The organism is Actinokineospora guangxiensis (assembly GCF_042657845.1).
GTDB lineage: Bacteria > Actinomycetota > Actinomycetes > Mycobacteriales > Pseudonocardiaceae > Actinokineospora > Actinokineospora guangxiensis.
Genome location: NZ_JBHSKF010000014.1, coordinates 173014 through 217269, shown reverse-complemented (window position 1 = coordinate 217269; position 44256 = coordinate 173014). Strand labels below are relative to the sequence as shown.

Annotated in this window: 42 protein-coding genes (1 of these 42 only partly in view); 11 read left to right on the top strand and 31 right to left on the bottom strand. The window is 69.8% G+C overall.

Annotated features, from left to right (window positions below; genetic code table 11):
* Positions 1-876 precede the first annotated feature (876 nt).
* Positions 877-3381, top strand: coding sequence for an NACHT domain-containing protein (locus ACFPM7_RS24085; RefSeq protein ID WP_378250020.1), 2505 nt, complete (start codon positions 877-879; stop codon positions 3379-3381).
* Between the two features lie 381 nt (positions 3382-3762).
* Here ACFPM7_RS24085 and ACFPM7_RS24080 read toward each other — a convergent pair whose 3' ends face one another.
* The 5 genes from ACFPM7_RS24080 to ACFPM7_RS24060 form a co-directional block, all read right to left on the bottom strand.
* Positions 3763-4356 carry a lipocalin family protein gene (locus ACFPM7_RS24080; RefSeq protein ID WP_378250019.1) on the bottom strand — a complete coding sequence of 198 codons (594 nt, stop codon included), beginning with the start codon at positions 4354-4356 and terminating at the stop codon, positions 3763-3765.
* Positions 4357-4379: 23 nt separating this feature from the next.
* Entirely contained in the window at positions 4380-4934 is a 555-nt protein-coding gene (locus tag ACFPM7_RS24075) for a class F sortase (RefSeq protein WP_378250027.1), read from the bottom strand.
* A 113-nt stretch (positions 4935-5047) separates the two neighbouring features.
* Complete coding sequence (locus ACFPM7_RS24070) at positions 5048-5845, bottom strand: DUF4397 domain-containing protein (protein WP_378250018.1); 798 nt, start codon at positions 5843-5845, stop codon at positions 5048-5050.
* A 69-nt stretch (positions 5846-5914) separates the two neighbouring features.
* Positions 5915-6619 carry an anti-sigma factor gene (locus tag ACFPM7_RS24065; RefSeq protein ID WP_378250016.1) on the bottom strand — a complete coding sequence of 235 codons (705 nt, stop codon included), beginning with the start codon at positions 6617-6619 and terminating at the stop codon, positions 5915-5917.
* Complete coding sequence (locus ACFPM7_RS24060; RefSeq protein WP_378250015.1) at positions 6606-7226, bottom strand: RNA polymerase sigma factor; 621 nt, start codon at positions 7224-7226, stop codon at positions 6606-6608. Before ACFPM7_RS24060 ends, ACFPM7_RS24065 begins: the two co-directional genes overlap by 14 nt.
* A 73-nt stretch (positions 7227-7299) precedes the next feature.
* Here ACFPM7_RS24060 and ACFPM7_RS24055 point away from each other — a divergent pair, with 73 nt between their 5' ends.
* The 3 genes from ACFPM7_RS24055 to ACFPM7_RS24045 all read left to right on the top strand — a co-directional run bounded on the left by ACFPM7_RS24055 (position 7300) and on the right by ACFPM7_RS24045 (position 9076).
* Complete coding sequence (locus ACFPM7_RS24055) at positions 7300-7860, top strand: hypothetical protein (protein ID WP_378250014.1); 561 nt, start codon at positions 7300-7302, stop codon at positions 7858-7860.
* 302 nt (positions 7861-8162) lie between these two features.
* Positions 8163-8570, top strand: coding sequence for a hypothetical protein (locus ACFPM7_RS24050; RefSeq protein ID WP_378250013.1), 408 nt, complete (start codon positions 8163-8165; stop codon positions 8568-8570).
* Positions 8571-8659: 89 nt separating this feature from the next.
* Positions 8660-9076: a MurR/RpiR family transcriptional regulator gene (locus ACFPM7_RS24045; protein WP_378250012.1), complete on the top strand. Its 417-nt coding sequence runs from the start codon at positions 8660-8662 to the stop codon at positions 9074-9076.
* 258 nt (positions 9077-9334) lie between these two features.
* Here the strand turns inward: ACFPM7_RS24045 and ACFPM7_RS24040 are convergent, their stop codons facing one another.
* Positions 9335-10270, bottom strand: coding sequence for a LysR family transcriptional regulator (locus tag ACFPM7_RS24040; protein ID WP_378250011.1), 936 nt, complete (start codon positions 10268-10270; stop codon positions 9335-9337).
* A 467-nt stretch (positions 10271-10737) separates the two neighbouring features.
* On the opposite strand from ACFPM7_RS24040, the gene ACFPM7_RS24035 reads away from it, so the two are divergent.
* Positions 10738-11928: a PucR family transcriptional regulator gene (locus tag ACFPM7_RS24035; protein ID WP_378250010.1), complete on the top strand. Its 1191-nt coding sequence runs from the start codon at positions 10738-10740 to the stop codon at positions 11926-11928.
* A gap of 11 nt (positions 11929-11939) precedes the next feature.
* Here ACFPM7_RS24035 and ACFPM7_RS24030 read toward each other — a convergent pair whose 3' ends face one another.
* The 18 genes from ACFPM7_RS24030 to ACFPM7_RS23945 all read right to left on the bottom strand — a co-directional run bounded on the left by ACFPM7_RS24030 (position 11940) and on the right by ACFPM7_RS23945 (position 29425).
* Positions 11940-12473: a DinB family protein gene (locus ACFPM7_RS24030; RefSeq protein WP_378250009.1), complete on the bottom strand. Its 534-nt coding sequence runs from the start codon at positions 12471-12473 to the stop codon at positions 11940-11942.
* A gap of 11 nt (positions 12474-12484) precedes the next feature.
* Positions 12485-13264 (bottom strand): alpha/beta fold hydrolase, encoded by a 780-nt coding sequence (locus ACFPM7_RS24025; RefSeq protein ID WP_378250008.1) that lies wholly within the window; start codon positions 13262-13264, stop codon positions 12485-12487.
* Positions 13245-14525: an LLM class flavin-dependent oxidoreductase gene (locus ACFPM7_RS24020; RefSeq protein WP_378250007.1), complete on the bottom strand. Its 1281-nt coding sequence runs from the start codon at positions 14523-14525 to the stop codon at positions 13245-13247. Before ACFPM7_RS24020 ends, ACFPM7_RS24025 begins: the two co-directional genes overlap by 20 nt.
* A gap of 59 nt (positions 14526-14584) precedes the next feature.
* The gene (locus ACFPM7_RS24015) at positions 14585-15820 is read right to left on the bottom strand and encodes a cation:proton antiporter domain-containing protein (RefSeq protein WP_378250006.1); all 1236 of its coding nucleotides are present in this window, start codon (positions 15818-15820) and stop codon (positions 14585-14587) included.
* A 42-nt stretch (positions 15821-15862) separates the two neighbouring features.
* Positions 15863-16708 (bottom strand): alpha/beta hydrolase, encoded by an 846-nt coding sequence (locus ACFPM7_RS24010; RefSeq protein WP_378250005.1) that lies wholly within the window; start codon positions 16706-16708, stop codon positions 15863-15865.
* 3 nt (positions 16709-16711) lie between these two features.
* On the bottom strand, positions 16712-17467 hold the full coding sequence (locus ACFPM7_RS24005) for a tryptophan 2,3-dioxygenase family protein (RefSeq protein ID WP_378250004.1): 756 nt from the start codon (positions 17465-17467) through the stop codon (positions 16712-16714).
* Between the two features lie 12 nt (positions 17468-17479).
* Complete coding sequence (locus tag ACFPM7_RS24000) at positions 17480-17965, bottom strand: flavin reductase family protein (RefSeq protein ID WP_378250003.1); 486 nt, start codon at positions 17963-17965, stop codon at positions 17480-17482.
* A gap of 47 nt (positions 17966-18012) precedes the next feature.
* Complete coding sequence (locus tag ACFPM7_RS23995; RefSeq protein WP_378250002.1) at positions 18013-19599, bottom strand: tryptophan halogenase family protein; 1587 nt, start codon at positions 19597-19599, stop codon at positions 18013-18015.
* 53 nt (positions 19600-19652) lie between these two features.
* Complete coding sequence (locus ACFPM7_RS23990) at positions 19653-20819, bottom strand: acyl-CoA dehydrogenase family protein (protein ID WP_378250001.1); 1167 nt, start codon at positions 20817-20819, stop codon at positions 19653-19655.
* Positions 20816-21544, bottom strand: a complete 729-nt coding sequence (locus ACFPM7_RS23985) for a class I SAM-dependent methyltransferase (protein WP_378249999.1) — start codon at positions 21542-21544, stop codon at positions 20816-20818. The genes ACFPM7_RS23990 and ACFPM7_RS23985 overlap by 4 nt, the downstream gene beginning before the upstream one ends.
* Positions 21545-21591: 47 nt before the next feature.
* Positions 21592-22812 (bottom strand): beta-ketoacyl-[acyl-carrier-protein] synthase family protein, encoded by a 1221-nt coding sequence (locus ACFPM7_RS23980; protein ID WP_378249998.1) that lies wholly within the window; start codon positions 22810-22812, stop codon positions 21592-21594.
* Positions 22809-23084: an acyl carrier protein gene (locus ACFPM7_RS23975; protein ID WP_378249997.1), complete on the bottom strand. Its 276-nt coding sequence runs from the start codon at positions 23082-23084 to the stop codon at positions 22809-22811. The genes ACFPM7_RS23980 and ACFPM7_RS23975 overlap by 4 nt, the downstream gene beginning before the upstream one ends.
* Positions 23081-24097 (bottom strand): beta-ketoacyl-ACP synthase III, encoded by a 1017-nt coding sequence (locus ACFPM7_RS23970; protein ID WP_378249995.1) that lies wholly within the window; start codon positions 24095-24097, stop codon positions 23081-23083. The genes ACFPM7_RS23975 and ACFPM7_RS23970 overlap by 4 nt, the downstream gene beginning before the upstream one ends.
* A gap of 67 nt (positions 24098-24164) precedes the next feature.
* Complete coding sequence (locus tag ACFPM7_RS23965; RefSeq protein WP_378249994.1) at positions 24165-25487, bottom strand: preATP grasp domain-containing protein; 1323 nt, start codon at positions 25485-25487, stop codon at positions 24165-24167.
* Positions 25484-26773, bottom strand: a complete 1290-nt coding sequence (locus ACFPM7_RS23960) for an aminotransferase class III-fold pyridoxal phosphate-dependent enzyme (RefSeq protein WP_378249993.1) — start codon at positions 26771-26773, stop codon at positions 25484-25486. Before ACFPM7_RS23960 ends, ACFPM7_RS23965 begins: the two co-directional genes overlap by 4 nt.
* A complete protein-coding gene (locus ACFPM7_RS23955) occupies positions 26770-27180 on the bottom strand; it encodes a thioesterase family protein (RefSeq protein WP_378249992.1) in 411 nt (136 codons plus the stop codon). The genes ACFPM7_RS23960 and ACFPM7_RS23955 overlap by 4 nt, the downstream gene beginning before the upstream one ends.
* 31 nt (positions 27181-27211) lie before the next feature.
* On the bottom strand, positions 27212-28375 hold the full coding sequence (locus ACFPM7_RS23950; RefSeq protein WP_378249991.1) for an acyl-CoA dehydrogenase family protein: 1164 nt from the start codon (positions 28373-28375) through the stop codon (positions 27212-27214).
* Positions 28376-28396: 21 nt separating this feature from the next.
* Positions 28397-29425 (bottom strand): 3-oxoacyl-ACP synthase III family protein, encoded by a 1029-nt coding sequence (locus ACFPM7_RS23945; protein WP_378249989.1) that lies wholly within the window; start codon positions 29423-29425, stop codon positions 28397-28399.
* 118 nt (positions 29426-29543) lie between these two features.
* On the opposite strand from ACFPM7_RS23945, the gene ACFPM7_RS23940 reads away from it, so the two are divergent.
* The 3 genes from ACFPM7_RS23940 to ACFPM7_RS23930 are packed head-to-tail and all read left to right on the top strand — an operon-like array spanning position 29544 to position 33183.
* Positions 29544-30881: a cytochrome P450 gene (locus ACFPM7_RS23940; RefSeq protein ID WP_378249988.1), complete on the top strand. Its 1338-nt coding sequence runs from the start codon at positions 29544-29546 to the stop codon at positions 30879-30881.
* 23 nt (positions 30882-30904) lie between these two features.
* Positions 30905-31540, top strand: a complete 636-nt coding sequence (locus ACFPM7_RS23935; protein ID WP_378249987.1) for a gluconate 2-dehydrogenase subunit 3 family protein — start codon at positions 30905-30907, stop codon at positions 31538-31540.
* Positions 31540-33183 (top strand): GMC family oxidoreductase, encoded by a 1644-nt coding sequence (locus ACFPM7_RS23930; RefSeq protein WP_378249986.1) that lies wholly within the window; start codon positions 31540-31542, stop codon positions 33181-33183. The genes ACFPM7_RS23935 and ACFPM7_RS23930 overlap by 1 nt, the downstream gene beginning before the upstream one ends.
* A 67-nt stretch (positions 33184-33250) precedes the next feature.
* Here the strand turns inward: ACFPM7_RS23930 and ACFPM7_RS23925 are convergent, their stop codons facing one another.
* From ACFPM7_RS23925 to ACFPM7_RS23900, 6 genes are all read right to left on the bottom strand, one after another.
* A complete protein-coding gene (locus ACFPM7_RS23925) occupies positions 33251-34177 on the bottom strand; it encodes an ATP-grasp domain-containing protein (RefSeq protein WP_378249985.1) in 927 nt (308 codons plus the stop codon).
* Positions 34178-34238: 61 nt separating this feature from the next.
* Positions 34239-35477: an MFS transporter gene (locus tag ACFPM7_RS23920; RefSeq protein WP_378249984.1), complete on the bottom strand. Its 1239-nt coding sequence runs from the start codon at positions 35475-35477 to the stop codon at positions 34239-34241.
* 1 nt (position 35478) lies between these two features.
* Positions 35479-36687, bottom strand: coding sequence for an acyl-CoA dehydrogenase family protein (locus ACFPM7_RS23915; protein WP_378249983.1), 1209 nt, complete (start codon positions 36685-36687; stop codon positions 35479-35481).
* A gap of 60 nt (positions 36688-36747) precedes the next feature.
* Positions 36748-37359: an LmbU family transcriptional regulator gene (locus ACFPM7_RS23910; RefSeq protein ID WP_378249982.1), complete on the bottom strand. Its 612-nt coding sequence runs from the start codon at positions 37357-37359 to the stop codon at positions 36748-36750.
* 248 nt (positions 37360-37607) lie between these two features.
* Positions 37608-38114 carry a MarR family winged helix-turn-helix transcriptional regulator gene (locus ACFPM7_RS23905; RefSeq protein WP_378249981.1) on the bottom strand — a complete coding sequence of 169 codons (507 nt, stop codon included), beginning with the start codon at positions 38112-38114 and terminating at the stop codon, positions 37608-37610.
* 265 nt (positions 38115-38379) lie between these two features.
* Entirely contained in the window at positions 38380-39300 is a 921-nt protein-coding gene (locus ACFPM7_RS23900) for a LysR family transcriptional regulator (RefSeq protein WP_378249980.1), read from the bottom strand.
* 143 nt (positions 39301-39443) lie between these two features.
* Between ACFPM7_RS23900 and ACFPM7_RS23895 the strand changes: the two genes are divergently transcribed.
* Entirely contained in the window at positions 39444-41129 is a 1686-nt protein-coding gene (locus ACFPM7_RS23895) for a PAS domain-containing protein (protein ID WP_378249979.1), read from the top strand.
* A gap of 130 nt (positions 41130-41259) precedes the next feature.
* Positions 41260-42432 carry an FAD-dependent monooxygenase gene (locus ACFPM7_RS23890; protein WP_378249978.1) on the top strand — a complete coding sequence of 391 codons (1173 nt, stop codon included), beginning with the start codon at positions 41260-41262 and terminating at the stop codon, positions 42430-42432.
* A 9-nt stretch (positions 42433-42441) separates the two neighbouring features.
* Here ACFPM7_RS23890 and ACFPM7_RS23885 read toward each other — a convergent pair whose 3' ends face one another.
* The gene (locus ACFPM7_RS23885) at positions 42442-43455 is read right to left on the bottom strand and encodes a methyltransferase (RefSeq protein WP_378249977.1); all 1014 of its coding nucleotides are present in this window, start codon (positions 43453-43455) and stop codon (positions 42442-42444) included.
* 246 nt (positions 43456-43701) lie between these two features.
* Here ACFPM7_RS23885 and ACFPM7_RS23880 point away from each other — a divergent pair, with 246 nt between their 5' ends.
* Positions 43702-44256, top strand: partial view of an SDR family NAD(P)-dependent oxidoreductase gene (locus ACFPM7_RS23880; protein WP_378249976.1) — the 5' portion only. The gene runs 201 nt beyond the window's last position; only the first 555 of its 756 coding nucleotides appear in the window; the start codon lies at positions 43702-43704; the stop codon falls past the right edge of the window.

The window sequence follows — 44256 nt, the reverse complement described above, 5'->3', positions numbered from 1 at the left end:
CCAGTCTCCCCGACCCACCTCCAGCCTGTCGGACCGGGCCCACAGACACACAGCGCCGAGCCAAAGACGAGCCAATGCTTCACCCAGCGACACGCCGAGCCTGAGACCAACTCCCACGACCACCGGCCAGGATCACCCGACACCGCCGATGCGAGGACCCCGTCTCCAGTTTCGCTTCTCACCGGCGATAGATCGCCGATCACAGTCCATAAGTGACGATCACCACCGAAAGATCCAGAAGCCCGCCGAACGGGAGGATCCGAACCTGTGACCCTTGACCCCAGGCGAGCCCTGATCAAGCGCTGACCTGCGAACCCGAAGGTCAGATCTCCTTGCGGCCGAGCCCGCGCTTGGCGGCACGGGCGGATTCTGACGAATCGATGGTGTAGTTCCGTCCTGAGCGATCACGAGCGGGCGCCGTCGTCACGAATGCTAGGGGTGGTGGTGTCGGGTGGTCAGCAGCGGACAGGCCGGTGAAGGTGACAAGGCTGCCGATCAGGACACCGTAACCGTGAGCAATGGTCCAACTGCCAGCACAGAAGACCGCTGCGAGATGATTGGATCTGTTGCACCGGAGAAGATGCACCGCGCTCGAGTGACGCACACACCACCGCCGGACCCCATTTCTGCACGAACCCCCGAAGCTCACGACACTTCCATGCGTCGCGCTGCGGCGGTACCGCCCGAGGTGAGAACGCTGGACCGCTCGTTTCCTGCTCCGACCACCCACGAGCCACAACTGGCTGGGGGTTTCCGAACGGATGGCCACGTGCCATCCGTTCGGGTGACAGCGGTTTCCTTTATCGGGAAATGGGTTTGCGCACCAACCGACTTGTGCGAAGGTGACGAACTCCAGACCCGGACGGGAGGCGGTCGATGGCGCGACGGGTGTTCCTCTCCTACGCCCAAGAGCCGGGACACAATGAGGCAGTCTGGGATCTCTACGTCTTCCTGCGCCGCAACGGGGTCGACGCGAGGCTCGACATCGCCGACGCGGGCGTCAGGCAGGATTGGTCGCTCTGGATGGCGGACCAGATCCGGGAAGCGGAGGTGGTGCTCTGCATCGCCTCCGACCTCTACCGCATCAGGGCCGAAGGGCGAAGTGGGCCGGACGCGGGCCGAGGGGTTCAGTGGGAAGCCCGTAGGATTCGCGACGCCTATTATGCGGCACAGGACAATCACCAGCGTTTCGTGCCGGTGGTCCTGCCCGGCCAGAGTGCAGCGGGAGTTCCCGACTTCCTGGCTCCGGCAATCACCAACGTTTATGTGGTACAGGACTTCACTGTTTCAGGAGCCGAGGAGCTGCTGCGCTTCCTGTTGCATCGCCCGAGCGTCGATGACGTGCCGATCGGGGAGCCGCCCTCGCTCGAGGTCCGAACGCCAGGGGCGAACGTGTCGAGCGAGCAGGGGCCAAGCCCACCCCGTCGCGGCACCCCCTCGGTGCGCAAGATCGGTGGCGTCGCCGACACCCAGCTGGACGCCGCGGCCTCCACCCTGGCGTTGGAGGTCAGAACCCGCTGGGAGATTGAAGAAGAGAACCGTCAGGCTCAGGACCCGTTGCCCGTCCGCTGGCGGATCAGCGACAAGAACAGCGACCTGTTCCCCCAAACCGGCAGCATCGACAACTTCGCCGATCTGCATCTCAGCTGCCCGAACCGGCGGTTCGTCGTGCTGGGCAAGCCGGGAGCGGGAAAGACCGTGCTGGCCCTGCGGTTCGTGCTCGACATGCTCAGCCCTCACCTGGACGACAGACCGGTTCCGGTCGTTTTCAGCGTCGGAAGCTGGGACCCCACCGTCCCTCTTCGGAGATGGCTTGTGTCCGAGCTGCTGCGTGACCACCGACTGCACTCTCCCGACGGGATCCATCGAACGCTGCTGGCCCGCAGCCTGGTTCAATCGGGTCGCGTACTGCCAGTGCTCGACGGGTTCGACGAGATTGCGCCCGGACGCCGCCGGACAGCGCTCAACCAACTCGGCAGGACGACCCTCACCTGGGTCCTGACCAGCAGGCCACACGAGTTCACCAAGGCCTTGAACACGACAACCACCACTCTCAACGCGACGATGGTGACGCTGGAGGACCTGCCGTTCAGCGACGTCCAGACCTACCTGCCGACCACGACGGCCACGCCCCAGCGCTGGACTGCCGTCCTCAGCACCGCGCCGAGTCGGCTCCAGCAGGCCCTCGCGACTCCGCTCATGGTCAGCCTCGCCCGGGAGATCTACAGCGCCAGCCCGACCCGCGACCCCGACCGACTGACCGACATCACTCGCTTCCCTGACAAGGACGCAATCGAGTGTCACCTGCTCGACGCGATCATCACCACGGCCTACGGTGAGGGCACCACGGCCCGACACCGGCTGGTGAAACTCGCCCAGCACCTACACAGATCGCACACCCACAACTTCGCCTGGTGGACCCTGGGCGCCCCGCTGCGACTGTGGCAGCGAGCATCCGTGATCACCCTGCTCATGACTCTGACATGCCCCATCATCAGTCTGCTCATCGAAGGACCGATCTTGGGTTTCAGCCATTTCACGTTCGACGCCTTTCTCGTATACGGCTTGGCACTAGGCGGAATACTGGGCAGCGCCCACGCCGTAGTGGCCAGCAGGTTTCACTGGGTGCTTGAACCCACCCAGTTCCAGTTCAAGCTTCGAACAACCAAGCCACTCGAACGCAAGCGACTCACCTATGGGTTCTTGGTCGGAGCTGCGACAGGGACCGCGTTCGTGCTCTACATGCACCTGTTCGGCACCCGACGGTCAGACCTACCTGCCATCGCGTTCGACGCAGTCATCATGGGGACCGGGCTTGGCGTCGGGGCTGCCTTGGCGTTCGGCGCCCTGTCCCACTTCGAGACGCCGCTGGACCTCAAGCAGGCGGGCACACCCGACGACCTCCTGGCGGCCAATCGTCGCGCCGTGATAGTTCAGGTGCTCATATCCGGCACCGTATTCTTAGCGATTCCCCCACTGTTGATATGGGCATTGACGGTCCTGCTGAGCAAGTCGCCCCTGACCCCGTGGTTCGACCTGAGTCCGCACCACGAGCCCCTGTTCGGTCTGCTCGTAGGCGCAGTCGGCTCCACGACCGCAGCAGTCGGCTATGCGATCTGCTTTACGGCGTGGGGCCAATGGATCGTCTTCGGACGGATACTGCTTCCGCTCACCGGCACGCTCCCCTGGTCTCTACGGACGTTTCTCAATGAAGCGTGCGAGCGAGAAGTACTGCGCCGATCTGGTCCCTACTATCAGTTCCGACACAGCCGGCTGCAGGAGTTCCTGGCTTCCAAGCCAGAGGACCGGCTTCCGACTACAACCCACCGGAGCACACAAAGTCCCGGAGCGTTCAACACCGCGTGTGAAGAAACCTCCTGAAAGCCTGAAGTGTCTGGGTCCCTCAGCTTGGAAGCCGGCGGTTTCCGCCTCAAGTCGTCGAGCCGTGTTCAACACCCCAGCGGCGGCCCGATCAAGCGCTGAACTGGTGGCAGCGACGGAACACCAGCTGCAGAAGTTCGGACCATTGCTGAGCCCGAACCCCCGCAGCATGGAACTCTGCTCGACGTCCGTCCGGGTTTCCATCGGCGAGGAGACGGTGAAAGACCTGCGTCGGTCGGATCTTCGCAAAGCGTCACTTCCACGGCCCACCGTCGAGGAAACGGCCCGGACGAGCGGTTCTCCGCAGTTCGGAGGTGGTGAGCTTGCGGCGGCGGGCGAGTCGGTGTTCGGTGGGGAGGCGACGATGAGGGGATCGCTGCGTCAGCGTGTGCAGAGGTCGATCGGTCGGGGAGCGCCGCCGTCCTGGGCGGTGATGCGGAAGGCGCAGAGGTCGTATCCGTTGCGCAGCAGCGTGGTGGCGATGCCCGCGATCTGCGCGGGTGTGGGAGTGGCGGTGCGGGAGAGGACGAAGCCGGAGCCGCGGGTGGGGTCGCCGACGACGGCCCAGCGGTAGTGGCGGTCGAGGCCGATGACCCAGTAGGTGCCGGGGTTGTCGAAGTTCCACTCGCCGCCGATGTTGGCGAAGCTGACTTCCAGCTGTGAGGTGCTGCCGGGAACCGCGGATCGGGCGCGGCCTTCCAGGGCGAAGACGGCGCCGTCGGCGCGGGTGCAGGAGTTGATCACCTTGACCTGGCCGCTGGGCAGGAGGGTGTAGTTGGCGCGGTCGTTGCGCGCGCACTGGGCCTGGAAGGGCTGCGGGACCGACGCCAGTTGCAGCCAGGTCCCCTGGTAGCGGGTGAGGTCCACCGACGCGACCGGGGTGACGGGTCGGGCCTCGGCCGAGGCCGGTGCGGCGGTGAGGGTGAGTGCCGCGAGGGCGACGACAGCAGTGGCGAGGATGGCGCGGATGCGCACTGTGCTTCTCCTTCGTTGGGGTGTCAGCCGGTCGGGACGGCGGTGATGGCGATGTTGTCCTGGTAGTTGCCCGCGTCGCGGTCGAAGACGCCGCCGCAGGTGATGAGCACGAGGCGCGGTGCCCCGTCGCGGGCGAAGAGCCGGGTGAGGGGTACTCGGTCCTTGGTCCACTGTTCGCGGGCGATGACCCGGTAGCCCACCTCGGTGCCGTCGGAGCGGCTGACGCGGATGGTGTCATCGATGGCCAGTTCGCCGATGCGGGCGAACACGCCTAGGCCCTGGTCGCGGTCGTTGACGTGCCCGGTGATGACCGCCGACCCGGCGTCGGCGCCGGGTGCTGGCCCGAAGCGGTACCAGCCGACGGTGGCGACGTCTTCAGGGATCTGCATGAGTCCGTCGCCTTCGACGCCGACCGGGACCACGGGGGCGGTGACGCCGAGCGCGTCGATGTCGACCCGAGTGGGCGGGGAGGGCTTCGAGGTCGGCCCCGTGGTCGGATCGGCAATCGTCGTGGGTGAGGCGGAGCGATCCGGCCCAGTGGGCGCCGCGGCGGCCGACTCGGCCGCCGCGACACCCACTGGTGTGGTGCGCGGTTCGTCAGGCCCGGGCCGCAGCAGCAACCACCCGGTCGCGACCGCGACCACGAGTGCTCCGACGGCCACGACCACTGTGCCGCGGCGGGGTCGAGGCGTCACCGCCGCGTGCGACCCGTCGCCGGGCGGGCGACGCCCACAGCGATCATCGCGATGCCGATGGCGCCGATGCCGTAGAGCCAGTACGGGGCGGGGTCCGCGGCGGAACCGGCGGGGACGCCGGAGGGTGCGCTGTGCAGACCCTGGATGACCAGTGGCACCACGGCGAGGGTCTGCTCCTCGGCGGAGCCGATGGCGTGCACGATGGTCGCGGTGCCTTCGGCGAGGTCGAGGTCGGCGGGTCCGATGGCGACGGTCTCGGTGCCCGCGAGCACCACGTCCGCCGACACCGTGCCCGCCTCGACGGTCAGGGCCTCCTGGTTGGGGTTGGTCAGGCCGGAGATGACAGGAGTGCCGCCCGCGCGCACGTCGACCGCGGGGGCGGCGGCGGTGTGGCGTACCACCAGGCGGGCCTTGCCGGCGCCGACGGCGGAGACGTCGTTGGTGAACGGGGTGATGACCGGCGTCCCCTCGGCGTCCAGGTGCGCGACCAGGGTGACGTTCGCGCCTGCGGTGAGCTCGGCGTTGGCGGTGATGACCGGGTCGCCGGAGTTGTCGGCGGCGTCGGCAGGGAACACCGTCACCTCCCGTGCGCCCGCAGGCAGCTGTAACGGGCCCTGAGTGGTCGCCGGGGCGAAGTCGTCTAGCGCGCGCTGCCCGTCGACGTAGACGTCCACCGGCGTGTCCGGGATGCCGTGCACCACGTAGACCGTGCCGGTCTCCTGCGCCGCGGCCGGGATGGCCAGACCCAGCACCGCGGCAGCGGCGCCGGCGAGAGCGAGGACCTTCTTGGGCATGATTCCTCCTCGATTGGAGCGTTCATGTCCCAGTACCTGCCGGGTGCCCGATTCGGATGCACCCGCGGCTCAGAGGGTCAGGGTGCCGCGCAGGACGCTGTTCTTCGAGTGCGCCGGGTCGCCGTTGAAGGCCTGCAAGGACACATCTACGACGGCGAACTCCTCCAGCGGCAGGCCAGCCGGGATGGCCAGGCGGGTGTCGACTCCCGGGGTGAGCACGCCCAGGGCGTACATCCGCTTGCCCTCGGCGTCGAGCAGCCACACCTCGAAGTAGCCCGAGCCCGGGGCGAGCCCCTCGGCCTTGACGTGCAGGAAGCGCCTGTCGTCCTGGCTGACCACCCGGACGCTGCCGGTGGCCGCGGGCCCGGCCAACCGCGCGGCGGCAATGGCCTGGGCATCGGGCGGTCGCGGTGACCAGCTCAGCGCTGCGGTCACCGCGGCTCCCACCAGCGCGCCGACCGCGGCGGCGACGGCCAGCGGCACCAGCCTCCGCCAGCGGCCGACCTGCGGTGCCCGCTCGTCGGCCGAGTGGTCCGATTCGGCCGCGGGGTCGTCGGCGATGTCGGCGGCGATGTCGGCGGCGATGGCCGACCACACCCGCTCGGGCGGCACTTCGAGGCGCTCGCCCCGGGCGAGCCCGTCCCTGGCGATGCGGACCACGGCGAGATCGGCGCGGCACCGAGCGCACTCGGCCAGGTGCTCGGCCTCGGCGGGCTCCGGGGTCGCGTCCTCGGCGGCGAGGGCGATCAGCCGCGCTTCGTCACAGTGCCGCATCGTGGCCCTCCCATCGTCCGCGCAGGCGGTCCAATCCTCGCCTGATGTGGCTCTTCACCGTGCCGAGGGGTAATCCTGTCCGATCGGAGATCTGTGACTGGGTCAGGTCGTCGAAGAACGCCAACCGCACCACCGTCCGCTGCGGATCGGGCAACCGGGCCAGCTCGTCGGCCACGACGATGCGATCCACCACCGCTTGGGCCTGCTCCGACGCGCCGCGGTCGAGCCCGGTCCCCAGCACGGCGGCCTGAAGCTCGCGGTCGCGGGACAGCGCGGCCAGCCGGTCGGCGAGGGCGTTGCGGGTGATCGCGAGCAGCCACGACCGCAGCTCGCCGAGTTCGGGGTCGAACCGGTGCCTGCTGCGCCACGCCTTGGTGAACACCAGCTGGGTCAGGTCCTCGGCGTCGGCGCGCTGGGGCAGCCCCGCCAGCGCGACGCTGAACACCAGCGCGGCGTACTCCTGGTAGGCGCGTCGCAGGTCCGATTCGTCGACGAGGCGGAACGGAGGCGTCGCCGCCCGGCGCAGCGCACGACTGGGCATCGCGGTCACCAGGGCTCCTTCCAGGTCCGCGGGCACGCCCGCGGACTTCTCCGGCTCACGGTGCATCCGTTGCCGCGCGCCGCCGGTATTGGTCGGTGAAGGAAGAAACCTCCGGAACACTTCGGGAAGGACCTCCCCCATGCGCAACCGCGTGATCACCGCCTGTCTGGCCGCCGCGCTCGCCATCCCCACCGCGGCCGTCACGGCGACCCCGGCCGCGGCAGCACCCGCGAGCGCCCACAGCGCCCTCGCCCACGGCCACGGCTACGGCTTCGACGTCCGCAAGTTCGTCAAGGGCCGCACCGAACTCACCCTCGACCCGGCCGCCGCGCAGGCGCTCACCTCGCTGGGGGTGACCGTCAAGCCGTTCCTCGCGGGCACCCGCGGCAGCAAGATCAGCTTCGCGATCGTGGGCAACCCCAAGGACGGCACCATCGAGCACATCGGCGGGCTGCTGTTCCAGGCAGGCCGCAAGTGGTTGCTGCTGAGCAACTACACCATCGACCTCAACCGCGGCGTCCTCACCGGCCTCATCGACCTGCGCCAGAGGGCGCCGCTGTTCACCCTCGGCGCACCCACCTCCCAGGGCGTCACCCTCGCCCTGACCGACGCCGCCGCCGACCTGCTCAACACCCGCTTCGGGGTCACTGCCTTCACCGAAGGCCTCGTCATCGGCTACGGCAACCCCATCCTGCGCTAGGCCGTGTTCCCGATGCGGGGTGCGGCCTAGTCGCCCCCATCCGCGGCCCCGGGCGGGACAACCCTGCTTCCCCGCCCGGGGTCGCTCCATCCCGAGTCGGCCGCCCTGACCGGGAGCGGCCAAACCGACGCCGGCTCGGCTACGAACCACCGACGCGAGACCCCGACGAGCCGAGGAGCGTCGCGATGCACCGGCCAGAACCGCATCCGGCACGCGCGGACTTCTCCGCCGTGGACTTCGTGGCATCCTGCGGATGGGCCTATCCCCACCACGACGCGGACAGAATGGTCTCCGCAGCGAAGGTGAGCGCCGAGCTGGCCCGGTGGTGCCAGCTCACCGCCATGATCGCCGGTCGGCGCGCACTGCCCGACCGTGAACGAGTCGCCCAAGTCCTCACCGCGATGCAGGCGACTGCGATCGCGTCCACGAGACTGCTGGAACTCCTCGCCGACGACGTCGACCCGCACACCACAGGCGCGGCCCCCGCACACGATCACACCGCGACACCTGATCATCCCGACCGGGCGGCGGAGCCTCGCATCTTCCGTCACGAGCCTGGCGAGAACGCCGAGGTCCTCACCGAACTGGCGGCGATGTCGGCCGCAGAGAACCTCCGCGACGCGATGCTCATGGCCAGCGGCTTGTCCTACTCGATCGGGCGAGCCCTTGAGCACATGGACCGGTCCGAGCGGCCCCCGTCAGACGACTGAGGGGGCAGCGTCCGCTCACGGCATGAACGTCGCCCCGCACGCACAGCAACGCTCGCGTTCCGTCAGCGAGCCGTGCCGATCACCTGACGGTGCTGTGCGGTGGGCGCTTCAGCCACCTGCTCGCCCAGTACCTCGGCCTGCACCTGATGCAGCTGCGCGACGACGTCAGGTTCCTGCCCGACCGCGAGGTGGAGCGCGCCAGCCTCCTGGCGGGTACCCGCCGCCGCGACGACATGGTCGTGTTCGACTACCGCCGGTACGAGACGGACAAGGTCGCTCTCGCCGAGCGGGTCGCGAGCCGAGGGGGCGCCGTGGTCCTCTTCACTGATCCTTGGCTCTCCCCTGTCTCAGCGGGTGCCGACACTGGCCACAGTGGAGACGGTGGTCACCGGACCCCTCGCCGAACTCGTCGATACCGCCCACCGCACCATGCAGTCCCGCGAGGACCTCAGCTCAGCTGCACCTGTACTGAGCCCCGCACTCGACGCCACCGCGCGGACACTTGAGGCGCAGATGCGTCCAAGGCACAGAAGTCATACCGGACGATGACGTCGTCTCCAGCGGTGCGGCGGTCGTTGGCAGGCGGCCGCAGGTGCACGTTGAGCAGGCTCGCCCCCAAGGGGCGAGGCCCAGCGTTCGCTGCAGGTGGATGGCGCCGAAGGTGAACACGGCGAACAACGCGGACCACAGTCGGCAGCTGGGCCGCGGGGGACGTGCCCCCTGGCCAGAGCGGGCAGCGCGGGGACAGCCGGATCGAAGCCTGATCAACTCTCCCCCATCAGCCGGATCGCCGGGAACGCGTGCTTCTCCAGCGGGCCGAGCCAGTGGCTTCGATGCTCGCCGGCCAGCCAGTGCAGGTCGGCGGCCAGGGATTCGTCGACGGTGACCGGGTCCCAGGCGGCGAAGACGTGGTAGCTGAAGGCGTCGTCCACCAGGGGAACGCTCACCAGGTCATCGCAGGCTGCCCGGCTCGCGACTGCACCAGCGGGCGTCTGGGTTCGGTCCGCGCCTGCGTGATCGTCCCCCGCGTCAGCGGCTGGCTCGACCACGCGACAACGCCCGTCGGCTCTGAGCTTCTCCGCCAGCGAGCGGGAGGACGTCGATCCGACAGCCTCCAGGATGATCCGCGCGCCGCGGAGATCCCTGAACGAGACCCGCTCGCGGGTGGCCAGCGGGTGCGATCGTGGGACAGCTATGCGTGCGAAATCTCGATGGATGGTCCTCACGTACGCGTTCGGGGGCGCGCAGAGCGGCGAGAAGTCACACTCCGCCGCTAGGACGAAGTCCGCCTTCCGGCCGGCGAGACGAGCGAGGTTCGCTTCGGAGCCGGCCGCCGAGAGGACCGTCCGCCCTTGGGGGAGCACCGCACCGAGCGTCTTCATGACGTGGTCGGGCATCCACGCGGGCAGGCCCAGCTTGAGCACGCGGTTGGCGGCAGGCGCGGACGACCCGTCGGCCAGTGTCGCGATTCTCCGCCACTGGTCGTTCATCTGACTGACCAGCATCAGGACCAGGTGACCGTTGGACGTCAGCACCGATCTTCGCGTCGTCCGGTCCAGCAGGGTCTCCCCGAGCCTTCTCTCGAGCCTGGAGACCCGCTGCGAGACGACGGATGTCGACAGGTTGAGCTTCCGAGCGGCCCTGGTGAAGGACAGCTCCATGGCAACGGCTCGAAAAGCGAGGAGATCGTCCCAGTGCATCCACTTGTCCCATCAATCCATGATGAAAAGACTTCCCTGTGCCGAGAATCGGCATAGATCAACTATCGGCACTCCCGCGTCCTCGATCAAACCTGGACATAACGCCGCCACACCCCATGTAACCGCCGCTCATCTCGATAGGCAATTGCTCAAACGGGCAAGCCAGTCGGGGTGCCATTCGGGCCGCACGTCGTCCGCGCCGAAGTCGGGTCCCGCCCGCACCGACGCCCTACAAGAGGGCAATGACCAGGTCATACGTCGCGCAGGAGTAGCGTGGCGGCGGGGTGGGTCGTCTTGTGTCGAAAGGGCGGGGTTGACTCGCGACAAATTGTGCGCCAAGTCCACCAGACGGCCATCTAACTTCCAAGTTGGAGCAAGTCAGACGCTGCGCACCGATGGAAGTCCACCGGCGCGGACTTGATTGACGGCCAGGAGGGGCTGGCCCGATGCCGAGGGGGTACATCGCAGTGGACCGGTCACCGCTCATCGAGCGCCTGAGAGCAGACAGGGAGTCGATCCGGGCGGCATTGATCGATCCGCGACAGCGTGACAGCACCAGGGCGCCCCGGGGCGTGTCGGCGCAGTGGGTGGTCGACCTCTTGTTGGCGGCGATCGATCCTCGTCCATTACGGCGACCACGGCAGGGAGATCGGCACCAGGCACCGGCGCCGCACGTCGTGGCAGCCGTCGAGTGCGCTCAGCGGGGTGCACCGCTGCAACCGCTGCTGCGAGAAGTCGAACTCGCGAGTGCGAGGTTGATCGCGGAGTGCGTGCGGCGCGCGCGCCCGGACGAGCGGATCCACGTCGCGAACCTGACGAGGGAGGTCAGCGCGACTGCCGACCGACTGACCGCTGATGTGGGCACGGCCTACGCGATGGAGCGTGGGGAGGCGACCACCGGCAGGTCCGCCCGGCCGGCGCTGGCCATGTCGATCTTGGGCGGGAGCCTCCCCCCCGATCTGGCGCGACGGGCCGGACACCGCGTCGCGAGTCGGTACTCGGTGCTCGTCGCCTCCTCGCGCGCCGCTGACGACGACCTGTTCGCCACCCGTGCCGATGCCGCGCTGCGCGAGGGCGACCTGGGCTTGTCCGTCGTCGTGGATGGCGCACTCCACGTCGTCGTTGACGCCTCCGCGCTGGACGGGGGGTACGCCGCCGCGTTGGCGGTCGTGGAGCGACTGCGTGCCTTCGATGTGGCGATCGAGCTGCCCGCGGTGCTGGTCGTCGCGGGAACGCCCTCCGACGTCCCCGCCGCGAATCCCCGCGCGCTCGAACTCGTGGGGGTCGCCCGCGCCTCTCGGACCACCGACCGGGTGGTGCGCGGTGAGCACCTCGCCCTCGAGCGGCGCTTGGCGTCCGACCCCACCCTCGTGGACGAGGTGCTTGTGCCGCTGGCACCGCTCCGAGGCGTCCCGAAGCTGCTGGAGACCCTGGAGGTGCTGTACCGCTTCGACCTCAACCGCAGCCGGACCGCGTCGCATCTGAAGATCGTCCGGCGGACCCTGGCCTATCGCCTCAACCGCGTCCGCGAGCTCACCGGGCTGGACCCCTTGTCGGTTCGCGGGATCCGGCTCCTGTCCCTGGCCTTGGCCAGTCTCGGCACCGAGAGGAAGCGCACAGGCGGTCAGACGGTCGACACCGTGCCGCGATTGGCGTGACCGGGTGCCGCTCAGGACCCCGTGTGACCATCGATCTGCTCCCGCAGGATGTCCGCGTGCCCCGCGTGGCGGGCGGTCTCCTCGATCATGTGCAGGTAGATCCAGCGCAGGGTGACCTCGCCGAGCTGCGGTTGCGGGACCCGGTCGGCGAGCTGCTTGGCCCGCGCGACCTGTCGGGATATGTCGCACTGCTCCCGATAGGCAGCGACGACGTCGTCGACGGTTTCCTCGTCGTCGAGAACGAACGTGGATTCGAGGCGGCTCCAGGAGAGCACCCGAACCGGTAGCTCGTCATCCGGCGTCAAGCCCAGACGGCGTTGGAACCAGTTCATCTCGATGACGCGGAGGTGCTTGATGATGCCGGCCAGCGTGGTGCTGGAGCCGACCAGCCGGCGACGAGCATCCTTTTCAGACACTCCTGCGACCTTGCGGACGACGACGTCCCGGTACAGGTCGAGGAAGGCTTCCAAGCACTCGCGCTCATCGCCCACCGAGGCTCTCGCCATCCGTTGGGCGGAGGGCAGTTCGTCGAAGGGTACCTGCACAGCACGCCACCCTACCTCGCGATCGACTCGGCCACCCGCTCCGCGAAGCCCGCCGGGTTGTCGAACAGCATGAGGTGCCCCGAGTCGGGCACCGTGAGCACCCGGGCGCCCGCGGCCCGGGCGTCCGGTTCCTCCTCGCAGGGGCGGCTCCGCTCCCCCACCAGGAACGCCTTCGGTCCCGGGTGCCCGGCGAGCACGGTGGCGAGGTCCCGGTCGGTGCCGTGGACCAGGCCCTTCGCACTGCGGTGCAACGCCACTGGATCAGCCAAGCGGCGGGAGGCGGCGTACTCCGGCCACGGGGTCAGCGCGGCGTACTCGGCCATGCCACGCGCCAGGAAGTCCTCTTCCGACCAATCGGCGACCCACCGGCTCAGCTGCCCGCGTCCCCTCCGCAAGTTGGCTTCCCCGAGGACCAGGCCCCTCACCAGGTCCGGGCGCAGCGCGGCCAACGCGAGCCCGATCGAGCCGCCCAACGAGTGGCCGACGACATCCGCCGCCGCCACCCGTTCGGCGTCGAGGACCGCGGCCACCGCCCGGGCGTGCTCTTCCAGCGAGTACCCGAAGTCGGCGGGGCGGTCGCTGTAGCCGAAACCGAGCAGGTCGACGAGCAGGCTGCGGCGGCCGAGGGCGGCCAGCGACGGGTGTTGGGCGATCTCGGGGAAGTCGTGGCTGGAGCTGGCGCCGAGCCCGTGCAGGAACACCTGGACGGGGGCACCGGGCGGCCCCGCGACCTCCATCCACCGGATGTGGGAGCCCGCCGCTCCCCGCAGGTCAAGCTCGAGCTGCCGCATGGTGCCGTCCCCGGCTCGGAACGCCGGCCGGTACGCCCCGGGCTTGCAGCAGCGGGACCACCTGTTGCTGGAAGGCGGCCATCTGCGCCAGGACGGTGTCGCCTCCTTGGTGGAAGAAGTCGAACCAGAGCATCAGCCGGTCCTCGTGGTCGAAGCGCCGCACGATCTGCTCGGCGACGTCCTCGGGCGCCCCGATGAGCGCGTTGTCCGCGCCCGACTCCACCTTGTCGGGGTCGACGGTGCCGTCCATCCCCATCCGGTGCGCGGAGAGAGCTTCCTTGGCTCGATCCCAGGCCGCCGCCCGGCGTGCCTGCCTCGACATGCCGGGGGTCGCGTCGAGGAACACCAAGGTCGTCCTCGGCATGTACGAGCGGGACCAGGACCGACCACTGCGGTTGAACACCTCGGTCATCCGCCGGTGGGTGTCCTCGATGATCTCCGTCGGCGTCACGCTGAGGTTCAGCGCCCGGCTGCCGAACCGCTCACCGAGGTGTTCCTGGAGCACGGCGTCGTGGGTGCCCGCGTAGCAGCGCAGCAGCTCCCGGCGGAAGTCGGGGACGATTCGCGTCGCCTCGAAGTCCCACCTGCGCGGGACCCTTATCCCACCGGGGACCCGAACGTCCGCGGGGGCGCGGGACAGCACGTCCTCGTAGTCCTGCGCACTGCGGAAGTCGGCGTGGCCGAGCACGGTCTCCGGGGTCTCCCCGCCGCTGACGTCCTCACCGTGGAGCAACCTCAGGAAGATGGTCGCCGCCTCCCGGAAGATGGCCTTCTTGACCTGCGGCCACGCGGCGCTCTCCCACTCCGCGCGCGGGACGATGCCGGTGGACCGGACGATGTAGTCGAATCGGCCCCCGGCGAAGCCGATCCTCAACAGCCTGCCTTCGTCCGGGTCGAGGCCGTGCCAGGCCAACGCGGAGGCGACCTGCTCGGCGGCGGGCAGCGGGCCCCCGTTGGCCACGATGTTCATGATCGCCGAGCCGACGTCGATGCGGCCGGTCCTGGCGAAGACCTGGGCCGCGAGCTGGCAGATGCCGGTGTTGACCCCGACCTCGCCCTGCCAGTGCGGGATCACGGGGTTGGCGTGGGTCTTCTGCAGTTCGCTGCTGTAGTGGTTCTCGGCGACCCACACGCACTCGTACCCGAGTTCGTCGGCGAGCCTGGCTTGATCGAGGAACTCCGACAGCAGCGTCGCGTGTGCAGGCTTCCCGGACGCTGCTCGCGGTGTCTGCGCGAGGCTGCAGAAGACGTCGAACCTCACGGTTGCCCCAATCTTCGGTGAACTTGCCAGGGGAGTGCGCTTCTCCGCCCGCGGGGCGGTCAGGGTGCCGTGCGTTGGCGAGCCCGTTCCACGTCGAGGTCGTGGTCGACCGCGGAGGCCGGGTAGATGATCCGGAGCAGTGGTCCCGCCATCGCGGTGGTGATGACGGCCATCACCACCATGATCGAGTAGAGCGACTGGTCGAGCACCCCGAGCTGCAGCCCCACGCTGAGGATGATCAGCTCGGTGAGTCCGCGCGTGTTCATCAGCACGCCGAGCGCCGCGGACTGGCGCACGGGGAGCCGGTTGAGCCGAGCAGCCAGATAGGCACCGCCGAACTTGCCGCCGACGGCGACCAGCAGCACCAGGAGCAGTTCCACCAGATCGGTGGAGCCGAGGGAGGACAAGTCGACCTTGAGCCCGGCGACGATGAAGAACACCGGCAAGAGCAGTGCCGCGTTGAACTCCCCCATCCGCTCGAGCACGACCCCGCGCAGCGCAGCTGTGCCTCTGTGCGGAACGACCAGACCGAAGAAGAATGCGCCGAAGATGAAGTGCAGGCCGATCAACTCCGTGACCGCGCCGGAAACCAACAGGCCGGCCAGCAACACCGGGAGGACGGTGCCCGCGGGCCGATCGGGGGTGAACACCCTGCGCAGCAGAGGGCGCACGACCCACAGCATCACCGCGAGGTAGACGGGACTCAACGCGATGAGCCACTGCGCCGCGCCCCCACCGGACACCACCACGACCACGGCGAGCAAGCACCACGCGAGCAGGTCGTCCACAGCCGCACAGGTCAGCGCGATGCCGCCGACCGCGGTCCTGGACATCCCGCGGTCAGAGAGGATCCTCGCCAGGACGGGAAACGCCGTCACCGACATCGCCGCGCCGATGAACAGGACGAAGGCGAGCCGGTTCTGCACCTCGTGGTTCACCGCGAGGTACAACGCGAGCCCCGAGCCCAGGGCGAACGGCGCGGCGATCGAGGTGAGGGACACTGTGGTCGCGACCCTGCCCTTGCCGCGCAGTGTCCCGCGGTCGAGTTCGGCGCCGACACCGAACATGAACACCGCCACCCCCACCGAGGCCAACGCCGTGAGGAACGGTCTGACCTCAGCGGGGAACACCACCTCGCTGATGCCCTCGCCGAGCAGCGTCGGCCCGAGCAGGATCCCTGCGAGCACCTCGCCGATGACCGCCGGCTGATCGATCTTCTTCGCCAGCGCGCCCAGCACCCGGGCCACCACCAGCACGATCGCCAGGTCGACGAACAGGAACACGATCTGGTTCATGGTCACGGCACTCAACGCCTCATCACGCTGGGAGATGGGTCTTCACGGCTCGGCCCTGAGTCGACCGACGATCTCGCTGCCGAGCGCCGTGTCGGGGTTGAGGAGGTCGAACGGCAGGTCGAAGTGGTTGCGGGGCTCGACCACCAGGTCCCGCACAGCGAGCCCGCGGGCGCGGAGGGCGGAGACGTAGGCGTCCTGCTGCCGGGCGTAAGCCGCGGTCTCCCGGCCTCCTCGGGCGAGGAGGATCGGCGGCGCGGTGGGCGGCACGTGGTGCAGCGGGCTGTTGCGGTGGGCCGATTCCGGGGTGAGCCGGAGGGCGTCGTTCACGTAGCTGTTCCGGATCGGCTCGAGGTCGTAGATGCCGCTCAGCAGCGTGACCGAGCGGAAGACCTCGGCCGGGGTCCTGCCGTCGATCAACCAGTCGCCGGTGAAGGCCATGGCCGCGAGGTGGGCACCGGCGGAGCTCCCGCTGAGGTGGATCCGGTCTGCCGCGATCCCGTGTGCCGCGGCGTTGCGGACGAGCCACAGCAATCCCCGCCGGACCATGGCCACGATCTCATCGAGGCGGTGGTCGGGCGCGAGCCCGTAACCCAAGGCCGCGAAAGCGGTTCCCGTGAACAGGGCCGCCGACGCGGCGAAGCTGGACTCGTCCTTGCTGAGCTGCTGCCAGTTGCCACCGTGGATGTAGACGAGCAGGGGGCAGCCCTCGGTGTGGGGGAACAGGTCGAGCTTCTCCGCCGGAGACGGTCCGTAGCTGATGACGTGGTGCCGGTGCACCGCACGGGCCCCCGCGCTGCGAGCGGCGTACTCGTGCAAGTAGTACTCGATGTCGGCGACGCACGAACTGGGCGAGTACTGCCTGTCCAGATCCTCGGGAATCGTGGTCACGGGTCAGCCCGCCCGACTGGGGGCCAGATCGGCGTGCAGGTGGCTGCGTTCTCGGCGCAGTTCGGCGAAGGGCTGCACCACCCGCCCCGCCAGATAGGCCAAGCCGCTGGTACCGCCTGTCCCGGGGAGGTCCCCGATCAGCTTCGAGATGATGGACAGGTGCGTGATCTTCCAGCGCCAGTACCTGTCCGCGATCGACATGAGGCTCTCGGCGATGCGGTGGTGGACGCCGGCGCCGGGACCGAGTCGGCACACGTCGGTCAGCGACAGGCCGCGGCGTTCGATCGCGGCCTTGAAGGCGTGGAAAAGCACCTCACTGCCGTCGCCGTCCCCAAGCAACCTGCCCAGTTCCTCGAACTGCTCCGACTCCGCCCCGCTGGCGGTACCCAGGGAGTGCCGGAACTCGGCGAAGTGCCGGACCGGGAGCCGCTCCAGCACCACGAGCTGGCCCAACAGCACGTTCAGCACCTCGCAGACGCGCTCCAGCAGCTCGGCGGCCAGCTCGGCGTCGCTCTCCCCGTCGCGGGGGCGCAAGGCCCGGGTAGCGGCCCCGATGTCCCCGATGGCCTGCTTGAGCCACAGCTCGCACGCCTGGTGCGCGACGATGAAGAAGTGCTCGGACAAGGTCGCGGGACGTCGCTCGTCGGCCGACATCCTCGGTTCCTGGGTGGCGAGGAGGATGTCGAGCTTCAGGTAGTCCGAATAGGTGAGCGCGGACACCGGGTCGTGCGGTGGCGCGTCCGCTGGACGAGGGGGCATGGCTCTCCTTCCTCACGCCGGGGGCGCGGCGCCGTTTCGCGAGGGGTGCAGCGACCAGTAGTCCCGCAGCCCGTACAGGAGCGGGTCGGGTGGGTCGGAGGTCACCCGGTGGATGTCGAACACCTCGCCGAAGACCACGGTGTGGTCGCCGATGGAGGTGGTTTCGACGACACGGCAGTCAGCGACCGTGTGCGCTTCATCGAGGAGGTGCGGACCGGCGTGCGAGGTCGACAACTCCCACCGCACCTGCTCGAAGCGGTCGGGCACGGGGGTGGAGAACAGGCGGGCGGCCTCCCTGGCCTGGCTGTGCAGGAAGTTCACCGCGAACTTCGACGTGGCGAGCAGCGCGGGAAGCGTCCGGCTTCTCCTGTTCAGGCAGACCAGCAGGACCGGTGGGAGCAACGACACGCTCGACACCGATGAGCACGTCATCCCGTGCGGGTCGCCGGATCCGGTGGTCGCCGTCACGATGGTGACACCGGCTGGGAAGGCCGCCATCAGTGACCTGAACCGGTCGGCGTCCACGAGGCTGGACCGCGCCATGGTCATCGGACCAGCGCTGGATGGGTGGCCGCGTCGGACCCGGGATCGCGCAGGTGCGCGAAGTACTCGTACTGCGATGGCAACCGGTCCACCAGGATCTGGCCCTGCTCGCGCACCAGCTCGAACTCCCTGCGCGCGGCCGAGGCGTCGAGGTTGGCCAGTGCGGGGAGGGGGCGCACCGGCAACCCGCCCAATCCGAGCAGCATGACCGCGTAGGAGTACGGCTCGAACCCGTGGAAGTAGGGGAAGACGGTGCTCTCGTCGGGGAGCTTGGCCTTCCACAGTTCGATGCGCTCGGCGAGCGAATCGGGCAGCGGCCTGGTTTTCGCGTCCTTCCAATACTGGTTGTCCTGGCGGGCCGCCGCGTAATAGTGCAGCACCAGGAAGTCGCGCACACCGTCCATCACGTGGGCGACCTGCTGGTTGTACGCCTCGCGGAGCAGGTCGTCGTCCTCACCGGACGGGAAGTGCTTCACCAGTTGCTCGATCGCGTTCTGGATGAAGAAGATCCCGGTGGACTCCAGCGGCTCGACGAAACCGCTCGACAGGCCGATCGCGACGCAGTTCTTCACCCAGGAGGACTCGCTTCGACCGATCCGCATCCGGATGTGGTTCGCTTCGAGCCCTTCGGCCCGCGCGCCGACGAACCGCCGCAGCGACTGCTCCGCCTCGTCCGGCCCGCAGTACTCGCTCGAGTAGACGTAACCGGTCCCGATGCGGCGGTACAGGGGGATGGTCCAGATCCAGCCCGCGTCCCGCGCGGTGGCGGTGGTGCACGGACGGATGCCGTTCGTGGCCATGTCGGTCGGCACGCGGAGCGCGACCGCGCTGTCGTTGGGGAGGTACTGCTGGTATGACTGGAACGGCACGCCGAGCGCCTTGTTCAGCAGCAGCGCCTTGAAGCCGGTGCAGTCGATGAACAGGTCACCGCTGATGATGCCGTGTTCGCGGGTTCGGATGCCGTCGATGGCACCCCGATCGCCGTGGACCACCTCCACCACGTCATCCAGGACGTGCTGAACCCCACGCCGCACGCCGAACTCGGTCAGGTACCCCGCGAGCTTGGCGGCGTCGAAGTGGAACGCGTAGGGGAACTGGGTGTCGCCCTCGAACCCGGCGCGCGAGAGCCGGTCCTCGTCCGGGACCACGAAGTCCCGCTCGAGCATCGTGCCGTCGAGGTAGCGCGGGGAGCGCAGGTTGTCGCACAGCGCGGCCAGCACGGCGGTGTCCTGGTCGAAGCGGTCGCTCGGCCGGGCGTGCAGCCACCAGTCCGCCAGGGAGAACCCCTCGACCACCCGGGGGCGCTCGAACGGGTGGTAGAAGTAGTGGCCGTCGGCGCGCCAGTCCTCGAACCTGATCGCGAGCTTGTAGGTGGCGTCGCACTCCGGCATCCACTCCCGCTCGTCCAGGCCCAGGTGCTGGAAGTACCGGCGCACGGTGCTGAAGGTCGCTTCCCCGACGCCGATGGTGGGCACGTTCGCGGACTCGACCAGTGTGATCGAGAGGGAGTCGCGGAAGGTGACCTTCAGGTAGGCCGCGGTCATCCAGCCTGCTGTGCCTCCACCGACGATTACTATGCTCTTGGTCATCCCTTGTCCGTTCTCGGGCGTTGGCTGAGTGGGTCGTGTGACGATCTCGTCGCCTACCGCTGTCCCCCCTCCTTGAGGGAAGCGGCCAGGAGCAAGCCGTAGTCCTCCACCGCCAGGTAGGGGTTGAGCTGCGCGTGACGGGTGCCGACCTGCAGGTCGCGCCAGAAGCGCTGCAGCGGGTTGCCCGCGGCGAGGCCGCTGGAGCCGTGCAGGTCGACCAGTTCGTCGACGGATGTGCGGCATTGCCTGGCGGCGGTGACGATGTCCATGGTCAGCGCCGCCCGGTCCAGCTCCGACAGCGCGCCGGTGTCGGCGTAGCGGTCCAAGTGCTCGGCGACGCGGAGAACCCGATCTCGGGCTCCCCCGACCCGGTGGGCCGCTTGGGCGAAGAGCTGCCGGGCGCTGGCGGAAGCGGCCAGGCTGTCGTGCTCGCTCAGCGGCGGCTTGCGGGTGTGCAACGCCGCGGAGACGACGTCCAGCGCGCCTTGTGCGGCGCCCAGCATGGGGCTGAGCACGTAGCACGCGTTGCTCAGGTGCGCTTCGGGGCGCACGGACGGGTCCGGGAGGCCGTCCGGGCCGGTGGGGAGGTCCAGGACGTGGGAATCGGGCACGAAGACGTCGTCCGCGGCCAGGCTGTGGCTTCCCGTGCCGCGCAGTCCCATCACGTCCCAGGTGCGGTCGATCCGCAACGCGGAAGTCGGCACCAGGACCGGCGCCAAGCGCCGCAACGTCCCGTCGTCGGTGACCGCGACCAGCAGCAGCGTCCACGGCGAGTCCTCACAACCGGAGGCGTATCCCCAGCGGCCGGAGAACCGCAGCCCCCCGGGGACCTGCCGGGCCGCGCCCAGGGGCTCACCCACCCCGCACAACCGGACGTCGGGATCGGCGTAGAACTCCTTGAGCAGTTCCTCCGGCATCAGCGGCGCGGCGAGGGTCTGGGCCTCGGCCGAGGTGGCGGCGACCCAGGCCGTCGACGGGCACCCGCGGCCGAGTTCCGCGAGGACCCGCACGATGGTGGCCCGATCGGCGCCGAGCCCGCCGAACCTGCGCGGGGTCATCAGCGCGAACGCGCCCGCCGCGCGTGCGGCCTGCCTGCTCTGCGGTGTCGGGCGCAGCGCGAGCTCGGTCTGCGCGGCGTGCTCGAGCAGCGTGGGCACCGCCTGGCGGACCCGCTTCATGAGCTCGTCGGCCTGCATGTCCTCGGCGTCGTGGACCGTCATCGGCCGTCCTCCGCGCGCACGGCGGTCAGGTGCCAGATCGGCAGCGAGACGCGGCCTTCGGCGTCGACCGGAACCTCCCGCAGCGCGGCGTCGTCGAGCTCCACGTCCGTCAGCAGGCGGACGAACTGGCCGAACGCCGCCCTCGTCATCGAGCTCGTGTACTCCGACCGGTTCAGGGACGTGATCAGCCCGAACGGCTCGAAGTTCTCCTGCAGGTTCTGCTCGGTGATCCGGAAGAGGTCGGGGAAGACCTCCGGCGTCGCGTCCGAGAAGCACAGGACGTGCAGGCGCGCGCCCGGACGAGCCACCCGCACCAAGGCTCGGACGTAGTCGGCGCGCTCGTCGACCTCCAGGGAGTGGTAGAGCGCGCTGTCGACGATCGTGTCGAAGGCCGAGGAGTACTGGTCGAGCTTGGTCGCGTCGGCGACGTCGAAGGTGACGTCGACGCCCACCGCCTGGGCCCGCTGGACGGCCTCCTTGATCGCGGTTGGCGCGACGTCGACACCGGTCACCCGGTACCCGCGCGAGGCGAGGTAGATGGCGTTGTCACCCGTTCCACAACCGAGGTCGAGCACGTCACCGGAGATCCCGCCGCTCTCCTCGATCGCCACCAGCGACGGCTGCGCCTGGCTGATGTCCCAGGGCATCCTGCGCCCGAGCGGGGTCTTGCCCTGGTACATCGTCTCGGTGTCCACGGAATGGAGGTACGGAGCTGCGTCCGTCATCGTGCCTGCTCTCCGTCGGTTGAAGGGGTCGCTGATCACGTGGTCGGTCATGTCGTGAACACCAGGACGGCGTTCTGACCGCCGAACCCGAAGGAGTTGCTCACGGCGACGTCCACCTTCGCCGTCCGCACCTCGCCGGACACCACGTCGAGGTCGATCTCGGGGTCCTGCCGTTCGAGGTTCGCCGTCGGCGGGATCTCGCCGGTCGACACCGACAGGACCGACAACGCCGCCTCGATCGCGCCCGCGGCGCCGAGCGTGTGCCCCAGAACGCCCTTCGCCGAGCTGACCGCGAACCCCTCACCGAGGGTGCGCGCCAGGGTGCGGGCCTCGGTCAGGTCGTTGAGGGGGGTGGACGTGCCGTGCGCGTTGACGTGGTCGACCTCGCTCGGGGTGATGCCCGCGGAGTCGAGCGCCTCGGCCACCGCGCGCGCCACGGCGCCACCCGACGGGTCGGGTTCGGTCATGTGGTGGGCGTCGGCCGAGGCGCCGTACCCCGCCAACCTGGCGTAACCGGAGACACCCCTGGCCGTCGCGTCCGCCGCCCGCTCCATGACCAGCATCCCGCTGCCCTCCCCGATGACGAACCCGTCGCGGGCGACGTCGAAGGGCCTGGATGCCCTCGCGGGGTCGGCCACTCGCCGCGAGAGCGCACCCATGCGGGCGAAGCTGCTGACGATCAGCGGCGTGATGGCCGCGTCCGCGCCACCGGCGATCACCACGTCGCAGCGGTCGCTCCAGAGCAGCTCCGCCGCCGCGCAGATGGCCGACGCCCCCGACGCGCAAGCCGAGGCGACGACGAAGTTGGGGCCGGTGGCTCCGAGGTCCATCGCGATGTGCCCGGCCGCCATGTTGGGCATGAACATCGGGATCAGCAGCGGTGACACCGCACGGTGGCCGCGTTCTCCCATGCGCTGCCGCTGCGCCTCCAGGGTGGGGACGCCGCCGAGCGCGGTGCCCACCACGACCCCCACCCGGGCTCCGCGCCAGGTGGCGGGCTCCAAGCGGGCGTCGGCGACCGCCTCCCTGGCCGCGACGAGCGCCAACTGCGTGAACCTGCTCTGGCTGAGCTCGCTGCGCGGGCCGACCAGCGCGGCGGCGTCGAACCCGGGGACGGTGCAGGAGAACGTGACCGGCAGCCCGGTCAGCGCGGGGTCGTCGGCCGCGGTCGGTTCCGCCGCGCACACCCGGGCCCAGGTGGTCTTCGCGCCGATGCCCGCGGCGGTGACCACACCCAAACCGGTGACCGCGATCCCCGCCCTGCTCACGCCGATCGCTCCGCTTCGGCGAGCCGCGCGTCGACCAGGTCCGACAGCTGCTCCAGCGAGTCGGCCGGGCCGATCTTCTCGTCTTCGATGTTGATGCCGAACTTCTCCTCGACCACCACGAGGTACTCGACGAGGAACAGCGAATCGACGCCCATGTCGTCGAAGCAGGTTTCCCGGACGATGTCCTTCTCCGGAACCTTGAAGTTCTCGACGAGGATCGACGCGAGTCGGTCATAAGTAGACACAGTGATCAGCTCTCCGTCCGCGGTCATGACCGGATACGGTCGGTGTGGTGAAGATCGGGCCAGGTCAACAGGGCTGAGCCCCAGGTCAGGCCACCGCCGAACGCGGTCAGCAGCACCTGGTCCCCGGTGCTCAGCAGGCCTCGGCGGTGACCGTCGTCCAACGCGATCGGGATGGAGGCCCCGGCGGTGTTGCCGACCTCGCGGATGTTGCCGATGTTGCGGTCCTCGGGCAGGCCGAGGACGTCGGCCAGCCGGGTCAGGATGCGCTGGTTGGCCTGGTGTCCGACCATGCGGTCGACCTGTCCGATCTCCAGGCCCGCTCGGCGCAGCAGGCCCCGCACGGAACCGGCCATCTGGACGATCGCCTGCTGGAACACCTTCTTCCCCGACATCGAGAAGTAGTGGTCCTCGGGGCGGGGTTCGGCACCGGACAGGCGCTGTTCGGAGCCGCCCGCGCGAATCGTGATCAGGTCCCGGTGGTCGCCGTCGCTGCCGAGGTCGAACGGACCCACGGCACCGGGTTCGCCGGGCGTGCCCGCACGCAGCACCACCGCTCCCGCGCCGTCGCCGAAGATGACGGCGTCGGAGCGGTTGGACGGGTCCACGATGGTGGAGTAGGTGTCCGCGCCGATGACCAGCACCCGCTCGGCGGTCTCGGTCGCTATCAGGCCGGCAGCGGCGCTGAGGGCGTAGAGGAACCCGGTGCACACCGCGCCGACGTCGAAGGCGGCCACCCCGCTGAGCCCGAGCTTCGCCGCGACGACCGGCGCGGTGGCCGGGCACGGGCGGTCGGGGGTCGTCGTGGCGAGCACGACCGCGTCGACGCCGTCGACCTCGGCGCACTTGAGCGCCCGCTCGGCGGCGCTGACGGCCAGATCCGATGTGGCCGTTCCCCGGCTGGCGAAGAACCGGTTGGCGATGCCGGTGCGCGTCAGGATCCACTCGTCGGTGGTGTCCAGCCGTTGCGACAGATCGTCGTTCGACACCGCCGTCGGCGGCAGGTAGCTGCCGACGCCGCAGAGCACCGCGACCGGTCTCATGGTTCCAACCCCCTCGACGGAGTCCTGGTCGACATGCGGTTCCTTCCCGTCAGGCCGCGTGAGCGCGCTACAACAGGCCCTTGAGCTCCTTCTCGACGGCGTGCGCGTCGGCGTGGTCGTTCCCGATCACGCAGTACTCGACGGCTCCGGACAGCGCGGTGTGGTCGCAGGTGATCACCACTCCGGAGCGCTTGTCCCGGTCGTAGGCGAGGCCCGAGGACTCGAGCACGTCCATCGCGGCGCCGAACGACGGGACCTTCCAATCGTTGTTGCTGACGAAGACGGCCCGCTCCGCGTAATCGGGCCCGACGAGGCTCACGCCCAGCCAGTGCAGGTGCGTGGTGCCGCCCAATCTGCCGTTGTACTCGGTGAGCAGCACCCGGCCGCCACCGTCGATGATCCCGTCGATGTTGATCAGACCTCGATACCCGATCGCCTGCACAGCGACGCACAGCGCCAGGACAGCGGATCTGAAGAGGTCGCATTGGGCGGTGGTCATCTCCAGACCGGGCAGCACGACACCGTCGAAGATGGGTGTCATCCGCATCTCCCCGGTGTGGCGGACGGTGATGGCGCGCTCACCGATCTCCACCTCGGCGCCGATCGGAACGCTGTTCGGCAGGTACCGCTCCAGGACGACCTTCGCGGTCCCATCGTTGGAGTAGGCGGGCCAACGGCGCCGCAGCAGGGCCTCGACGCCGCCGAGGTCGTCGGAACCGAGGGTGATCATCGAGATGGCGCCGATCTGCGTGGTGGCGGCGTCGCTGGTGAGGATCTCGTTCCCGTGGCCGCCTTGGTGAAAGTCCTGCTTGACGATCACCGAACCGCCGTCGGCGAGCAGCGCGCCGACGAACGCGGCGGCACGCGACGGCGAATCGGTGACCAGGCCCTCGGGCACGGGAGCGCCGACGCCGAGCGACAGCGCCCGGAACACGCTCTTGCTGTTGAGCATGTCGGCACCGCCACCGGCGAGGAACGGGAACGCAGGGCACGTCTCCGCCAGGCCCCAGTCGCGGCAGAGGGTGGCGATGGTGGAGTCGAACACGTACGGCACGACCTGGTCGACGCCGTTGGTCGACACCAGGCCGGACAGGTGGCGTCGGAAGGCGTCGTCGGTGAGACGATCGCTGGTGATGACGTCTGTGCCGAAGCTGCCCGCTGGCGGCACCGCGATCGTGACGGAGTCGGCGGGCACGCCCTTCAAGCCCATCATGTAGTCGACGAAGGCGCGATCCGGCTCCTGGGGCAGTACCACCACGTCACCGGGTTCGGCGAGCCATGCCAGGCGCAAGGAGATGTTGCCGCCGATCCGGCGTTCGAGCGGGTCGAAGCGGCCGAGGTCGCCGACCAGGTAGTCGTTGAACGAGTTGCCGATGATCAGTGTGCTCATCGCGACGACGCTCCCTGTGCCTCGGCGGTGCGGCGCAGCGCTGAGTCCAACCGTCGGACCAGCTCGTCGAGCTCGTCGTCACTGATGGTCAGCGGCGGCGCCACCAGCAGCGACTGGGTCCGGTGGTCGACCCCGGCCGGGTAGACGACGAGCCCGCACGCGCGGGCCGCCGCGCACACCCTGTGCGCCAGTGGCTCAACCGCGTAGGAAGCGGCGGACTGGTGGAGCGGGAGACCGTGGACCAGGCCCCGTCCCCGCGGCGGTCCGACCCAGTCGTAGCACCCGGCCAGCTCGTCGAGCCGCAGGCGCAGGAGCTCGCCCGCGGCGCGCGCCCGGTCCACCAGCCCGTGCCGGGTCAGGTACCGCAGTACGGCGAGCGCCGCGGCGGCCGACAGCGGGTTGCCGTTCATCGTGTGGCCGATGGCGGCGGTGGCGGCTGACCGGCCGCGCAGCACCGCGTCGCCGACCAGGCACGCCCCGAGCGGGGAGTAGCCTGCGCTGAGCCCCTTGCCGGTCGCGACCAGGTCAGCCAGCACGCCGGAGCCCGTGTGCGCCAGCCAGGCCCCTGTGCGTCCGAACCCGGTCATCACCTCGTCCGCCACCAGCAGGGTGCCGGTCCGGTCGCACAGCTCCCGGAGGTCGCGCCAGGTCTGGTCGGGCACAACGGCCCCGCCGCTGGCCGCGCAGCCCACCGGTTCGACCATGATGGCCGCGACCCGGTCCGCACCGACGCGCTCCAGCGCCGCGGACCAGTCGGAGGCATCGGGGACGAGGGCGTCCGGGTCGGCCGGGGCGACCAGCGCCAGGTCGGCCGCACCCGCGAGCAGTCCGCCGAGGTTGCGCCTGCGCGCCGGGTGCCCGGAGATCCCCAGGGCGCCCGCGGTCATGCCGTGGTAGCTCGGGTACTGGGACAGAACGACCACGCGGTCGGGCGTCCCGAGCTCGTTGTGGTGGTGCAGGACCAGGCGAAGCGCCGTCTCGGTCGCCTCGGACCCCGAATTGGTGTAGACGATCTCGCGGAACCGGTTCCCCGTGACGGCGTGGATCTCCTCGGTCAGCGCCCGTCGCGGCTGGCTCTCGAACTGGCTGCGGTGGGTGAAGCAGACCTGCGCACCCTGCTCGGCCATGGCGTCCAGCACTTCTCGGACACCGTGGCCGATGTTGACGCAGAGCGTGCCCGAGCTGCCGTCGAGGTAGTCGTTGCCGTCGACGTCGTAGATCCAGCACCCCTCCGCGCGGTCGACGACCGGTAGCTCGCCGATCCTCGCCCCGGCGACCGCCGTCATGGCGCCTCCCCTGTGCCGGATGCGAGCCCGTGCGATCGCTTGAACCGTTCCGCGTCGATCACCGCGCGCTGGTGGCGGCCCTCGCAGACGACGGTGCCGTCCGCGGCGAGCACCTCGAAGGTGAACTCGGTCTTCGGCGCGTAGGACGGCGCGGCGACCCGGTAGGTGATCGTGCTGCCCACCCGCGCCGGGGCGCGGTGGTGCAGGGTCACCGACATGCCCACCGTCATCTCACCGGAGGCCATCTCGGGTTTCATGGCTTCGTCGCACAGCTGCTCGAGCCGTCCGAGCAAGGCCGGGGTCGACACCACGCTGATGCCGGTGTTGCCCCACTTCTCGGCTGACTCGTCGGGGAGGACCTCGACGGTCGCGCTCCCCCGCAACGCCGCTGGTTCACTGGTTGTCACCGCTGACCACCGTTCCTCGCAGATGTGGACATCAGAGGGAGTTCGAGCGACTGGCCGCGAGCAGCTGGCTGAAGATGGCCTTCTTCTGCATCTCGTCGGTGCCACCGGCGATGCGGAAGGCCGCGGCGTCGCGGAGGTGCCGCTCCACGCCTTGGGTGCGGTCGTAGCCCATGTGCCCGAACAACTGCACCAGTTCCAAGCTGGAGCCGACGATCGCCTGGGCGGAGGCGAGCTTCGTGCACGAGGCCAGCGTGCCCGCGTCGGCATCGCCGTTCTCCATGGCTGACAACGTGGCGTAGGACAGTGCCCTGGCCGTCTCGGCGCCGACCTTCATCTGGACGATCTTGTCCTGGATGTACTGGTACTCGGCGATCGGCGCTCCGAAAGCCTCGCGGCTGGTCGCGCGGTCCAGCGCGCGCGGGATCATGGACCGCATCTGCGCTGAGGCGATCACGCCGAAGCTGAGCCGGTCCAGCGCCAGGCACCAGTACAGCACGGTCAACCCGTCCCCGACGCTGCCGAGCACCCGCTCCGGCGGGATGTGCACCCGGTCCATGTCGATGGGGCCGATGGGGCTGGTGCGCAGACCGATGAGGTCCTCGTTCTCCCCGAGGCTCACCCCCTCTTGGCCGCGGTCGAGGAGGAACAGGGAGATGTCGCGCTTGCCGAGGCCCGCGACCCGTCCGACGATCAGCATCATGTCGGCGACCGGGGCGTTGGTGATGTGGCTCTTGCTCCCCGAGAGGGTGTAGTGGCCGTCACCGGTCGGCTCGGCTGTCGTGCGCACCGCGGTCACGTGCGAACCACCGGTCAGCTCCGTCGCCGCCGTGGCGCCGACGTGACCGGCGAAGAGGTCCGGGAGGAACCGCTGTTGCTGCTCAGCCGTTCCCCACCTCGACAGCACCTGGATCAGCGACGCGTGCGCGCCGACCGTGACCGAGAATCCGCTGTCCTGCGAACCCAGCGTCAGACCTTCGAGGGCGGCGACGTAGTTCGCCAGTCCCCCGCCGTCGCCACCCAGCTCCGCGGGGACGCCCGCCTTCCAGAACCCGCTCTCCGCCAGCGCCTTCCAGATACCGTGGTCGAACCGGGACGCTCGATCGCGCTCTTCGCTGCTCGGTGCGACCACTTCTCGACCGAACTCGCGCGCGGCCTCGAAGATGGCTTCCTGCTCGCCGCTCCACCTGAGATCCACCGCTGTTCCCTCCTGCGTCTACTAGCGAACGGGACCGACCCACCGCACCAACGACCAAGCCCACGTCATCCCGGCGCCGAAGGACACCATCAGGACCAGTGAGCCGTGGCGGATCCGGCCGTCGGCGGTGGCGGCGTCCAGTCCGATGGGGACAGAGGCGGCCGCGGTGTTGCCGTACCGGTCGCCGGTGATGACGACCTGCTCGGGCGCGAACCCGGCATCGCGGGCGCATTCGCGCACGAGGTTCGGATTGGCCTGGTGGCACACCAGGTGATCGATGTCGTCGATCGTCAGGCAGTGCTTCGCCAGGGCGTCTTTCACGAGCACGGGGAACACCGTCCGCATGGTCGCGGCCACCTTGTGGCCGACCATCCCCGCCAAGTGCTCGCCGTGTTCGATCTGCGCGGGCGAGATCGGCAGGCGGGGGCCGCCGACCGCGATCTCGCTCAGGTTGCCGTCCGCGTGCAGACTGCCGCCGAGGATGCCCGCTCCCGCCTCGACCGGTCCGAGCAGGACCGCGCCCGCCCCGTCGCCGAACAGGGTGTAGGTCCCCCGGTCCGCCGGGTTCAGCAACCGCGAGTACGTGTCGCTGCCGATGACCACGACGTGCCGCTCGCCCTCGACGCCGCCCAGCAGCCCCCGGGCGATCTCCAGGGAGTACAGGAACCCTGCGCAGGCGGCGTTGACGTCGAAGGCGAACGCGCTCGCGGCGCCGAGCATGGCCTGGACGTAGGGCGCCACCGGCGGGATCGGCCGGTCGGGTGTCGAGGTCGCGACCACGACGCCCGCCAGGTCGGCCGGGTCGACCCCGGCCCGGTCGATCGCCTGCCTCGCCGCAGCGTGGGCGATGCCCCGGTTCGTCGCGTCATCATCGACGAACCGCCGTTCGTGGACGCCCGTGCGTCGCGCGATCCACCGCTCGTCGACCTGGAGCGTCGCCGCGATCTCCGCGTTGGGCACCCGACGCTCCGGCAGACAGGCTCCTGTCGCGATTATTCCTATGGATGACCTTCTCGGGTGCTCCACGGAGTCTCCCTTGTCCGCCCGCATGAGCAGGTCTGCGTGAGCAAGTGCTGAAGTAGTTGGCACGCCACCGGAATCCCGCACCGCTTGGGGCGTCGAATCGACAGTAACCGCGGATCTCGAAGTGCGGCAACCGATAGCACCCGTGTCCCGCCGGCGGGACAAAGCCGGTTGTGCCCGCTCGCGCCTTGACCCGACGCCGCACGCCCGGAACGCTGGCTCTCAGCGCTGTTTCAGTGGTTCCTCGTCAAGCACTGGAGGGGAAGCTCGCGTGGCCAACGCACATCCGGACCTGATGCGTTTGACCTTCTGGGAAAAGCCGCAGGAAGAGCGCGACCGGGCATTCGCGCGGTTGCGTGACGAACCCCGACCCGCCTTCTTCCCCACCGACGACGGGCGCGGCTTCTACGCGCTCACCCGGCACGCCGACGTGGTCGCCGCCAGCCGTGACCCCGGCACCTTCAGCTCGGAGCCGATCTCGACCAGCCTGGACGACCCGCCCGAGTCGGTGCGGCGGTACGCCGGATCGATGATCAGCTTGGACGCGCCGCGCCACACCAGGCTGCGCCGCATCGTCGCCCGGTCGTTCACACCGCGCATGGCGGACAAGATGTCCGAGGACATCGCCTCGACGGCTCGCCAGATCGTGTCCGAGGTCGCCGTACTCGGACAGGGGGAGTTCGACTTCATCGAGCACGTGGCCACACCCATGACGATGCGGGTGGTCTGCCGGATACTGGGCATCCCCGAATCGCGGTACGGCGATGTCCGGGCGGCCTCGGAACTCATCCTGGCCGCGGGCGACCCCGATCACGACGACCGGGAGGCGTTCCTGCTCAGCAAGTACGTCGAGTTGCACGAGCTGACCCGCGAACTTGTGCTCAAGCGGCTGCACGAACCCGCCGACGACCTCATCACCCAGCTGTGCACAGCGAACGTGGACGACGAGTGCTTGACCCAGGAGGAAGTGGGCAAGTTCTTCACCTTGCTGATCGTCGCGGGCACCGAGACCACCCGCAACGCCCTGGCGCACGCGATCTGGCTCCTGACGACGCGTCCCGAGCAGCGCGCGTACCTGTTCTCCGACATGGAGAACAGGGTGTCGTTGATGTCCAACGAAGTGGTCCGGTACTCGACGCCCATCAACTGGATGCGGCGCAACGTCACCAGGGAGGTCGAGTGCTTCGGTGGCGCCTTCCAGCCCGGTGACCGCGTCGTGATGTTCTACAACTCCGCCAACCGCGACGGCGCGGTGTTCGACCGACCCGACGAGTTCATCGCCGGGCGGACCCACAATCCGCACGTCGGGTTCGGCGCGTTGGGCCCGCACTACTGCCTCGGGGTCCACCTCGCGATCCAGCAGATGAACACCCTGCTCAAGGAACTGTTCACACGGTTCCCGGACTTCCACTCGACGGCGGGCGCAGTGCGCCAGCGCTCCAGCTTCGTGAACGGCTACGAGATCTTGCCCTGCTCTGTTTAGGCGGCAGCGAAAGGGTTGGGAAGGTGCGCGAGGATGTTGAGAAGGTGACTGTGACCGAACGATCCGCCGGTGCGGTGCGCTCACTCGTGGGTTGGCTGCCCCCGGTCCAGCTGACGGAAGGTCAGGAAGCGGTGTTGAAGGCAGCCGCGCACTGCCTGATACCCGGGGGTGGACACTTCCCACCCGCCGACCGGACAGGGATGCTGTTCTTCCTCACGCGGTACATCGCTCCTGAGGGCCAGGACGCGCGGCTGTTCCCTTTCCTCGAGGAGCGGGAAGTCCGTCTCCGCCTCGACGAACTCGGTGAGCCGTTCCTCTCGGCGCAGGAGGACGAACGGGTGGAGGCGCTCCGCGCGCTCGAACTGGCCGAACCCCGGTTCTTCACCGCGCTCCGGGATCTCGTCTACCACGCCTACTACGCGCAACCCGAGGTGACCAGGGCGATCAACCGCGAACTCGATGCGGGACGCGACTACCGCGGCGCCCCCCAGCCGCTCGGGTACTCCGACGTGCTCCTCGACTGGGACGAAGAACTCGTCGACCGCGTGCGCGGTTCGTACACCAAGACCGAGGACGTCGTCCGGGTGCCGATTCCGGAAGGCTTGACGGCCGGTCGTCCGCTCGCTGACGACGCGCGACACGTGGGGAGCGAACGCTGATGGGGGTTCAGGTGGACACGGACGTGCTCGTGATCGGTGCGGGCGCGGCCGGAGCGGCGATGAGCAAACGCCTCAGCGACGCGGGACTGCGGGTCGTCTGCTTGGAGCAGGGCGACTGGCTGCCGCCGATGCAGCACCCGCACTCCTACGACAGCTGGGAGCTGGAGCGGAACCGGACGTGGTCGTGGTCCCCGAACATGCGGATGTTCGACGAGGACTACCCGGTCACGGGCAGCGACTCACCGTTGATGATGAACGGCGTCGGGGGCTCGACCTTGCACTACGCGGGCGCGTGGCCGCGGCTCAAGCCGGTCGACTTCCGCAAGGGCACCGAGCACGGGGTCGAAGGCACCACGGACTGGCCGATCAGCTACGAGGACCTCGAACCGTACTACGACATCAACGACGCCGAGATCGGCGTCGCGCGGCGTGTCGGGGACCCGTCCAACCCTCCCCGGCCCCCGGGGTGGGGACCGGCGAGCAGGCCCGGTCGGGTGGGCTTGGCGGTGGCGCGGGGGCTGGATCGGCTCGGGTGGCACTGGTGGCCAGGAGAGAACGCGATCCTCACCAGGGCGAAGGGCAACCGGCTGCCCTGCAACGACTGCGGCTACTGCCTGAGCGGGTGCCCCCGTCGGTCTATAGCCTCCGCCGACGTCTCCTACTGGCCCGACGCCCTGCGCAACGGGGTCGACCTGCGCACCAACGCCCGGGTCGAGCGGATTCAGGTCGTGGGCGGCCGCGCCACCGGTGCTGTCTACATCGACCGGGACACCGGTGCCCGCCACGAGGTGCGGGCGGCCATCGTGGTCTTGTCGGCCAACGCGCTCGGCACACCGCGCTTGCTGCTGATGTCCGCCCAGGCGGGTCACCCGGACGGGCTGGCCAACGGCAACGGCCTGGTCGGCACGCACCTGATGTACCACAGCTACGCGTTCGAGGACTTCTGGTTCGACGAACCGCTCGAAGGCTTCAAGGGTCCGGAAGCCCCGGTCCTGTGCAGTCACGAGTTCTACGAGACCGACTCCTCGCGGGGATTCCTCAACGGCTTCTCCCTCCAGGTCGGCACGTCACTCGGTGCGGCCAGCACCGCCACGGGGACCAACACCGGCGACGTGGCGCCCTGGGGCGCCGAGCACCGGGAGTTCTTCGCCGAGCGCTTCGGCAGGCACGCGATGATCTACGTGCAGGGCGAAGACCTTCCGGTGGCGAGCAACCGGGTGACGCTCGACACCGACGTCACCGATTCCAGCGGGCTGCCGTCCGTGCGTGTTCGCTACGCGCTCCACGAGAACGACCGGAGGTTGGTCGAGTACGGGCAACAGCGGGCCCACGAGATCGCCGCGGCCACCGGTACGGTCGTCGCGACGTCGAGCACGGGCATCGCCGGGCAGGACGTCCCGCCGCCGGGGTGGCACATGATGGGGACCTGCCGGATGGGTGAGGACCCGCAGAACTCGGTCACCAACAAATGGCACCAGACGTGGGAGGTGCCGAACCTGTTCATCAGCGACGCGAGTTCGATGCCGACCGGCGGAGCGGTGAACCCGACCAGCACGCTGCAGGCTCTCTCGGTCCGGTGCGCGGAGTACATCCGGGGCAACTTCCGGGAGATCGTGTCGCAGCGCAGGACCCCAGTCGGATAGACCCCGGCCTTGAAACCACCGGTGAACGGGGTGCGGCCTCTCCGGCCGCACCCCGTTCGCCGGTCGACTACGCGCCGAAGGTCTCGCCTCGACCAGCGAGCCGCTTCTCCACGACGTCGATGACAGCGCGTTCCATGCCATCGCGGTCGTCCTTCGGCAGTGGTTCCCACCCGGGCACGACGTTGACCTCCATGACCCAGTACCTCCCTTCGGACTGCACGAGGTCGACACCGGAGTAGCTCAGCCGCATGGCCTCGGTGGCCCGGATCGCGATGTCCACGGCCTCCTTGGGCGGGTCGACCAGTTCGACCCAGCTGTCCCAGTTCGCCTCGAGGTCCGCCGAGCCCGGGAAGGGCTTCCACGCCGTGGCACTGGTGTGCCACTGCGCGGCCAGCACGGCGCGGGAGTCGATGACGAAGACCCTGAGGTCGCCGGAGTGCGGGCAGTACCGCTGGCAGATCAATTCGCCGTACTTGGCGAGGGCGCCCGCGATCTGCGCGGTGTCGCGCTCGGTGAGCGTGCCCACGAAGCGCTCGACATCGATGCCGCCGAACCCGACCGACGGCTTCACGACCATCGCGCCCCACTCCTCGTGTGCGGCGCGGGCGTCGGCCACCGTGGTGCAGGAGCGGGTTTCCGGGACGCTGATCCCCGCCGTGGTGAGCTGGTGCAGCATGGCGAACTTGCTGACCGCGCGGACGTGGGTGTCCACGGTGTCCACCATGAGCAGCCCAGGAACGGTGGACAGCAGGTGCAGCCGCTCGACCGTGGTGCGCCAGCCCTCGTAGCCGATGTGCGCCCGGGACAGGACCGCGTCGAACTCCCGCGCTGGGGAGGAGCCGATCATCGGCTCCGTCCCGCCACCGGGGATCGAGGCGCACCGGATGTCCTCGATCGTGAAGAGGACCGCCTCGTGCCCACGCTCCGCGGCCTTCTCGGCGATGCCGACCGACTCGGCCTCGTCGCGTTCCCAGCTGAGAACTCCTAGCTTCATGGCATTCTCCCCTAGCCGTGCTCGTAGGACCGTGCGGAATCAGGGATCGGGGGAACCGGGATCAGGCGACCTTCGTTCTGCGGTCGGAAAGCAGCATCGAGGCGGCGACGGCGGTCGCCAGCACCCCGATGACCCCGCTGATCCACCCGATGTCGGTGAGCTCGAAACCCGCGGTGAGCGCGCCCGCACCGACGCCGGCACCCAGAGCGATACCGACGTTGATGCCGGAGGTGTTCGTCGCTATCGCCGCGGTCGAGCTACCCGCCACCATCAGAACCCTGGCCTGGTAGCAGGGGGCGAGGGCGAACCCCACTACGCCGAGCGCGAAGACGTTGACCACCGCGGCGAACTGGTCGTGGACGCTCACGCTGAACCCGGCCAGCACAAAGGAGAGGAGCAGCAGCAGGCCGCTCGTGGTGGCCATGAGCGAGCGGTCGGCGAACTTCGCCCCCACGAAGTTGCCGAGCACGCCGCCGACCCCGAACAGCAGCAGGAGCACGCTGATCCCAGCTGCCGTGAATCCGCCGACCTCGGACAACAGGCTCGCGATGTAGGTGAACGTCACGAACACGGCCATCTGCCCGAGGACCGTGACCCCGAGCGCGGCCAGCACGGCAGGCCTGGTGATGACCTTCAACTCGGCCAGGCGCGCGGTGCTCGCCTGGCCCTCCGCGGAAGCCGGAACCAGGGCGGCCAGGAGCGCGACCCCCGCCGCGCCGACGATCACGAGGCCGGCGAACGCCGCCCGCCAGCCCAGCCTCTCCCCCAGGTACGTGCAGGCGGGCGCACCGAAGATCATCGCAAGGATCAGACCGCTCGTGATCCACGAGATGGACCGGGCGGCCCGGTCCTGGGGCACCATCGACGTCACGACCGCGATCGCCGCGCCGACGAACGTGCTGACCGCGAGTGCCGAGACCGCCCGCCCGAGGAGCAGCGTCCAGTAGTGGGGCGCGAGCGCGCACACCACGTTCCCGACGCTGAACAGCGACATCAAGGCGATCATGAGGGGCTTCCTCGCCACTCGCGCGAGCGCGACGGCCAGCAGCGGTCCGGAGACCGCCACGGTCACCGCGTACACCGTGACGATCGATCCGGCGGCGGGGACCGTGACCCGCAACGCCGCCGCGATCTCCGGCAGGACCCCCACCGCCGCGTACTCCGCGGAGCCGAGGGCGAAGACGCACACGATCATCGCCAGCACGGCGCCCGGCTTCACGCGGTGGTGGCCTCCTCGGCTCTCGGCCATCAGGTTCCCGTCCGGCGCCGCGGTGGAGCCGAGGCGCCTGTCGGTGGCCACATCACAGCCAGGGTGTGCTCGGACCCTGCCCGCACAGAGCACGGCCGTAGTGCTCCATCCCGGTGGTCGGCATCATCACGGCATGGGTCAGCAGGGCCTGCGCGTTCTGGCACACGAGCTGGATCTGCTCCGAGTCGAAGATCCCGTGCGCGCCCGCGGCGATCCGCAGGATCTCGATCGCTTCGGCGAAGGTCCTGGTGCAGTAGGAGATCATCCCCCACAACTCCGCCTGCTTCTCGACGGAGTAGGGCGCACCGCGGTCGGCCCGGTCCTGCAGGATGTCGAGGGCTTCGGTGAGCAGTTGCTCACCTGAGCGGATCTTGAGGCTGGCCTCGGCGACCTGCAGGTGGGTGAACGGCGCTTCGCCGCGCCGTTCGTAGCCGGTGTACGCGACCGGGCCGCGGGCGGGCAGTTCGGCCAGCAGCAGCTCTTGAGCCGCCCTGGCGAGTCCGGGCATGGTCGATCCGCCGCTGGTGAACAAGAAGGACAACGGCGGCGTCCGGTAGAACGACTTGTCCTTGTTCGCCGAGCTGCGGTGGCTGTTGCCGACCTTGGCTTCGGCAAGTCGCAGCATGCGCTGTTCGGGGACGAAGACGTTCTCGCCCACGACGGTGTTGCTCCCGGTGCCGCGCAGCCCGCTGACGTGCCAGTCGTCCAGGATGGTCAGTTCCGAGTAGCGCATGAGGAAGAAGCACACCTCCGGCTTGCCCGGCTCCAGCTCCACCACGGCGGGCTCAGCGACCCACTGGGCGTGCAGGCTGCCGGAGTTGAACGGCCACCGCCCGCTCACCCGGAAGCCGGAACCGTCGCGTTCAGCGGTTCCCCTGGGGATCAACGTCGCCGTGCAGCGGACGTGCGGGTCGGCGAACACCTCGTCTTGAACGTCGTCGGGGTAGAGCCCCAGGATGAAGTTCCCGTCGAGGTAGAGCGTGGCGACCCACCCGGTGGAACCGCACCCTCGCGCCAGCTCCGACATGATGCGGCTGCGGGTCCGCGCGTCGACCTCCAGACCGCCGTACTGGGCGGGACGCGTGGTTTTCAGGAGCCCCGAGTCATCCAGCGCGTCGAGGTTCTCCTGCGGGATGCGCCTCGTCCGGTCCGCCTCGCGGGCGTTGGCCCTCAGCAGGGGCACGAGGTCGGCCGCCCGCTGCACCAGTTCCTCGGAACTGACGTCGTCCACCTGGCCGGGCTTGCTCAATACGTGAGCCATTGACTCGATCCTTCCCGTGCTGGAGTGGGGTTGCGCGGCAGCGCGGTGACGGCGAGCCCGTCAGCGCTCCGCGAGCGTCTGGCTCGCCGCGTCGTCGAGCACCTCGACGATCCACTTCGTGAAGTCCTTGCCCTGCAGGGTCGCCGCGGATTTCCAGAACTCGATGTTGTCCGCGGGCGCGCTGATCCTGGGGATCGCGGCTTTCTCCCTGACGGGATCGGTCGTCGTGGAGCGGGCCTGCCGAATGCTGCGCCGCAGCTTGTTCCGCGACCACCTCTCGCCCTCAGCGCGGCTGAGCCACATCTCCTGCTCCGGCTCGGCCAGCGAGGCGACCTCGCAGTGGTGCTGGAAGCTGAGTTCCGGGCGACGCCGTTCCGGCGGGAAGCTCCTCGCCACCCACGCGTAGTTGCGCAACGTCTGGTACTCCAGGCCAACTTTCTCGATCGCGTAGACGTAGCGGTTGGCGTAGGTCGCCGCGCCGTAGAGCATCCAGTCCCCGAGGCACCACGCCGAGGCGTTGGAGATGCGTGCCAGCTGGCCACCGGCCCGTTCCCACGCCTCGTAGTCCATCCGTTCCGGCAGCAGCAGGCCCGACCTGGTCACCAAGACCTCATCCACCCCCTTGCTCAGGAGGTCGCGCTTCTTGGTCGGTTGCTCGGGGATTCGAGCCATCGTTCACCTCTTCGACGGGCTCCGACGATGCGCACCGGCAATGGCTCTCCACGGTCACGCAGGACCATCACCACGCTCGTCAGTAGAACACGTCACCGAGCTTGATCCGGTTGGGAAGCGCCAACTTTTCGGGATGTTGGAAAAGTGCGTTTCGCGTGCATCCAGGGAGGACGGTGACGGTCGTCGACACCGGCGCACCCACCCCGGATTCGGCGATCCCGGTCTCCGCTGCGGCGCCGATCGCCGTCCTAGGTCGTGACCCCGTCCCGGCACACCGGTGTGTCGAGGGCGGCGAGCAGGGTGTCCAGGACTCCCGCGACCGTGGCGATGTCCTCGGGAGGGACATCACCGAGGCAGGCGAGCAGCCGGGTGTTCAACTCCGCGAAGTAGTCGGCGGCAGAGGCCATCGTCGCCGCACTGACCGCCAAGGTGACCCTGCGGCGATCGGCGGGGTCCAAGTGGCGTCGCACGTGCCCAGCCGCCACCAGGCGGTCGACCAGCACGGTGGCCGAAGCGGTGCTGATGCCGAGCCCCCGGGCCAGCCGGGAGGGCCCGAGCGGCTCGCCGTCGCGTTCGGCGTCCACGACCAGCAACAGCGCCTCGGCATCGGTGCGCTGGAGACCGTGCGAGCGGGAGAACCCCTTGCCCGCGACCGAGAACCCGGCGGTCACCTTCCGCAGTCGATCGATCACGTCCTGGCGAGCTTGCACATCCACCTCCCCGGGCATCTCGCCACCCGCGACTTCTACGGTCATGGCATAGCTAGTTTATCTAGCGAGCTTGCGCGGGGACACGCCGGCGCCGTCGGCACTCGAACTGCTGGACGCCCTCGGGCTCGCCGAGCCCATGCGGGGCGAGCCTGGACATCCTCTGGCGGGGAAACGACCCGCTCCCCCACCGACCCGGCCCTGTCCGGACTGCAGCTGCGCGCCGCCGCGCGGCGCGCGATGCTGTGGCTCGGCGCGCGCCTGGACGCCCTCGGTGATGCGGTGACCCTCGCGAACCCGCTGGCACCCGTCCTCAGGCGGCCCGGCGGAACGTCCCGATGAGATCGGCCAGGGTGTCGGCGAGCAGTCCATCGGTCCCCAGGCGGGAGGTCACCAGCAGCGTCGTGGTGGGCAGGTCAGGTGAGCTCACCACTCGGCCACCGTCCGGGGCGTGGGCCCAGGGGTCCAACACGGCGATGAGGCCTTGGCGCATCCCCAGTGCGGGATCGGACCCGATGGGCGCGCGCAGCCGGATGTCCGGGACGAACCCGGCGGTGAGGCAGGCGAGCCGGAACGCGCTCTCCAGGTCATCGTCGGCGGGCAGTGCCCACCTGGCGTCGTGGAACTCGTGGAGTCGCACCGCGGGCAACACCCCGTCAACCGCGTCACGCGGCAGCGCCAGACGAAGCCCGACGGTCGAGGCGGACCGGCACATCACCCGGTCGACGGGGAGGGGACGGACTTGCGGGAACCACAGGGTCACCGCGTGGGCGGCGGACCCGTCGACGACAGCTCTGAGGCCTTGCTCCACGGTTCCGGTGCTGAGCTCCCAGGCGTCCCCGGTGTGGGAGGCCACGCCATCGAGGACGAGGTCCTGGGGGACGTGGCAGGTGATCACGCGGATCGTGGCCCGACCCGCGTGCGGGGCGCCTGCCATGAGGACCTGCTCGACCGAGTAGACGACGTCGGCCAACTGGGAGAGCAGCAGCTCGCCTTCCGGGGTGAGCCGCACCCGCCGGGAGGTCCGTTCAAACAGGACGATCCCGAAGCGCCGCTCCAAGCGCGCCACCTGCCTGCTCACCGTGGACTGCGACAGGAGCAGGCGCAGACCCGCCCTGCTGAAGGACGAGTGGCGAGCGACTTCGACGAACGCGCGGAGGTCGGCCCAGTCCGTGGGGCCCGGGATGGCGGCGGGGTCGGAACCCCCGTTGAACGACCGTGCCTCGGAAGACACGAAACCTCCTCAGGATATGCGGATCACCGGATCTTCCTCAGGATGCACGGGCGGCAGCCGGAACAATGCCGCCTCGGCATCGGAGATGCACAACAATCTGTGGCAAAGTCACCCGGTCAGCCGTAGACACGGACGAGGAGCCCATGCCCGCCCTGCTCCAGCACTTGCAAGCCGCGCCGGTCGCCATTTGGACAGTGGACCGCAACCTGGTGTTCACCTCGGTCGGGGGTGGCCTGTTCACCATGGTGCCCTTCCCCGTGCCCGCGGTTCCCGGGGGGAAGCTGACCGACTTCCTGGGGATCGGTCAGCCCAGGCGCACGGGGATGGCCAGCCTCAACTCCCATCTGGCCGCCCTGCGCGGTGAAGTGTCCCAGTCACGAGTCGGCATGCGCCGGGGCGCGTCCATGCTCACCTGCTGGCCGCTGCGCGAGGACGGCGCCGTCGTCGGCGCGCTCGGCATGATCGTGCCGCTGGAGGAGCGGTACGCGGCCGAGTTCGGCGACGCCGACGCCAAGGACTGGTTCAGCCAGATCATGGACCACTCCCCCGCGGCGGTGCTGGTGCGCGATCGGCACCGCAAGCTCGTGTGGGCCTCCCCCGCCTACTCCCGCCAGATCGGGCTCTCCTTGGAGCAGCTCGTGGGCAGCGGTCTGGACGACGTCTTCCCCGCCGAGGTGGCCTCCACCATGGGCGAGGTGTACGACCAGGTGCTGGACCGGGACAAACCGTCGAGCGCACTGGTGGAAGCGGGGGGCCAACACGTCGACATGGTGGTCTTCCCCATGCAGGCGCGAACCGGCGAAGCGCTGCTCGGGACGGTCGCGGTCGATGTGACCGAGCGGGTTCAGGCCGAGCTGGGCCACCGGGCGGCCGAGCAGCGGTTCGAGGAGTTCATGAGCTACTGCCCGGCCGGGGCGTACCTCAAGGACTCGGCCGGGCGCTTCGTGTGGACCAACAGGGCCTTCCTCGACGCCTACGGGTTGACCGAGGAGGACGTCACGGGGCGGACGTTCGCCGAAGCCCTGCCCGGTGCCGGTTCGGCCGATGAGGTGTCGCTGGACGAGAGGGTGCTGCGAGGCGGTGAGCCCGCGGTGAGCACCGGGACGTCGGTGCGGCGGGACGGGACGGCCGTCCACCAGGTGGGTTACCGGTTTCCCGTCGTCGCGGCCGATGGCGAGCGGCTGCTCGGGGGCATCTTCCTCGACAACTCCGCGGCGGTGTCGGCTCGCGAGGACGCGCGCCGCGCCACTTCACGCCACCAGCGGTTCTTCGACCGCCACCCGGCGCCGATGCTGCTGGTGGACGAGTGGGGCGTCATCCGGGACGCCAACCCGGCCCTGTGCGGGCTGCTGCGCAGGCGGCTGAGCGCGTTGCGCACCCTGCGCCTGGCGGAGGTGGCATCGGCGCCCGACGAGCACGGCGACCCCGCCGCTCTGCTGGCGGCAGGCCCGGACGGCGCGCGCCGGGAGCTGGTGTTCGCCATGCCCGAGGGGCATCCCGCGCTCCGGTGTGCGGTCAGCGGCATCCGGATCGACGATCATCCGGTATCGACCCTGCTGGTCCTGGACGACGTCGAGCCGGACCGGTCCGGGGTCATCAGTCTGAGCAGGGCCGAGTGCGACGTGCTGGAGTGGCGGGCGGCGGGGAAGACGGCCGCGGCGGCGGGCACATCGCCCCACTCCGCGACCTACGTGGCCCGGAAGCTGGCGCAGCGGCTGGGCTGGCCGTCGAGCGCCGCGGCCATGACGGCACGGGCGTACGTCGAGGGCGTGCTCGACGTGCGCACGTGGCCGCCCCGGGTCGCCGACGCGTTCCGCGCGGAGGGCTGACGATCGGCGCACCGGGCCCGCAGGACACCTCCGGGCAGCCCGTCCGGGCACCCCGCGCTCGACTCCGGCCTGGTTAGCATCGCCGAATCCGGCTCTTTCGCAAGCCAGTCCTCTCGGGACTCCAGGAACGGTGGTGCTCGTGGTGGAGCAGCGCAAAGCAGTGGTCATCGGGGGCGGCATCGGTGGACTGGCGGCCGCGTGCGGGCTCCGCGCGGCGGGGTGGGAGCCGGTGGTCTACGAGCGCTCACCCGAGCTCCGCGAGGTCGGGGCGGGGTTGTCGGTGGCGCCCAACGCCGCCCGGGCGCTGGATTGGCTGGGACTGGGCGAGTCGTTGCGCGCCGCCGCCCAGCCCCAGGGGATCGGGGTCAAGTCCCGGAGTGGCCGGTGGATGGTCCGGCTGCGCGAAACCGACCTGGTCGGCCGGTACGGTGCCCCGATGTACGCCATGCACCGCGCGGAGTTGCACGGCCTCCTCGTGGAGGCGGTCGGGTCCGACGGTGTGCGCTGCGGCCACCGGGCCGTCGGCATCGACAACCACCCGGACGGGGCTACCGTCCGGTTCGAGACCGCGTCCGGACCCACCGAGGTCGCCGCGGACCTCGTCATCGCCGCCGACGGTGTGCACAGTCGCACGCGCTCCGCGCTGTTCCCCGACCACGGCGGAGCAACCTACGCCGGGTACGTCTGCTGGAGGGGCATAGCGCCCGCAGGAGCGGTGACCCCGCGGAACCACCCGATGTGGACGGACACATGGGGGCGCGGGGGGCGCTTCGGCGCGGCGCCGCTGACCGGTGGTCGGGTCTTCTGGTACGCGAGCGCGGGCGGCGCGGAGGGATCGATGGCCCAGGTGGGGTTGTCCGATCTGCGCGAGCGCTTCGCCGGGTGGCACGACCCCATCGGGGCGCTGCTGGACGCGTCGGACCCGGCGACGCTGCTGCGCAACGACATCTACTACCTGGGCGATCCCCTGCCCGAGTTCGCCGTCGGCCGCGTCGGCCTGCTCGGCGACGCCGCGCACGCCGTGACGCCCGACATCGGGCAAGGGGCCTGCTTGGCCGTGGAGGACGCGGTGGTGCTCGCCCAGAGCTTGGCGCGGCACAGCGACCCCGGCGCCGCGCTGCGCGCCTACGACCGCGCGCGCAGGCCGAGAACGCAGAAGCTGGCGGCGCTGTCCGGTCGCTCGGCACGAGTCCAGCAGACGGGGCACCCGGTCGCCGCCGCGCTGCGGGACCTGGCGGTGCGGCTGACGCCCCGGCGGGTGTACCTGGCGGCGGGCGCCGAGGCGCTGGCGTGGCGGCCGTGAGCCGGTCGCTCACCGCGCCCCGGCGACCAGCACGTCGAACGGTCCGATCGGGGTGCGCTCCCGCAGGCGCAGCCCGGCCGCGGTGAACAACGCGTCGTACTCGGCCTCCGTGCGCTCCTGTCCACCGGTGTTGACCAGCATGTTGAGATCGCTCATCACCATGCCCGCCGCCGCGGGTCCCGCGGTGTCGGGCAACACCGGCTCCACGACGACGATGGCGCCGTCGCCGGCCATCGCGGCGCGGCAGCTCGACAGCAAGCGAACGGCGTGCTCGTCGTCCCAGTCGTGCAGGACGCTCTTGAGCAGGTAGACGCTCCCTCCCTCGGGGAGGTGCTCGAAGAAGTCGCCGACGCACACCTCGGCCCGGTCGGCGACGCCCGCGGCGTCGAAGACGCGCGGCGCGTCGACGACGGCGGCACCGAGATCGACGAGCACTCCCCGAACACCGGGCGCGGAGGCGAGGACCTGCGCGAGCAGCGTGCCGTTCCCGCCTCCGACATCGACCACGCTGGCGGAGCGCGAGAAGTCGAAGGCGCCGACGATCTGGGGCGCCACCGCCAAGGTGAACTGCTCCATCGCGGCGTTGAACACCGCGGCTTCGTCGGGGTGCTGGGCGAGGTGGTCGAAGTGCGACGTGCCGACGACCTTGTCCCAAGCGGGCAGCCCCGTGCGCACGGAGTACTCCAGCCGGCCCCAACTGCGCCAGGCCTCGGGGCCGTTGACCACCAAGGCCATGCCGTGCAGGGAGTCGGGCACGTCGGAGCGCAGCGCGTCGCAGAGCGGCCCGGGTGCGAAGTCACCGGGCGCGTCCTCCACCAGCACGCCCAGACAGGCGAGCGCGCGCAGCAGCCTGCGCAGGGCGGCCGGATCGGTCCCGGTCTCCTCGGCCAGCCGGGCCGCATCGGACGTGCCCGCCGCCACCAGGTCGGGCAGCCGCAGCTTGGCCGCGACGTGCACCACCTGGGAGGTGGCGAGTCCGAAGAGCATCGGCATGAGGGCGGTGCCGGGCCGGGTCGCGCTCATGGTGGCGTCCTCTCGGTTCGGGTGGTGGAACAGATCGGCAGCGGTCGACCCGGCGCCGTGCACGGCGGGCCCCGCTCCCCGGTCGAGCATCACCCGCGCGAAGCGGACGGGCGCTGCCCCGGTGAGGTGGCCGGACGGGTACTCCGCCGAGGGGGCGGTGGCCGCCCACCGGGGACCTAGCGTCGAGGTGAGCCGGACGGCGCGTGCCGCGCCGCGAGAGCCGGGGCCGACCCCGCGGGAGTGGCGATGGGATTGCACGGCAAAGCAGTGGTGGTGACCGGGGCGGGCACGGGGATCGGGGCGGCGACGGCGATCGCCGTCGCCGCCCGCGGCGCGTCCGTCGCGCTCGTGGGGCGCAGGCGCGACGCGCTGGAGGACACCGCGGCCGCCGCGCGGGACCGCGGGGCGCGCCAGGTCGTGGTCATCGCGGCCGACCTCGCCGTCGACGCCGACGTCGAGCGGGTCGCCGAGATCGCCTTGGCCGAGTTGGACGGCGTGGACGGGCTGGTCAACAACGCGGGGGTCGGCCGGTTCGCGCCGCTGCGCGAGGCGGACGTGGCCGATCTGCGCTACATGTTCGACCTGCACGTGACCGCGCCCGCACAGTTGATCCAGGCCTTCCTGCCCAGTCTGGTGCGCCGCCGGGGCTCGGTGGTGAACGTGACCTCGGTGGCGGGCTCCCTGGCCGCACCGGAGCGCTCCTTCTACGGGGCGACGAAGGCCGCCGCCAACCACCTCACCCGCTCCCTTGCCAAGGAGCTGGCACCGGCTGTCCGCGTCAACGCCGTGGTGCCCGGGCCG

Coding starts and splice junctions, on each gene's coding strand:
- ACFPM7_RS24085 (WP_378250020.1), top strand. CDS start 877: ATGGCGCGACGGGTGTTCCTCTCCTACGCCCAAGAGCCGGGACACAAT.
- ACFPM7_RS24070 (WP_378250018.1), bottom strand. CDS start 5,845: ATGCCCAAGAAGGTCCTCGCTCTCGCCGGCGCCGCTGCCGCGGTGCTG.
- ACFPM7_RS24065 (WP_378250016.1), bottom strand. CDS start 6,619: ATGCGGCACTGTGACGAAGCGCGGCTGATCGCCCTCGCCGCCGAGGAC.
- ACFPM7_RS24060 (WP_378250015.1), bottom strand. CDS start 7,226: ATGCACCGTGAGCCGGAGAAGTCCGCGGGCGTGCCCGCGGACCTGGAA.
- ACFPM7_RS24055 (WP_378250014.1), top strand. CDS start 7,300: ATGCGCAACCGCGTGATCACCGCCTGTCTGGCCGCCGCGCTCGCCATC.
- ACFPM7_RS24040 (WP_378250011.1), bottom strand. CDS start 10,270: ATGCACTGGGACGATCTCCTCGCTTTTCGAGCCGTTGCCATGGAGCTG.
- ACFPM7_RS24025 (WP_378250008.1), bottom strand. CDS start 13,264: ATGCGGCAGCTCGAGCTTGACCTGCGGGGAGCGGCGGGCTCCCACATC.
- ACFPM7_RS24015 (WP_378250006.1), bottom strand. CDS start 15,820: ATGAACCAGATCGTGTTCCTGTTCGTCGACCTGGCGATCGTGCTGGTG.
- ACFPM7_RS24005 (WP_378250004.1), bottom strand. CDS start 17,467: ATGCCCCCTCGTCCAGCGGACGCGCCACCGCACGACCCGGTGTCCGCG.
- ACFPM7_RS24000 (WP_378250003.1), bottom strand. CDS start 17,965: ATGGCGGCCTTCCCAGCCGGTGTCACCATCGTGACGGCGACCACCGGA.
- ACFPM7_RS23995 (WP_378250002.1), bottom strand. CDS start 19,599: ATGACCAAGAGCATAGTAATCGTCGGTGGAGGCACAGCAGGCTGGATG.
- ACFPM7_RS23990 (WP_378250001.1), bottom strand. CDS start 20,819: ATGACGGTCCACGACGCCGAGGACATGCAGGCCGACGAGCTCATGAAG.
- ACFPM7_RS23985 (WP_378249999.1), bottom strand. CDS start 21,544: ATGACGGACGCAGCTCCGTACCTCCATTCCGTGGACACCGAGACGATG.
- ACFPM7_RS23975 (WP_378249997.1), bottom strand. CDS start 23,084: ATGACCGCGGACGGAGAGCTGATCACTGTGTCTACTTATGACCGACTC.
- ACFPM7_RS23970 (WP_378249995.1), bottom strand. CDS start 24,097: ATGAGACCGGTCGCGGTGCTCTGCGGCGTCGGCAGCTACCTGCCGCCG.
- ACFPM7_RS23965 (WP_378249994.1), bottom strand. CDS start 25,487: ATGAGCACACTGATCATCGGCAACTCGTTCAACGACTACCTGGTCGGC.
- ACFPM7_RS23960 (WP_378249993.1), bottom strand. CDS start 26,773: ATGACGGCGGTCGCCGGGGCGAGGATCGGCGAGCTACCGGTCGTCGAC.
- ACFPM7_RS23945 (WP_378249989.1), bottom strand. CDS start 29,425: ATGCGGGCGGACAAGGGAGACTCCGTGGAGCACCCGAGAAGGTCATCC.
- ACFPM7_RS23930 (WP_378249986.1), top strand. CDS start 31,540: ATGGGGGTTCAGGTGGACACGGACGTGCTCGTGATCGGTGCGGGCGCG.
- ACFPM7_RS23925 (WP_378249985.1), bottom strand. CDS start 34,177: ATGAAGCTAGGAGTTCTCAGCTGGGAACGCGACGAGGCCGAGTCGGTC.
- ACFPM7_RS23915 (WP_378249983.1), bottom strand. CDS start 36,687: ATGGCTCACGTATTGAGCAAGCCCGGCCAGGTGGACGACGTCAGTTCC.
- ACFPM7_RS23910 (WP_378249982.1), bottom strand. CDS start 37,359: ATGGCTCGAATCCCCGAGCAACCGACCAAGAAGCGCGACCTCCTGAGC.
- ACFPM7_RS23905 (WP_378249981.1), bottom strand. CDS start 38,114: ATGACCGTAGAAGTCGCGGGTGGCGAGATGCCCGGGGAGGTGGATGTG.
- ACFPM7_RS23895 (WP_378249979.1), top strand. CDS start 39,444: ATGCCCGCCCTGCTCCAGCACTTGCAAGCCGCGCCGGTCGCCATTTGG.
- ACFPM7_RS23885 (WP_378249977.1), bottom strand. CDS start 43,455: ATGAGCGCGACCCGGCCCGGCACCGCCCTCATGCCGATGCTCTTCGGA.